57 protein-coding genes (2 of these 57 running past the window's edge) are annotated in these 55,863 nt (G+C 67.2%); 31 read left to right on the top strand and 26 right to left on the bottom strand.

What is annotated here, in order from left to right:
* Positions 1-1,232 carry the 5' portion of a uracil-xanthine permease family protein gene (locus tag VMT40_RS11715; protein WP_326357998.1) on the bottom strand. It extends 127 nt beyond the left edge of the window, so only the first 1,232 of its 1,359 coding nucleotides appear in the window; the start codon lies at positions 1,230-1,232; its stop codon lies off the left edge, out of view.
* A gap of 128 nt (positions 1,233-1,360) precedes the next feature.
* On the opposite strand from VMT40_RS11715, the gene pucL reads away from it, so the two are divergent.
* Positions 1,361-2,281, top strand: a complete 921-nt coding sequence (pucL, locus tag VMT40_RS11710; protein ID WP_326357997.1) for a factor-independent urate hydroxylase — start codon at positions 1,361-1,363, stop codon at positions 2,279-2,281.
* Here pucL and VMT40_RS11705 read toward each other — a convergent pair.
* The gene (locus VMT40_RS11705; RefSeq protein ID WP_326357996.1) at positions 2,263-3,783 is read right to left on the bottom strand and encodes a PucR family transcriptional regulator; all 1,521 of its coding nucleotides are present in this window, start codon (positions 3,781-3,783) and stop codon (positions 2,263-2,265) included. The two genes, pucL and VMT40_RS11705, sit on opposite strands and share 19 nt — an antisense overlap.
* Before the next feature lie 138 nt (positions 3,784-3,921).
* On the opposite strand from VMT40_RS11705, the gene VMT40_RS11700 reads away from it, so the two are divergent.
* Positions 3,922-5,025 (top strand): CobW family GTP-binding protein, encoded by a 1,104-nt coding sequence (locus VMT40_RS11700; protein ID WP_326357995.1) that lies wholly within the window; start codon positions 3,922-3,924, stop codon positions 5,023-5,025.
* A gap of 575 nt (positions 5,026-5,600) precedes the next feature.
* On the opposite strand, the gene VMT40_RS11695 is transcribed toward VMT40_RS11700, so the two are convergent.
* The 3 genes from VMT40_RS11695 to VMT40_RS11685 are packed head-to-tail and all read right to left on the bottom strand — an operon-like array spanning position 5,601 to position 8,284.
* On the bottom strand, positions 5,601-6,023 hold the full coding sequence (locus tag VMT40_RS11695; protein ID WP_326357994.1) for a molybdenum cofactor biosynthesis protein MoaE: 423 nt from the start codon (positions 6,021-6,023) through the stop codon (positions 5,601-5,603).
* On the bottom strand, positions 6,016-7,044 hold the full coding sequence (gene moaCB / locus VMT40_RS11690; RefSeq protein WP_326357993.1) for a bifunctional molybdenum cofactor biosynthesis protein MoaC/MoaB: 1,029 nt from the start codon (positions 7,042-7,044) through the stop codon (positions 6,016-6,018). The genes VMT40_RS11695 and moaCB overlap by 8 nt, the downstream gene beginning before the upstream one ends.
* A gap of 34 nt (positions 7,045-7,078) precedes the next feature.
* Positions 7,079-8,284, bottom strand: a complete 1,206-nt coding sequence (locus VMT40_RS11685; protein ID WP_326357992.1) for a molybdopterin molybdotransferase MoeA — start codon at positions 8,282-8,284, stop codon at positions 7,079-7,081.
* Positions 8,285-8,391: 107 nt separating this feature from the next.
* On the opposite strand from VMT40_RS11685, the gene moaA reads away from it, so the two are divergent.
* The 3 genes from moaA to VMT40_RS11670 are packed head-to-tail and all read left to right on the top strand — an operon-like array spanning position 8,392 to position 10,128.
* Positions 8,392-9,450: a GTP 3',8-cyclase MoaA gene (gene moaA / locus VMT40_RS11680; RefSeq protein ID WP_326357991.1), complete on the top strand. Its 1,059-nt coding sequence runs from the start codon at positions 8,392-8,394 to the stop codon at positions 9,448-9,450.
* Complete coding sequence (locus VMT40_RS11675; protein WP_326311881.1) at positions 9,443-9,685, top strand: MoaD/ThiS family protein; 243 nt, start codon at positions 9,443-9,445, stop codon at positions 9,683-9,685. Before moaA ends, VMT40_RS11675 begins: the two co-directional genes overlap by 8 nt.
* 35 nt (positions 9,686-9,720) lie before the next feature.
* Positions 9,721-10,128: a DUF1003 domain-containing protein gene (locus VMT40_RS11670; protein ID WP_326357990.1), complete on the top strand. Its 408-nt coding sequence runs from the start codon at positions 9,721-9,723 to the stop codon at positions 10,126-10,128.
* Here the strand turns inward: VMT40_RS11670 and VMT40_RS11665 are convergent.
* From VMT40_RS11665 to VMT40_RS11655, 3 genes are read right to left on the bottom strand one after another with little or no spacing between them, the layout of a single operon-like run.
* Positions 10,113-10,904, bottom strand: a complete 792-nt coding sequence (locus tag VMT40_RS11665; RefSeq protein WP_326357989.1) for a phosphotransferase — start codon at positions 10,902-10,904, stop codon at positions 10,113-10,115. The genes VMT40_RS11670 and VMT40_RS11665 overlap by 16 nt on opposite strands.
* Positions 10,895-11,731 carry an ammonia-dependent NAD(+) synthetase gene (gene nadE, locus VMT40_RS11660; protein WP_326357988.1) on the bottom strand — a complete coding sequence of 279 codons (837 nt, stop codon included), beginning with the start codon at positions 11,729-11,731 and terminating at the stop codon, positions 10,895-10,897. Before nadE ends, VMT40_RS11665 begins: the two co-directional genes overlap by 10 nt.
* A 30-nt stretch (positions 11,732-11,761) precedes the next feature.
* On the bottom strand, positions 11,762-12,340 hold the full coding sequence (locus VMT40_RS11655; RefSeq protein WP_326358586.1) for a TetR/AcrR family transcriptional regulator: 579 nt from the start codon (positions 12,338-12,340) through the stop codon (positions 11,762-11,764).
* A gap of 225 nt (positions 12,341-12,565) precedes the next feature.
* Here VMT40_RS11655 and VMT40_RS11650 point away from each other — a divergent pair, with 225 nt between their 5' ends.
* The 5 genes from VMT40_RS11650 to nrdE all read left to right on the top strand — a co-directional run bounded on the left by VMT40_RS11650 (position 12,566) and on the right by nrdE (position 17,487).
* On the top strand, positions 12,566-13,132 hold the full coding sequence (locus VMT40_RS11650) for an NAD(P)H-dependent oxidoreductase (protein ID WP_326357987.1): 567 nt from the start codon (positions 12,566-12,568) through the stop codon (positions 13,130-13,132).
* 97 nt (positions 13,133-13,229) lie between these two features.
* Positions 13,230-14,138: a G1 family glutamic endopeptidase gene (locus tag VMT40_RS11645; RefSeq protein WP_326357986.1), complete on the top strand. Its 909-nt coding sequence runs from the start codon at positions 13,230-13,232 to the stop codon at positions 14,136-14,138.
* Between the two features lie 451 nt (positions 14,139-14,589).
* Entirely contained in the window at positions 14,590-14,829 is a 240-nt protein-coding gene (locus VMT40_RS11640) for a redoxin NrdH (RefSeq protein ID WP_040811357.1), read from the top strand.
* 43 nt (positions 14,830-14,872) lie between these two features.
* The gene (gene nrdI, locus VMT40_RS11635; protein ID WP_326357985.1) at positions 14,873-15,343 is read left to right on the top strand and encodes a class Ib ribonucleoside-diphosphate reductase assembly flavoprotein NrdI; all 471 of its coding nucleotides are present in this window, start codon (positions 14,873-14,875) and stop codon (positions 15,341-15,343) included.
* A gap of 62 nt (positions 15,344-15,405) precedes the next feature.
* Positions 15,406-17,487 carry a class 1b ribonucleoside-diphosphate reductase subunit alpha gene (nrdE, locus tag VMT40_RS11630; RefSeq protein ID WP_326358585.1) on the top strand — a complete coding sequence of 694 codons (2,082 nt, stop codon included), beginning with the start codon at positions 15,406-15,408 and terminating at the stop codon, positions 17,485-17,487.
* A gap of 58 nt (positions 17,488-17,545) precedes the next feature.
* Here the strand turns inward: nrdE and VMT40_RS11625 are convergent, their stop codons facing one another.
* Positions 17,546-18,391 carry an EamA family transporter gene (locus tag VMT40_RS11625; RefSeq protein ID WP_326358584.1) on the bottom strand — a complete coding sequence of 282 codons (846 nt, stop codon included), beginning with the start codon at positions 18,389-18,391 and terminating at the stop codon, positions 17,546-17,548.
* A gap of 534 nt (positions 18,392-18,925) precedes the next feature.
* Here VMT40_RS11625 and VMT40_RS11620 point away from each other — a divergent pair.
* The gene (locus tag VMT40_RS11620) at positions 18,926-19,921 is read left to right on the top strand and encodes an alpha/beta hydrolase (RefSeq protein ID WP_326357984.1); all 996 of its coding nucleotides are present in this window, start codon (positions 18,926-18,928) and stop codon (positions 19,919-19,921) included.
* A 56-nt stretch (positions 19,922-19,977) separates the two neighbouring features.
* Here the strand turns inward: VMT40_RS11620 and VMT40_RS11615 are convergent, their stop codons facing one another.
* Positions 19,978-20,220 (bottom strand): hypothetical protein, encoded by a 243-nt coding sequence (locus VMT40_RS11615; protein ID WP_326357983.1) that lies wholly within the window; start codon positions 20,218-20,220, stop codon positions 19,978-19,980.
* Between the two features lie 331 nt (positions 20,221-20,551).
* Here VMT40_RS11615 and VMT40_RS11610 point away from each other — a divergent pair, with 331 nt between their 5' ends.
* Complete coding sequence (locus tag VMT40_RS11610) at positions 20,552-21,748, top strand: lipase family protein (RefSeq protein WP_326357982.1); 1,197 nt, start codon at positions 20,552-20,554, stop codon at positions 21,746-21,748.
* Between the two features lie 32 nt (positions 21,749-21,780).
* Here VMT40_RS11610 and VMT40_RS11605 read toward each other — a convergent pair whose 3' ends face one another.
* A complete protein-coding gene (locus VMT40_RS11605; protein ID WP_326357981.1) occupies positions 21,781-23,055 on the bottom strand; it encodes a PucR family transcriptional regulator in 1,275 nt (424 codons plus the stop codon).
* Positions 23,056-23,249: 194 nt separating this feature from the next.
* Here VMT40_RS11605 and VMT40_RS11600 point away from each other — a divergent pair, with 194 nt between their 5' ends.
* Positions 23,250-23,912: a DJ-1/PfpI family protein gene (locus VMT40_RS11600; protein WP_326357980.1), complete on the top strand. Its 663-nt coding sequence runs from the start codon at positions 23,250-23,252 to the stop codon at positions 23,910-23,912.
* Positions 23,913-23,915: 3 nt separating this feature from the next.
* Here VMT40_RS11600 and VMT40_RS11595 read toward each other — a convergent pair whose 3' ends face one another.
* Positions 23,916-24,584: a histidine phosphatase family protein gene (locus VMT40_RS11595; protein WP_326357979.1), complete on the bottom strand. Its 669-nt coding sequence runs from the start codon at positions 24,582-24,584 to the stop codon at positions 23,916-23,918.
* A 58-nt stretch (positions 24,585-24,642) separates the two neighbouring features.
* On the opposite strand from VMT40_RS11595, the gene VMT40_RS11590 reads away from it, so the two are divergent.
* Positions 24,643-25,917 carry an MFS transporter gene (locus VMT40_RS11590; protein ID WP_326357978.1) on the top strand — a complete coding sequence of 425 codons (1,275 nt, stop codon included), beginning with the start codon at positions 24,643-24,645 and terminating at the stop codon, positions 25,915-25,917.
* 16 nt (positions 25,918-25,933) lie between these two features.
* On the opposite strand, the gene VMT40_RS11585 is transcribed toward VMT40_RS11590, so the two are convergent.
* Together VMT40_RS11585 and VMT40_RS11580 are read right to left on the bottom strand one after the other, a co-directional pair.
* On the bottom strand, positions 25,934-27,238 hold the full coding sequence (locus tag VMT40_RS11585; RefSeq protein ID WP_326357977.1) for a sensor histidine kinase: 1,305 nt from the start codon (positions 27,236-27,238) through the stop codon (positions 25,934-25,936).
* Positions 27,235-27,921 carry a response regulator transcription factor gene (locus VMT40_RS11580; RefSeq protein WP_326357976.1) on the bottom strand — a complete coding sequence of 229 codons (687 nt, stop codon included), beginning with the start codon at positions 27,919-27,921 and terminating at the stop codon, positions 27,235-27,237. The genes VMT40_RS11585 and VMT40_RS11580 overlap by 4 nt, the downstream gene beginning before the upstream one ends.
* A 433-nt stretch (positions 27,922-28,354) precedes the next feature.
* Between VMT40_RS11580 and mgtE the strand changes: the two genes are divergently transcribed.
* Positions 28,355-29,734: a magnesium transporter gene (mgtE, locus tag VMT40_RS11575; RefSeq protein WP_326357975.1), complete on the top strand. Its 1,380-nt coding sequence runs from the start codon at positions 28,355-28,357 to the stop codon at positions 29,732-29,734.
* A gap of 261 nt (positions 29,735-29,995) precedes the next feature.
* A complete protein-coding gene (gene nrdF, locus VMT40_RS11570) occupies positions 29,996-30,958 on the top strand; it encodes a class 1b ribonucleoside-diphosphate reductase subunit beta (protein ID WP_326357974.1) in 963 nt (320 codons plus the stop codon).
* Between the two features lie 66 nt (positions 30,959-31,024).
* On the opposite strand, the gene VMT40_RS11565 is transcribed toward nrdF, so the two are convergent.
* Positions 31,025-32,125 carry an ABC transporter substrate-binding protein gene (locus tag VMT40_RS11565; protein WP_326357973.1) on the bottom strand — a complete coding sequence of 367 codons (1,101 nt, stop codon included), beginning with the start codon at positions 32,123-32,125 and terminating at the stop codon, positions 31,025-31,027.
* A gap of 179 nt (positions 32,126-32,304) precedes the next feature.
* Between VMT40_RS11565 and ctaD the strand changes: the two genes are divergently transcribed.
* The 7 genes from ctaD to VMT40_RS11530 all read left to right on the top strand — a co-directional run bounded on the left by ctaD (position 32,305) and on the right by VMT40_RS11530 (position 39,373).
* Complete coding sequence (gene ctaD / locus VMT40_RS11560) at positions 32,305-34,041, top strand: aa3-type cytochrome oxidase subunit I (protein WP_326357972.1); 1,737 nt, start codon at positions 32,305-32,307, stop codon at positions 34,039-34,041.
* A 113-nt stretch (positions 34,042-34,154) separates the two neighbouring features.
* The gene (serB, locus tag VMT40_RS11555) at positions 34,155-35,384 is read left to right on the top strand and encodes a phosphoserine phosphatase SerB (RefSeq protein WP_326357971.1); all 1,230 of its coding nucleotides are present in this window, start codon (positions 34,155-34,157) and stop codon (positions 35,382-35,384) included.
* Positions 35,385-35,491: 107 nt separating this feature from the next.
* Positions 35,492-35,965, top strand: a complete 474-nt coding sequence (locus VMT40_RS11550; RefSeq protein ID WP_326357970.1) for a protease inhibitor I42 family protein — start codon at positions 35,492-35,494, stop codon at positions 35,963-35,965.
* 18 nt (positions 35,966-35,983) lie between these two features.
* The gene (locus VMT40_RS11545) at positions 35,984-36,733 is read left to right on the top strand and encodes an aminoacyl-tRNA hydrolase (RefSeq protein ID WP_326357969.1); all 750 of its coding nucleotides are present in this window, start codon (positions 35,984-35,986) and stop codon (positions 36,731-36,733) included.
* Between the two features lie 370 nt (positions 36,734-37,103).
* On the top strand, positions 37,104-37,937 hold the full coding sequence (locus VMT40_RS11540; RefSeq protein WP_326357968.1) for an ABC transporter ATP-binding protein: 834 nt from the start codon (positions 37,104-37,106) through the stop codon (positions 37,935-37,937).
* An 84-nt stretch (positions 37,938-38,021) separates the two neighbouring features.
* Entirely contained in the window at positions 38,022-38,468 is a 447-nt protein-coding gene (locus VMT40_RS11535; RefSeq protein ID WP_326357967.1) for a MoaF-related domain-containing protein, read from the top strand.
* Between the two features lie 131 nt (positions 38,469-38,599).
* Positions 38,600-39,373, top strand: a complete 774-nt coding sequence (locus VMT40_RS11530) for an NUDIX hydrolase (protein ID WP_326358583.1) — start codon at positions 38,600-38,602, stop codon at positions 39,371-39,373.
* Between the two features lie 19 nt (positions 39,374-39,392).
* On the opposite strand, the gene VMT40_RS11525 is transcribed toward VMT40_RS11530, so the two are convergent.
* A complete protein-coding gene (locus VMT40_RS11525) occupies positions 39,393-39,578 on the bottom strand; it encodes a hypothetical protein (RefSeq protein ID WP_326357965.1) in 186 nt (61 codons plus the stop codon).
* A gap of 151 nt (positions 39,579-39,729) precedes the next feature.
* Here VMT40_RS11525 and VMT40_RS11520 point away from each other — a divergent pair, with 151 nt between their 5' ends.
* The 3 genes from VMT40_RS11520 to VMT40_RS11510 are packed head-to-tail and all read left to right on the top strand — an operon-like array spanning position 39,730 to position 42,701.
* Positions 39,730-40,497 carry an enoyl-CoA hydratase-related protein gene (locus VMT40_RS11520; protein ID WP_326357964.1) on the top strand — a complete coding sequence of 256 codons (768 nt, stop codon included), beginning with the start codon at positions 39,730-39,732 and terminating at the stop codon, positions 40,495-40,497.
* Positions 40,498-40,544: 47 nt separating this feature from the next.
* Positions 40,545-41,522: a class I SAM-dependent methyltransferase gene (locus tag VMT40_RS11515; RefSeq protein ID WP_326357963.1), complete on the top strand. Its 978-nt coding sequence runs from the start codon at positions 40,545-40,547 to the stop codon at positions 41,520-41,522.
* A gap of 18 nt (positions 41,523-41,540) precedes the next feature.
* Complete coding sequence (locus VMT40_RS11510; protein WP_326357962.1) at positions 41,541-42,701, top strand: class I SAM-dependent methyltransferase; 1,161 nt, start codon at positions 41,541-41,543, stop codon at positions 42,699-42,701.
* Positions 42,702-42,713: 12 nt separating this feature from the next.
* On the opposite strand, the gene VMT40_RS11505 is transcribed toward VMT40_RS11510, so the two are convergent.
* Positions 42,714-43,112, bottom strand: coding sequence for a PPOX class F420-dependent oxidoreductase (locus VMT40_RS11505; RefSeq protein ID WP_326357961.1), 399 nt, complete (start codon positions 43,110-43,112; stop codon positions 42,714-42,716).
* 107 nt (positions 43,113-43,219) lie between these two features.
* Here VMT40_RS11505 and VMT40_RS11500 point away from each other — a divergent pair, with 107 nt between their 5' ends.
* Entirely contained in the window at positions 43,220-43,660 is a 441-nt protein-coding gene (locus VMT40_RS11500) for a MarR family winged helix-turn-helix transcriptional regulator (protein WP_326358582.1), read from the top strand.
* A 15-nt stretch (positions 43,661-43,675) separates the two neighbouring features.
* Here the strand turns inward: VMT40_RS11500 and VMT40_RS11495 are convergent, their stop codons facing one another.
* Positions 43,676-44,140, bottom strand: a complete 465-nt coding sequence (locus tag VMT40_RS11495; RefSeq protein ID WP_326357960.1) for a MarR family winged helix-turn-helix transcriptional regulator — start codon at positions 44,138-44,140, stop codon at positions 43,676-43,678.
* Between the two features lie 68 nt (positions 44,141-44,208).
* Here VMT40_RS11495 and VMT40_RS11490 point away from each other — a divergent pair, with 68 nt between their 5' ends.
* Positions 44,209-44,643, top strand: coding sequence for a MarR family winged helix-turn-helix transcriptional regulator (locus VMT40_RS11490; protein ID WP_326357959.1), 435 nt, complete (start codon positions 44,209-44,211; stop codon positions 44,641-44,643).
* 21 nt (positions 44,644-44,664) lie between these two features.
* On the opposite strand, the gene VMT40_RS11485 is transcribed toward VMT40_RS11490, so the two are convergent.
* Positions 44,665-45,963, bottom strand: coding sequence for an outer membrane protein assembly factor BamB family protein (locus tag VMT40_RS11485; protein ID WP_326357958.1), 1,299 nt, complete (start codon positions 45,961-45,963; stop codon positions 44,665-44,667).
* A gap of 187 nt (positions 45,964-46,150) precedes the next feature.
* Between VMT40_RS11485 and VMT40_RS11480 the strand changes: the two genes are divergently transcribed.
* Entirely contained in the window at positions 46,151-46,888 is a 738-nt protein-coding gene (locus tag VMT40_RS11480) for an acyltransferase (RefSeq protein ID WP_326358581.1), read from the top strand.
* A gap of 32 nt (positions 46,889-46,920) precedes the next feature.
* Positions 46,921-47,463, top strand: coding sequence for a DUF1697 domain-containing protein (locus VMT40_RS11475; protein ID WP_326357957.1), 543 nt, complete (start codon positions 46,921-46,923; stop codon positions 47,461-47,463).
* Between the two features lies 1 nt (position 47,464).
* Here the strand turns inward: VMT40_RS11475 and VMT40_RS11470 are convergent, their stop codons facing one another.
* From VMT40_RS11470 to VMT40_RS11460, 3 genes are read right to left on the bottom strand one after another with little or no spacing between them, the layout of a single operon-like run.
* The gene (locus VMT40_RS11470; protein WP_326357956.1) at positions 47,465-48,079 is read right to left on the bottom strand and encodes a hypothetical protein; all 615 of its coding nucleotides are present in this window, start codon (positions 48,077-48,079) and stop codon (positions 47,465-47,467) included.
* Positions 48,080-48,111: 32 nt separating this feature from the next.
* Positions 48,112-50,409: a TPR repeat region-containing protein gene (locus VMT40_RS11465; protein WP_326357955.1), complete on the bottom strand. Its 2,298-nt coding sequence runs from the start codon at positions 50,407-50,409 to the stop codon at positions 48,112-48,114.
* Positions 50,410-50,413: 4 nt separating this feature from the next.
* Positions 50,414-50,731, bottom strand: a complete 318-nt coding sequence (locus tag VMT40_RS11460) for a type VII secretion target (protein WP_326357954.1) — start codon at positions 50,729-50,731, stop codon at positions 50,414-50,416.
* Positions 50,732-50,837: 106 nt separating this feature from the next.
* Between VMT40_RS11460 and VMT40_RS11455 the strand changes: the two genes are divergently transcribed.
* Positions 50,838-51,272 carry a cupin domain-containing protein gene (locus VMT40_RS11455; RefSeq protein WP_326357953.1) on the top strand — a complete coding sequence of 145 codons (435 nt, stop codon included), beginning with the start codon at positions 50,838-50,840 and terminating at the stop codon, positions 51,270-51,272.
* A gap of 3 nt (positions 51,273-51,275) precedes the next feature.
* Here VMT40_RS11455 and VMT40_RS11450 read toward each other — a convergent pair whose 3' ends face one another.
* From VMT40_RS11450 to VMT40_RS11435, 4 genes are all read right to left on the bottom strand, one after another.
* A complete protein-coding gene (locus VMT40_RS11450; RefSeq protein WP_326357952.1) occupies positions 51,276-52,430 on the bottom strand; it encodes a serine hydrolase domain-containing protein in 1,155 nt (384 codons plus the stop codon).
* A 76-nt stretch (positions 52,431-52,506) separates the two neighbouring features.
* Complete coding sequence (locus tag VMT40_RS11445) at positions 52,507-53,769, bottom strand: glycosyltransferase family 4 protein (RefSeq protein WP_326357951.1); 1,263 nt, start codon at positions 53,767-53,769, stop codon at positions 52,507-52,509.
* Positions 53,766-55,298 carry a glycoside hydrolase family 57 protein gene (locus VMT40_RS11440; protein WP_326357950.1) on the bottom strand — a complete coding sequence of 511 codons (1,533 nt, stop codon included), beginning with the start codon at positions 55,296-55,298 and terminating at the stop codon, positions 53,766-53,768. The genes VMT40_RS11445 and VMT40_RS11440 overlap by 4 nt, the downstream gene beginning before the upstream one ends.
* A protein-coding gene (locus VMT40_RS11435) for a class I SAM-dependent methyltransferase (protein WP_326357949.1) crosses the window boundary here: on the bottom strand, positions 55,295-55,863 show its 3' portion. It continues 214 nt past the right edge of the window; only the last 569 of its 783 coding nucleotides appear in the window; the start codon falls outside the window, past its right edge; its stop codon occupies positions 55,295-55,297. Before VMT40_RS11435 ends, VMT40_RS11440 begins: the two co-directional genes overlap by 4 nt.

Raw genomic sequence — 55,863 nt, 5'->3', positions numbered from 1 at the left:
CCGCTGTTGAGCAGGATCTGCGCCTGCGACGGGAACTTCTCGAACATGCCCTTGGTCAGCACCGGCAGCAGGCCGACGCCGATCGAGACGGCGATCATGGCGAGGTTCACCCGATCCGAGAGGTCGGCCTTGCGCAGGGTGTCCACGCCGATGACCGCGATGGTGGCGAACAGCACCAGGCCGACGCCGCCGATCACGGGCTGGGGGACCGCGGCGACCAGTGCCCCGAAACGCGGAATCAGGCCCAGCACCACCAGGATCGCGCCGCTAACCGCCGTCACGTAGCGGCTGTAGACGCGGGTGTTGGCGAGCGCGCCGACATTCTGGTTGAAGATGGTGTCCACGAACGAGTTCAGGACACCGGCCAGCACCGCGGAGAGCCCGTCACCGACGAGGCCGCGCGCCAGATCGGCTCGGGTCAGCGGCTTTCCGGTGATCTCGCCGATGGCCAGCATGCTGGCGGTGGATTCGGCGAAGATGACGGCCATGGCGATGGTCATGGCCACCACGGCGGTGACCGGGAAATGCGGTGCGCCGAAATGGAAGGGGTGGGGTGCGCCGAGCCAGGCCGCCTTCGACACCCCGTCGAGGCTGACCAGACCCATGGGGATGGCGATGAGGATGCCCACGATGAGTGCGATCAGCACGCCCAGTTGCGACCAGATTCCGCGCCCGAGCACCGTGCACACCAGCGCGACGACCAGCACGGCCGCGGCCAGCGCGATCCGCGAGGGCGCGGCGAAGCTGGCGGCCTTGGGGTCGCTGCCGACGACCAGGCCGCCCGCCACCCCGATCAGCGAGATGCCGACCACGGTCAGCACGGTTCCGCTCACCAGCGGCGGGAAGAACCGCACCAGCGCGGCGAACGGCCACGCCAGCGCGATGCCGAGCACGCCGCCCAACAGCAGGGAGCCGTACATCGCCTGAATCCCATAGTCCTTGGTGATCAGGATCATCGGGCTCATGGCCACGAAGGTCGCACCGGTGATGATCGGCAGCCGCGCGCCCGCGAACCGCCCCAACCCGAGGCTCTGCACCATGGTGATAATGCCCGCCACCAGCAGGTCGGCGCTGATGAGCAGGGCGACGGTGGTCTTGTCGAGCCCCGCGGCCGCGCCGAATACCAAAGGCACCGTGACACATCCGGTGTACATGATCAGCACGTGCTGGATGCCGAACACCAGCAGCCGATGCCAGGGCAGCCGGGTGTCGACGGGATGAAGCGAGGTCATGGGGTCACCCTAGACAGCCGCCGTGGCGCGCGGTTTTGTCACTTCGCCCAAAGGCCGCCGGGACTCCGCCCGGCGTTTTGTCTCCGGAACCAGCCTGCGCCACCGGGTTCGTGCGCGAGAGTGTGCGCATGACCGAATCCACCGGCCGAATCGTCCTCGGCCCGCACCAGTACGGGAAGGCCGAGAACCGGGTGGTGCGCATCTACCGCGACACACCCCGGCACGAGATCAGAGACCTGAACGTCTCCTCATGCCTGCGTGGCGCATTCGACGAGGCGCACACGACCGGCGATCAGGGCGCGGTGCTGCCGACGGATTCGCAGAAGCAGACCATCTACACCTACGCCAAGAGTCACGGCGGCGGGAGCATCGAGGAGTACGGGCTGGCCCTGGCCCGGCATTTCGTGGACGATATCGCGCCGGTGGATTCGGCCCGTATCGAGATCGAAGAGTATGCGTGGCAACGGGTTTCGGTGGCGGGGGTCGAGCACGACCACACCTGGACCCGGATCGGGCCGGAGGTGCGGATCGCGGCGATCACGGTCGCCGGTTCCGACGCGGACCGCCGCGAATGGGTGATCGGCGGGGTCAAGGATCTGGTAATCCTCAAGTCCACCGGTTCCGAATTCGCGGGTTTCCTGACCGACCCGTTCACGGTGCTCGAACCGGCCTACGACCGCATCCTGGCCACCAGCCTCATCGCCCGCTGGCGCTTCGCCACCCCGCCCGACGACTGGGACGCCGCCTATCACGGCATTCGCGCCGCCCTGGTCGAGACCTTCGCGACGCTGCACTCGAAAGCCTTGCAGCAGACCCTGTTCGACATGGGCAAGGCCGCGCTCGAGGCCTACCCCTGCCTGGCCGAGATCCGGCTCTCCGCACCCAACAAGCATCACTTCGCCTACGACACAGAGCGTTTCGGCGTCCCGAACAAGGGTGAGGTCTTCCACGCCGACGACCGCCCCTACGGCCTGATCCAGGCCAGCGTCCTGCGCGAGGGCGCGCCCGAAGCCGGAATCGCCTGGGACCCCTACACCGGTGCGGTCTGACCGAACAGCGTCCGCACCGCCAGATACAGGTCCAGTCGGTCATCGAGCCGACCGAGGTCGCGCCCGGTCAACTCCTCGACCCGCCCGATGCGATAGCGAACGGTATTGAGGTGCAGATGCATTCGATCCGCCGCCTGCCGCCACGAACCCTCGCACCCGAGAAACACCCCTAGCGTCTCCACCAGCCCCGCCCCGTGCCGCCGGTCGTACTCCAGCACGGGTCCGAGCACGCGTTCGGCGAAGCGCCGCTGCAATCCGCCGGGTACCGCGGTGAGCAGGCCGACCGCCGAATCGATATCGGCCACCCGCAGACTGACCGGGGCGAGGTCGTCCCGCGCCGCGGTCGAGGCGGCCGCGGCCGCGGCAATGGCCCCGGCCACGGTTTCCTCCGGCTGCCGCGCGCCGATCCCGATGGCCAGCCGAATCTCCCTGAGCGCGGGCGCGATTCGTCCGACCCGCTCTCGCACCAGGGCGGCCACCCCCTCCTGGGTCCCGCCCGTCACGCCGACGAGCCTGCCTTCCCGATCGATGGAGGTGACGAGTTCCGGCAGGGCGTCATGCAAGGCGGTGCGCACGGCCATCAGCCCGGTCGTCTCCGAAACCCGTTGTGCGGCATCGGGGTCCGAGTCGGCAATCCGCACATCCGGCTCGGCGGCGTGGATTTCACAGACCAGCGCGACCCCCGCCGCGCCGGGTTGCTCGGCGAACGGCACCGGGAAACGGTCGGCCAGTTCCCAATCCAGGTGCTGCCGGTCGGCGCGGCGTTGGCGGTACAGCTCCGCGACGGCGGCCAGATCCGTGCCGTAGGGGTCGAGGTCGGGGGCCGAGGGGCGAATCACCAGGTACCAGGCGGTGATTCGATCGCCCGCCCCGACCTGGATCACGCGCATCGCACCGGTGGTGACGGCCGGGAGCCGCGGGGCGGTCAGGGCGGTCGATACGATGGCGTCGATGTCCTCCCGCGCCAGGTCGTCAGTTCCGGCGATCACCGTGCCGGTGGAGGTCAGCAGCCACGCCGAAACCTGTTGTTCGGCCGCGAAATCCATGACCAGGGTCTCGATATCGGCCCCGGCGGCGACCGCGGCGAGCAGCTTGCGCTGCCGGTCGGCGCGGGACTGCACCCGCCGCCAGCGCACCTCGGCGGCCTGCTCGGCCAGGTACTCGATGATCCGGCTGAATGGCACGCTCTGCGGCGCGGACAGCAGCGGCAGCCCGTGGCGCTCGCAGGCGAGCACCACATCCTCGGGGACGTGCCCGTGCAGCGCCTGCCCGGCCACCACGCCCGCCACCCGGGCCCCGGCCAGCAGGCCGACATAGCGATCGGAGTCCCCGGCGTCCTTGCGCCACACCAGGCCGGTGCAGACCAGCGCGCCCGCGGTGACGAATGGTCGCGGGTCGGGCATGTCCGTCGCGCAAACCCGGGCGACCGGTCGGTCCAGTTCGCCCGCGTCCCCGTGCAGCAATCGCATGCGCAACTGCGGCGCCTCGAGTAGATCCCGCACCCGCACGGCGCACCTCCCGTGGTCGTCCGAATAGTCGGTCAGGCTAGATCCCGGGTATTTCCAGCCGGTTTCGTCCGTGCTGCGGCAGCCTCACACCGGTGGCGGGCCGCCCGGGCGCGGCTCGGTAGGGTGGTCGCCGTGAGTCCGCGCATTCCAGTTCTGATCGTGGCCGGATTCCTCGGTGCCGGGAAGACGACGCTGCTCAACCGCCTGCTGCGCACCCGCGATCTGCGGATCGGGGTGGTGGTCAACGACTTCGGGGCGGTCAATATCGACGCCATGCTGGTGGCCGGGCAGGTGGATGCCATGGTGTCGCTGGGCAACGGGTGCGTGTGCTGCGCGGTGGACGTCAGCGAACTGGACGAGCTGTTCGATCGGCTGGCCCATCCCAAGCAGAAGATCGACGTCATCGTGGTGGAGGCCAGCGGGTTGGCCGAGCCGCGCAATCTGATTCGCATGGTGGTGAACAGCGACAATCCGCGCATTCGATACGGCGGGCTGGTCGAAGTCGTCGACGCCGAGCATTTCCGCGAGAGCCGGGAGCGGCATCCCGAACTCGCGACGCATCTGCGCATGGCCGATCTGGTGGTGCTCAACAAGTCCGATCGCGTCGAACCCGAGGCGCTGGAAGGACTTCGCGCCGAGCTCACCGACCTGGTCGGCCAGGTCCCGGTGTATCCGACCAGCCACGGCCACGTCGATCCCGGCCTGCTGTTCGACGTGCCGACCCGGGAGGCCCACGAGCCCCGGGTGGGTGAACAACTCAGCTTCGACGAGCTACTGCACGACGAGCACGACCATGAGCACGACGACTGCCACGACCATCGGCACCTGCACGACGCCTACGACAGCGTGTCCTTCACCTCCGAGACGGACCTCAATCCGCGCGAACTGATCGCGCTACTGGAGGACCCGCCCGCCGGGCTGTTCCGCGCCAAGGGCGTGCTCGCGTTCGCCGTCCCCGACGATCCGCGAAAGTTCGTGCTGCACATGGTCGGCCGTCACATCGGCATCGAGCCCACCCGCTGGGGCCGCCACGAGCCCCGGGTCAGCAATCTGGTCCTCATCGGCTCCGGCCTCGACCGGGATGCTGTCCTCGACCGGCTGCACGCCACCGTCCACCGCGACGACATCCCCCTCGACGACCACGCCCTGCTCCCCGTCTGGCGCTACGTCGCCGACGACGACACGGTCTCCGACTTCGACGCTCTCGCCGACGACGCGCTTGTCGGCGAGAGCTGATTCGGCCTCGAGCTCGGCCCGCAACTCGGCCACCTCGGCGGCCAGCTCATCGCGCATCTGCTCGCGCTCGACCAGCGCGGCCCGCATGGTCTCGACACTGTCGTTCATGGCGGCCAGCCGTTGGTCGGCCCCCTTCAACTGCCACTCCACGACATCGCGCCGACTCACCTCGGCACTCGCGTATTTGACCCAGCCGACCACGTAATCCAGCCACTCCTGCGGCTTGGGCACGTCCTTGGGATCGTCGAAACCCTTGCGCTGCGCGGCCTTGGTGGACAGCACCAGGTGCGACCGCTTGCCCCGTCCCGGCGACAGCATTTCCGCCATGGTCAGCTTGCCCATGCTGGTCACGACCGCGGTGAAGCGGTACTTGCCCGCCAAATGCATGCGCAGCTCGGCGGTTCCCCGCCCGTCGGAATCCATGGCGCCCAGCCACGGACCCTCCGCCGCCTCGATGATGGTCGCCAGAATCTCCAACTGCCCCACACCGCGCCGCAGCCGTGCCGCCGCGGTCCGCAGCGCCCCGGGCGTGGCCGTCATCTGATCCCAATGCATGCCCCGAACTTACTTCGCTCTCACCCGCAGGCGTTGACCCACTCCGAGAGGCCGTCGGCGAACATCTGGCGTTTCCAGATCGGGACCTCGTGCTTGATGCGGTCGACGAGTTCGGCGCAGGTGGTGAAGGCCTCGGCGCGATGCGGGGCGGCCACCGCCACCACGATCGCCAGATCGCCGATGGTCAGCGAGCCGATGCGGTGCACGGCCGCCACCGGCAGACCGGAGGACTCCGCGACTTCCGCGCAGACCTTGCGCAGGAACTGTTCGGCCTGCGGGTGAGCGGAGTATTCCAGCGCCGAAACCGATTGCCCGCCATCGTGATCGCGGACCTTGCCGGTGAAGACCACGACGCCGCCGTGCTCCGGACCGCTCACGGCCTTCTCCACCTCGGCCGGATCGAGGGGCTGTTCGCTGATGCGGGCCAGCAGCAGCTCACTCATGGTTGCCTCCTCCGGCCACCTGGGCCAGCAGATGTTCGAGAATCGGGGTCAGCACGGCCACGCCGTCCTTCACCCCGCCCGGCGAACCGGGCAGATTGACGATCACGGTCCGCCCGACCAGGCCAGCCACGCCCCGGCTCAACGCGGCCAGGGGGAATTTCGCGGTCCCGGCCTGCCGGATGGCGTCGGCCACGCCCGGCAGTTCCCGATCGATCAGGGCCAGGGTCGCTTCCGGGGTGGCGTCGGTGGGGGAGGCCCCGGTGCCGCCGGTGGTGATGATCAGATCGGGCTCGCTCGACAGCGCCTCCGAGAGGCCGAAGGCGATATCGGCGTCGGCGAAGACGAGCGGTCCGCGCACCGAGAAACCCTGTTCGGCAAGCCATTTGGCGAGCACGGGTCCGGTGGTGTCGGTGCGGGTGCCCGCCGCGACACCGGTCGAGGCCACGACCACGGCGGCCGTGCGGCCCTCGCCCGCCAGCGAAGCCGGTGCGGCAGTGGGCTTCTCGTGCTTTTCGTGCTTCTCGTGGTGATGTCCGGCGTGCTGCCGCGCCTCGGGCCGCACCCAATGTCCGTGCTTGCCACCCTCTTTGGTGATCAGCCGCACCCCGTTGAGCGTCGCCGCCGGGTCCACCGCCTTCACCATGTCGTGCAGTGTCAGCCCCGCGACCGCCACGGCCGTCAGCGCCTCCATCTCGACCCCGGTCGGCCCCTTGGTCTTGGCGGTCGCCTCGATGGTGATGGTGTCCTCGGTGAATCCGAACGACACGTTCACCGAGGACAGCGCCAGCTGATGGCACAGCGGAATCAGCTCCGAAGTCTTCTTCGCGCCATTGATTCCGGCGATGCGCGCGGTGCTGAACACATCGGCCTTGGGCATATCGTCGGCCCGGACCAGTGCGATCACCTCGGCGGTCGTCCGCAGCTCGCCCGCTGCGACCGCGATGCGCGCCGTATCGGCCTTCGCGCTCACATCGACCATCCGGGCGCGACCTTCCCGGTCGACATGCGACAACTCACTCATAGCGACCACCTTGGCACAGTGCGGATGCGCGGATTCACAGCGGCCGGACCTCCACGATCGTGCCCGCGGCCACCTCGGTGACGGCGGCCGGAATCTCGATGAGCACCTCGGCCTGCGCCATCGAGACGATCAGATGCGAGCCCTGGCCGGTGGCCAGCGCCACCCCGCCCTCGACCAGCTTGCCGCGCAGGAACTGGCGCTTCCCGGCGGGGGAGCGCACCGAATCCAGCAGCGGCAGTTCGGAAATCGGCAGTGCGGGCAGTCCGGCCAGCTCGCGCAGGATCGGGCGGGCGAAGACCTCGAAGGAGACCATGGTGCTCACCGGATTGCCGGGGAAGCTCAGCACCGGCACGCCGTCGACCGTGCTGAGTCCCTGCGGGCCGCCGGGTTGCATTGCCACCGCACCGAATTCGCCGCCCTGGGCCGCGAGGACCTCCTTGACGACCTCGAAGTCGCCCATCGAGACCCCGCCGGAGGTGAACACCACATCGGCCCGCGCGACCGCCTCGGCGAGCCGGGCGCGGAATTCGTCGTGCTCGTCGGTGGAATGCGCCACCGACACGACCTCGACGCCATTGTCTTCCAGGGCCGCAGCCAGCGCGGTGCCATTGGAGTTGAAGATCTGGCCGGGCAGCAGGATCGAACCGGCGGGCCGCAATTCGTCACCGGTGGTCAGCACCGCCGCCCGCACCCGGCGCAGCACCCGCACCTCGCCCAGTCCGACCGCGGCCAGCGCCGCGATGTGCCGGGGGCGCAGCGGTGTGCCCGCGGCGGCCAGCAGGTCGCCGGTGCGCACGTCGGTGCCGGGCTCGCGCACGAAATCGCCTGCGGCACGGCTGGTTTTGATCGTCACAGTGACGCCGTCGGAGCTGGTGTGCTCCACCGGAACCACGCAATCCGCGCCCGGCGGCACCGGCGCGCCGGTCATCACCTTGACCGCGGCACCCGGCGGCAGCGTCACCTGCTCGGTATTGCCCGCGGCCACCACCCCGATCAGCGGCAGCGTGGCCGGGACGATGGCCACCGATTCGGCGGCCACCGCGTACCCGTCCATGGCCGAATTCCGGAATACCGGCAGGTCCAGGGGGGAGTACACATCCTCGGCGAGGACCCGGCCCAGCGCCCGATCCATCGGGACCGTCTCCGCGCTCCGACCGGCCAGCGGGCGCAGCGCATCCTCGATGCGTCGACGGTGGTCTTCGACGGGTCGGGCCGGGGCGAGCGCGTGCCGGGAACTCATGCTGGTGAGCCTATACGCGGGTGAATCCTCCGAGGCGTGACCGGGCGTTGCGCCGACTCGGCTCGTGCGAATCTACGAACACTTGCCAACACGGCAATAATGGTCGAATGACCGTGGTCGCGATGGGCATGCCCGCTGTGCGTACCGGGCGGCCCGCGATGGACGGACGCCCGGACACGCCGTATCTGCTGGACCGCTTCGGTCGGGTCGCGCGGGATCTGCGGGTGTCCATTACCGAGAAATGCTCGCTGCGCTGCACGTATTGCATGCCCGAGGAAGGGCTGCCCGCCATCCCGGCCGAGGAGCTGCTCTCCACCGAGGAGATCGTTCGCCTGGTCGTGCTCGCGGTGCACGAGCTCGGCGTCCACGAGGTGCGGTTCACCGGCGGCGAGCCGCTCATGCGCCGCGATCTCGAGCAGATCATCGCCGGTTGCCATGCGGCGCTGCCGGACACGCCGCTGGCCATGACCAGCAATGGCGTCGGGCTCGAGCATCGGGCGCGCAAGCTCGCCGAGGCCGGGCTGGGCCGCATCAATGTCTCGCTCGACACCGTGGACCGCGACGGCTTCCACCGCCTGACCCGCCGCGACCGCCTGGATTCGGTGCTCGCCGGAATTCGCGCCGCCATCGCGGCCGGGCTCACCCCGCTCAAGGTGAACGCCGTGCTCATGCGCGAAACCCTCGACGGCGCAGCCGATCTGCTGCAATGGTGTCTCGACGAAGGCGCGGAACTGCGCTTCATCGAGGAGATGCCGCTCGACGCCGACCACGAGTGGGCGCGCGCCAACATGATCACCGCCGCGGAACTCCTGGACGTGCTGGGCAGTCGGTTCAGCCTCACCGAGGTCGGCCGCGAGGATCCCTCCGCCCCCGCCGAACGCTGGCAGGTGAACGGCGGCCCGGCCACCGTCGGCATCATCGCCTCGGTGACCCGCAAGTTCTGCGGCGACTGCGACCGCACCCGCCTGACCGCCGACGGCCGAATTCGCTCCTGCCTGTTCAGCGATCAGGAGTACGACATTCGCGGCGCGCTGCGCTCCGGCGCGACCGACGCCGAGATCGCCCAGCTGTGGCGCGGCGCCATGTGGAACAAGTCGCCCGGCCACGGCATCGACATGGCCGGATTCGTCCCGCCCGAACGAACGATGGGAGCCATCGGTGGTTGAGGTTCGCTATTTCGCCGCGATAGCCGACGCGGTCGGCAAGGAGAAGGAGACCCTGGACCTGCCGTCCGGGGCCACCGTCGGCGACCTGCGCACCACCCTGTCGGCCACCTACGGGCCCAAGCTCGACCCGATGCTCAAGGTCTGCGCCTACCTCATCGGTGACGAGCTCACCCGCGACGCGACCGCGCCGCTGTCCCCGCGGGTCGACGTGCTGCCGCCCTTCGCGGGCGGTTAACCCCGAATGTCACTGGTGGGCGCTAGCATTCGCCGGTGACGCAAGCCCCCAAACCCCAGCCGCATCCGGCCTTCGCCCAAATTCGAGCCGATCGCGCCGCCAACATTCAACTCCGAGTGGCGGACTGGATCACCAAGTTCGCGGGCTCGATGAACTTCGTCTACATCCACGCCGTCGGCTTCGCGGCGTGGATGATCTTCTTCGAGAAGAGTCCCTGGCCGACCCTCACGCTGGCGGTCTCTCTCGAAGCGATCTTCCTGTCCACCTTCGTCATGATCGGCCAGAACCGCCAGGCGGATTTCCAACAGGCCAAGGCCGATCACGACTTCCAGGAACAGGAACTCGAACTCAAGACCAACACCGAACTCACCCGCGCCATCCACGCCATGACGGCCGAACTGCACCGCCGCCTCATCGAGGACCCGGATCAGCGCAAGAACTGACGCAGCCGCTCGATCACGCCGGTGCGGCCGTCGTCGCGCATGGCGGGATCGTCGGTGTCGTATCCGCGCAGCACCTCGTACCAGGGGCCGAGCAGATGCCAGTCCCGGGCGCGGGCGCGCAGTTCCGGTGTGACGCCGTAGGTTTCGGCGGCCGCGTCGGCGAATTCGGGCGAGGTGTCGAACAGCGCCCAGGCGAAATCGATCGCGGGGTCACCGAGGTGGGCGTCGCCGAAATCGATGATGCCGCTGATCCGTCCGGCCTCGGCCAGCACGTGTTCGGGACCGAGATCGGCGTGGACCACGGTGTCGGCGGGCGCGGCCAGGATCCGGTCGAGCAGGGTGGTCGCGGGCCCGACCAGCGAATCCGGAAGCAGCGGAAGGACTTCGCGGCGGCAACGGGTGTCGGCCCAGGCCCGTTCACGACGAGGGTGGGTATCGGCCGGGAGGCCGAGCTCCATGGCCTCGCCCGGCGCAGTGGCGTGCAGTGCGCGCAGGAAGCGTCCGAGCGCTTTCCCGTTCTCCGCCGTGTAGCTGTCGATCGGCTCGCCGCGAACCACCGCGTGCCGGACCACGAACGGTGCTTCGGAGATCAGCTCCGGAACCGGCACGGCCAGCGGAAGACGCGGCGCGAGCCACGGCAGCAACCGGGTCTCCCGCCGCAACTGCGCCTCGACCTCCGGCCGCCGTGGGCGTCGCTCCACCCAGCGGTCATCCACCAGGGTGGCCGAACTGTCCCATCCGTTGTCGCCGTCGAAGTTCACCGGTGTCAGCGCCACCAGGTGTCGAGCGGGGTCACGGGGACCGTGCGCTTGTGGCGGGTGTTGTGGAAGATGGTCTCGATGCGCTCGGCGACCTCGGGAGTGACGGGCTTGCCCTCGAGGTAGTCGTCGATCTGGGAGTACTTCAGGCCCAAGGCTTCCTCGTCGGGCAGGGAGGGGCGGTCGTCCTCGAGGTCGGCGGTGGGTACCTTCTGCCACACGCTCGGGGGAGCGCCGAGCTCCTGCAGCAGCGCCGCGCCCTGGCGCTTGGTCAGACCGGTCAGCGGGGTGATGTCCACGCCGCCGTCACCGAACTTGGTGAAGAAGCCGGTGACCGCCTCGGCGGCGTGGTCGGTGCCGACCACCAGGTGGTTGAGCTGTCCGGCGATGGCGTACTGGAGCACCATGCGCTCGCGGGCTTTGATATTGCCGCGCACGAAGTCTCGCAGCCGCGGCTCCTCGTGCAGCTCGAGAATGCCGGTGGCGGCCTCGCCCGCCGCGGCGTCGGCGCTGGGCTTGACGTTCACCACGACCGACCGATCCGGCTGGATGAAGCGCAGTGCGATCTGCGCGTCCTCCTCGTCGAACTGCACGCCGTAGGGCAGTCGCACGGCCACGAAGGTGGCGTCGTGGCCCTCGGCGCGCAACTCCTCGGCGGCCAGCTGGCACAGGCGGCCGGTGAGGGTGGAGTCCTGGCCGCCGGAGATGCCGAGCACGAAACCCTTCGCGGGCGTGGAGCGCAGATAGTCCTTGAGGAAGTCGATGCGCCGCCGCACTTCGAGTTTCGGTTCGATGGTCGGCTGGACGCCCAATTCGGCGATGATCTGTTCGCGCAGGTTCCCCATGGCCACACTCTAACTCGACGGTCGGCGACGCTAGCGCGTCGCGGGCGCGGTGACCTGCCGGACCAGGGTCTCCCAGTGATCGCCGACCTGATCGAGGGTGTAGCGCTGCTCCCGGATCTGATACAGCACCAGCGCGGCGTCCAGGGTGGCCAGCAGTGTGTCGGCGGTCAGCGCGATGTCGCCGGGCGCGTGCGCCTGCCGGAGCAGCAGCGACACATGGGTTTTCGCGACGTTGTAGGGCGGCCCGGCGTACTGCCCGCCGATGGCGGCGTTCTTGCGCACATCGCCCTCCACCTCGGTGAGCGCCAGGCGGGCGCGCCCGAAGGCGATGAGCCGTTCCACCGGCGGCGCGCCCGGCCCCAGCGGCGGCGGCCCGAACATGTAGGCCCACTGCAGCTTTTGATCGGACTGGTCCAGCAGCGCCAGCATGAGCCCGGCGCGATTGCCGAAGCGCCGGAACACCGTGCCCTTGCCGACGCCCGCCAGCTTGGCGACCGCGTCCATGGTGACCGCGTCCGCGCCCTGCTCGCGCACCAGTGTCTCGGCGGCGTCGAGCAGTAGCTGCCGGTTGCGGGCGGCGTCGCTGCGCTCGTGGCTGCTGCCGGGCATGAGCAGCGGGACCGAATGCGCGGGCGGGCGCTGGGAGCCGACCGGTTCGATCGGCAGGGCGATGGCGGGTAGGGCGACGTCGTCGCCGACGGGGGTGTCGCGGCTGGCTGGGGTGTCGCGCGTCACAGGCTGTCTGCTCCTACCCGGGAATGTAAGCGGACTGGGGTCCGGTTACAGTCTATCGAAAGTTCCACCGCTGAATCAGTAACCCTTGGAGTGATCATCATGTCGCAGACCCGCATTCTCGTTCTGGTCGGCAGCCTCCGCGCCGCGTCGATCAACCGTCGGCTCGCCGAGGCCGCCGTCAAGACCGCTCCCGAGGGCGTCGAGCTGTCCCTCTACGAGGGCCTTGGCGATATTCCTTTCTACAACGAGGACATCGACGTGGCGGGCGAGGTTCCGGCCGCCGCGCAGGCGCTGCGTGACGCCGTCGCCGCCTCCGACGCCGTGCTGCTGGTGACCCCCGAATACAACGGCACCCTGCCCGCCATGCTGAAGAACGGCATCGACTGGGCCTCGCGGCCGTACGGCGCGGGCGCGCTCAAGGGTCTGCCCGCCGCGGTCATCTCGGCCTCCATCAGCCCGAACGCCGCCAAGTGGTCGCACGACGACGCCGTCAAGGCGCTGGGCGTGGCCGGTGCCGAGGTCGTCAAGGACGCCTCGCTGCACTTCGGCACCATCGGCCAGCGCTTCGTCGAGACCCACCCGGCCGACGACGCCGAGGCCATCACCCAGCTGGCCGCCACCGTGCGTCAGCTGGCCGAGGCCACCAAGGTTCGAGCGAACGCGTAATAAACCTCAGCGATCACTCGCTGAATTCAGCGCAAGGCCACGGCTTTTCAGCCGTGGCCTGCCGCTGTTTCGGGGCATTTCGGGCTACCGTCAAACCATGAAGCTATCAACGGGCAACTCCGCGTTAGGCCGTTGTTTCATGGCGATGACCCTGGCCGTCTCCGCGGTCGGCGTGGTGGTGAACGCGGCCGACGCCGTGGCCGAGGTGGACTCGGTGGCCGCCGCGAATGCCCGCCTCTACCTGGGCAACTGGGCCGGATACGTGGTGCGGGGGGATTTCCACGAGGTCAGTGCCACCTGGGTGCAGCCGGAGATCGACTGCTCGGATCCGGGTCTGCTGCAGCGCGTGGTGCCCTGGGTGGGCTTGAACGGCGCGCAGGGCCTCAACGGCCAGGTCGCGCTCCCGCTCATGCAGACCGGCGTCGAATCCCTGTGTGCCAGTGACGCGGCCATCTACGCGGCGCTACCCGGGCTGCAGGTCGAGACCCTGGCCGCAGGGGTGGCCTATGCCGATCCCAGGCTGGCCGGGACGGTCATGAACGCCGGGTCCAAGCTGTCCAACGCGCTGGGCGCGGCGGCGGACGGCCTGTGCTCGATCGGCTTGCTCGGGGGATTCTGTCGGCCGGACAAGGAGATCGACGGCTGGTGGGAGTCGTATCCGGACGCACCGGTGAGCTACGACGATGTCGAGGTGCGTCCCGGCGACACCATGCATTCGGTGGTCACCTGGGATGGCGAGCGCTATCTGATGACGCTGGAGAACCGCACCGCGCATTGGACGCGCACGACGACGATCGCCTCGAACGCGCCGGTGCGGACCGCGGAGATCGTGGTCGAGGGACACCTGGACGCGGCCCTGCCCGGTTTCGCGCCGATCACCTTCAGCGAGATCAGCATCGACGGCCAGCCGCTGTCGGCCTACGACGCGCAGAGCTACGGCATTCCAGCCACCAATCGATTGCTGGCCCCCGGTCCGGTCGACGGCGCGTCGTTCACGATCCAGTAGATCCTGCGCGGACGCCGCGACACGCCGAGCCGAGCGGGGCCCCGGGAATTGGGGGCACGGCTCGGCGGGGCTCGCAAACCGTCTGGTCGCTCGAGCCTGCTGTGACTCGTGGGATGGGTGTTGATCAGCGATAATGGTGTGTTTGCTGGAAATGAACTGAATGCCGAAATTGTGATCTGCGTCGCAGTCGTGTCGAGTTGCGAATCGAGTGTCCAGGTACTTACGGCACCGGAATTTCACCTTTGTGAGTCGCAACATGTCGTGTTGTATGAATCTGTCGGCCACTAGGTGTAGTGTCTTGGGAGCTGGAAGGCCACTGGGCGAACACCTCGAAGTTCACCGAGTGAGCTGGGGCTTCGGTTCCGCTTCCAGGGGTTTGCGCACTTACTACGTGGATCTTGTTTCAGCCGTGCACTGCCGACGGACCGAAGGCAAGGAGAAGGGGATACCAATGACCATCACCGTTTACACCAAGCCCGCTTGTGTCCAGTGCAACGCCACCTACCGCGCCCTCGACAAGGCCGGTGTCGACTACGACGTCATCGACATCTCCGAGAACCCCGAAGCCCGCGACTACGTCATGGCACTGGGCTACCTGCAGGCCCCCGTCGTCGTCGCCGGTGATGATCACTGGTCGGGTTTCCGCCCGGACCGCATCAAGTCTCTGGCCGACGCGGTCGCGGTGGCGTAACCAGCCACCTCCTGCAGGTTCGTCCGAATCGAAAGGAGGGAAGATGACCGAGATCGACGGTGGGACACCGAATCTGGTCTACTTCTCGAGCGCTTCGGAGAACACGCACCGCTTCGTCGAGCGGCTGGATGTCCCCGCCGTTCGCATACCGCTGCATACCGCCGACTCGCTTCGCGTCGACAATCCCTACGTGCTGATCGTCCCCACCTACGGGGGAGGTCGGCACGTTTTGGGTGGACAGCGATCCGACAAGGAATTCGTCCCCCGTCAGGTGGCCAAGTTCCTCAACGATCCGCACAACCGCGCCCTGCTGCGCGGGGTGATCGCGAGCGGCAACACGAACTTCGGCGATACGTACTGCTATGCGGGAGAGGTCATCTCGCGCAAAGCGGGGGTCCCGTACCTGTATCGCTTCGAACTCATGGGAACTGCCGAGGACGTCGCGCGCGTCCGAGAGGGATTGGACTTGTTTTGGCAACGACAACAGCACCGGTCGGAAAGACTGCCCGCGTAGAGCGCCCCGTCAGCGGCGATTCCTCGGCGACCGAGGGCCTGGACTACCACGCCCTCAACGCCATGCTGAACCTGTACGGCCCCAATGGGGAGATCCAGTTCGACAAGGATCGCGAGGCCGCGCACCAGTACTTCCTGCAGCACGTCAACCAGAACACGGTGTTCTTCCACAATCTGGAAGAGAAGCTGGACTACCTGGTTCGCGAGAACTACTACGAGACCGAGGTTCTCGACCAGTACTCGCGTGAGTTCGTGAAGGATCTGTTCAAGCAGGCGTACGCCAAGAAGTTCCGGTTCCCGACCTTCCTCGGCGCGTTCAAGTACTACACCTCGTACACGCTCAAGACCTTCGACGGCAAGCGCTACCTGGAGCGCTTCGAGGACCGCGTGTGCATGGTCTCCCTGACCCTGGCCGCCGGTGACGAGACCCTCGCGCGCGAACTGGTCGAGGAGATCATGGACGGGCGTTTCCAGCCCGCCACCCCGACCTTCCTCAACTCGGGCAAGAAGCAGCGCGGCGAGCCGGTCTCGTGCTTCCTGCTGCGCATCGAGGACAATATGGAGTCCATCGGCCGCTCCATCAACTCCGCCCTGCAGCTGTCCAAGCGCGGCGGCGGTGTGGCGTTGCTGCTCAGCAATATTCGCGAGGCCGGTGCCCCGATCAAGAAGATCGAGAACCAGTCCTCGGGTGTCATCCCGATCATGAAGCTGCTGGAGGACTCGTTCTCCTACGCCAACCAGCTGGGTGCCCGTCAGGGCGCGGGCGCGGTGTACCTGCACGCGCACCACCCCGATATCTATCGGTTCCTGGACACCAAGCGCGAGAACGCGGACGAGAAGATCCGCATCAAGACGCTGTCGCTGGGTGTGGTGATTCCCGACATCACGTTCGAGCTGGCGAAGAAGAACGAGGACATGTACCTGTTCTCGCCGTACGACGTGGAGCGCATCTACGGCGTGCCGTTCGCCGACATCAATGTGACCGAGAAGTACTACGAGATGGTCGACGACAAGCGAATCCGCAAGTCCAAGATCAAGGCTCGCGAGTTCTTCCAGACGATCGCCGAGCTGCAGTTCGAGTCGGGCTACCCGTACATCATGTACGAGGACACCGTGAACCGGGCCAACCCGATCGCGGGCAAGATCACCCACTCGAACCTGTGCTCGGAGATCCTTCAGGTCTCGACGCCCTCCGAGTTCAACGACGATCTGTCCTACTCCAAGGTGGGCAAGGACATTTCGTGCAACCTGGGCTCACTGAACATCGCCAAGACCATGGACTCGCCGGACCTGGGCAAGACCGTCGAGACCGCGATCCGCGCGCTGACCGCGGTGTCGGACCAGACCCACATCTACTCGGTGCCGTCGATCGAGCAGGGCAACAACGAATCCCACGCCATCGGCCTGGGCCAGATGAACCTGCACGGCTACCTGGCGCGCGAACGGGTCCACTACGGTTCCGAAGAGGGCGTGGACTTCACCAACATCTACTTCTACACGATCGCCTACCACGCGATCCGCGCGTCGAATCTCATTGCCATCGAACGCGGTTCGTACTTCGGCGGCTTCCCCGAGTCCAAGTACGCCTCGGGTGAGTTCTTCGACAAGTACACCGAGCAGGTGTGGGAGCCCAAGACCGACCGCGTCGCCCAGATCTTCGCCGACGCTGGCGTTCACATCCCGACCCAGGACGACTGGCGTGAGCTGAAGGCCTCGGTCATGAAGCACGGCATCTACAACCAGAACCTGCAGGCCGTGCCCCCGACCGGTTCGATCTCCTACATCAACCACTCCACCAGCTCCATCCACCCGGTGGCGTCGAAGATCGAGATCCGCAAGGAAGGCAAGATCGGCCGCGTCTACTACCCGGCCCCCTACCTGACCAACGACAACCTCGAATACTTCGAGGACGCGTACGACATCGGCTACGAGAAGATCATCGACACGTACGCCGCCGCCACCCAGCACGTCGACCAGGGCCTGTCGCTGACCCTGTTCTTCAAGGACAGCGCCACCACCCGCGACGTCAACAAGGCCCAGATCTACGCCTGGCGCAAGGGCATCAAGACCCTCTACTACATCCGTATCCGCCAGATGGCTCTGGAGGGCACCGAAGTCGAGGGCTGCGTGAGCTGCATGCTCTGACAAGCTTAGTCACGGAAAGGGCGTCCCGGCATTCCGCCGCGGACGCCCTTTCTGTTTCTCAGGCGGGCAAGCCGATTACTACCGTGCCGGTGAGCACGCTTGCTATTCCGAATGCTCCCTGTCGTGAAATGCGTTCGTGCAGAAGCAGTCGGCTCAACAATGCACCGACGACAATGCTGGATTCCCGGACGCTCGCCACGACCGCGATCGGCAGCTGCGTCATGGCGATCAAGGTGAGCCCGAAGGCCCCTAGCATCGCGCCACCGCCCGCCGCGGTGAGGGGGAGCGAGCGGAGGGTGAGGGTCGAGGCGGTGCCTCGGGCGAGGTCGCGGATCTTCAAGACGAGTCCGGAGCCGCCCATGACGGTGACGAGGTAGGCCATCGGTGAGGCGTGTTGGACGCCCACGCCGTCGAACATGGTGTAGCTCGCCACGCAGAGGCCGATTGTGAGGCCCCACAAAACCGAGCGGCGGCCGCCGGAAATGCCCGGGACGGCGGGCTGCGCGCGGGAGAGCGCGATCATCAGGACGCCTACGGCGATGAACGCGACACCGAGCCAGCGGGTCCAGCCGATGGTGGTGCCGAGGATGGCGGAGGCGGTGACCACGAGGACGGGGGAGCTGCCTCGGACGATGGGGTAGACCTCGCCGACCGGGGCGGTGGCGTACGCCTTCTCCAGGAGTGCGAAGTAGATGGTGCTGAACAGGATCGAGGCGGCGGCGAAGGGGAGTGCGTAGAGCTCGAAGTGCCAGGTGAACACGGCGAGGGGGAGGAAGAGGAGACCGCCGGTAATGAGCATGTCGGCGGTTGAGGAGACTGGGCGGTCGCTGCGGCGGAGCCAGCCGAGGGTCACATTCCAACCGGCGTGCAGGAAGACGGAGATCGCCAGGACCAGGTATCCCATCGACTGCACGCGGGTGCTCCTCTCGATTGCGTCGAGTCCACCGACCCGATCGGTTGGTCTAGACCAATTGCTGGCTCCGAACCTAGTCGTGAGGCAATGCGCTGGTCAACGTGATTTCGCGAGACCAACGGATTCTTGACATCGCGTTTCGGGGGGTTGACGACCGGGTGACGGGACGGGCGTATGAGCTGCTGTGGTCGGTCCCACGCATGAGCCGCCCGCGATTGTGAACTCTCCAGAAGCTGGTTCGGACCCTGTCGATCGACATCACGAACTGGTTACGCTCGCCTTGTTCGGATATCGGATCGAAGAAATTGCGCGGCCGATAGGAACACCGGAAAACCAACTGGGACACACATTCTGGAGGTGAGTCCGAGTCCTCTCCTGCCCCGCATGCCGAGGACGTTTGTTCTATTCACACTAGGCCGGTGCGGACAGCACTGCATTCCCATCAGATGAAGACACCCGCCGAACGGATACCTCGCAGCCGCTCGGCGGGTTCTTCGGATATTGAGCCCGGGCTCAGGAGTCGCATTGTCGGACAACAGGACATGGCGTTCAGGGGCGGTGATCGCGGCCGCGCTGGCGGTCCTCGCGAACCTGCCGACGAATGCGGAGGCGGATCGAATTCCACCGCGCACGAGCGTAATTCACTCCGATCAGATCGGGCCGCGGTGGGAACGGGTGGAGGTGGAGTCGGCGGCCATGGGTCGTCCCGTCACCCTGGATGTGCTGCACGGCTCGGGCAGCGGTCCGCGTCCGACCCTCTATCTCCTGGACGGCGTTGACGCCGAGGGGGTTTCGGACTGGCTGACCAAGGGTCACGCCGCCGACTTCTTCGCCGACAAACCCGTCGACGTCGTCTTTCCCGCCGGTGCCACCGGCAGCATGTACACCGACTGGGAACACCCGGACGCCACCCTCGGCTGGAACCGCTGGGACACCTTCCTGACCAGCGAATTGCCCGGTGCCATCGAGCCGTATCTGCATGCGGACGGCCAACGCGCCATTGCCGGTGTCTCCATGGGCGCCCAGGGTGCGATGATGCTCGCTCACCGTCATCCGGGCCTGTATCGTGCGGTCGCCGGGCTGAGCGGCTGCTATTCGACCGTGGACGGCACCGGCAGTGCGATCACCGCCCTCACCGTGGCCTCGCGCGGCGGCAATGTGGTCAAGATGTGGGGCCCACCGGGCACATTCGACTGGCTCACCCACGACAGCACGGTGGGCGCGGAGGCCCTGCGCGGCACCGTCATCTATCTCTCCGCCGCCTCCGGAGTTCCCGGCGCGACCGATCTGACCGAGGTGCTGCGCTCCCCGGATATCGTCTCCGCCCTCCAATCCGCCGGTGGCGGTGTGCCTTTGGAGGCCGGTGCGCGGTTCTGCACCGAGCGTTTCGCGAAGCGGCTGGGCGACCTGGGAATCCCCGCCACGGTGCACTACGAGCCCACGGGCATTCATGCCTGGGAGGACTTCTCCGCCCAGCTCGGCCCGGCCTGGGACACCCTCGCCACCGCTTTCGGGCGATGACGGCATCGCCCGAAAGTCTCTGCGGCCGAATCTATCTCAATGTCCGAACCGTAGCCTCAATGCCGGAACCCGTAGCGCGGTAGTCGGCGCAGCCCCGGCCGAATCCGCCCGTCCACCGTCACGGCCAGCCCGGCGTGTACCGCCGCCACCGTGAAATCCGACGCCTCCTGCCAGGTCGCCGCGTATTCCATGGTGAGTTCGGCCCCGTCCTCCGGCCCGCCGAGATACACGGTGACCCGGTGCGTGAGCGCCTCCCCCGTGCTGTCGAACAAGACCTTGCCTTCGGTAATGCTGGCCATGTACTGCTCCTAGGTTGTGGGAGACGGGCGACCGACGGCTGTGGCGACCGCACGTCTCTGTGACCGACGGTAACCGGAACGACCTGGACGAGAACATCTTCCGAATCCGCCTTGGAAATGTCACAAGCACCGCGTGAATTTTGTTGTTACTCGTTGGAACAGAAACGACTGTGCCTCAAACGATTCGCGTGGCCTCGAACGATTCGAGTGGCGGACCGCGCCGACCGGTACCTGCCAACCCTCACAATCCGCCCTCGCGTCGATTGTGATTGTTCGGAATGTTCGCGTGTCACTCTCGTCCGGCCATGCCGGGCTTTCTACGCTGCCCGGCATGAGGATTCGTGTGCCCGTCGCGGTCATCGGCGCGATGCTGTTCACCATCGCCGCGGGATCGGCGGCCGCGCAGCCGCTGCTGCCCACGCCGGATCCGGACCCCTTCTACGCCGCGCCCGCCGACCTCGCCGCCCACCAGCCCGGCGACGTGCTGGCGGTGCGCGCCCAGCCCGCGCTGTCGAGCTTTCCGAACGTCGATGTCACGCTGATCAAGTTCCGCTCCACCGACTCCGAGGGCAAGCCGATCGCGGCCACCACCACGGTCCTGTCCCCGCACGATCGCCGCCCGGACGCCCCGCTGCTGTCGCTGCAGCAGATCATCAATGGCCTCGGCTCGCAGTGCGCCGTCTCGCGCGTGCTCTACACCACCGACCCCAACCTCATGGTCCGCGAGGCCCCGGCCTGGAACGTCCTGCTGCAGCGCGGCTGGAGCATGGCCCTGCCCGACCATCTCGGCCCCCGATTCGCCTATGGCGCGGCCAAACTGGGCGGACAGATCACCCTCGACGGCATTCGCGCCGTCCAGCACGTCGCCGATCTGAAGGTCGAGCACAGCCCGGTCGCCCTGGCCGGATACTCCGGCGGCGGCATGGCGACCGCCTGGGCCGCGGCGCTCGCGCCCACCTACGCCCCCGAGCTGCACCTCGCGGGCGCGGCCATGGGCGGGGTGCCGATGAACCTGGTCTCCATGCTGGAAACCCTGGGCCTGAACCGGCATCCGGTGTTCGGGCTGGCGCTCGCGGCGGGGCTCGGCCTGGAACGCGAGTACCCGGACCGTTTTCCGATCACCGACCAGCTCAATGCCAGCGGCCTGGCCATGCGCGACAAGCTGCTCAACAGCTGCACCAATGACATTCTGGCCGCGGGTGCGGGCGTGGGCGCGCTGGACATCGCCAAGACCACGGTCATGACCGATGACCCCGTGGCGCGCTCGGTGGTGGAGGAGAACAGCCTTCAGCTGTACTCCGGCGTCCCGAATATGCCGGTGTTCGAATGGCATTCACCCATCGACGGCCTGGTGCCGGTGGACGCCATCGTGGATACGATCCACCGCTACTGCGCCGCGGGCACCCGGGTGTGGAGCGAGCAGGAGCCGGTGCCCGACCATCTCACGGCCGCCGTGCTCGGTCTGCCGTCGGTGCTGAACTGGCTCGATGCCCGCATGCGCGGCGAGGAAGCGCCGACGAACTGCTGAATCACTGTGCGGATGAACGGCTTTCGGGTCGACTACCCGGCCTGATAGGTCCGCGCCACCAGGGCCGACCGCAGATACCAGAGCCCCGACGCCTGGGTCGGGTCGAAGCCGGTCAGCTGCCCGATCCGTTTGAGCCGGTAGTCCACGGTATTGGTGTGCACGTGCAGCATGCGCGCCGTGCGCTGCCGGTTCAGGTTGTTGCTGATGTGCGACTGCAGGGTCTCCAACAGCTCGGGGTGCTCGTCGAGCGGATCGAGCAGGGAGCCCAAATGGTCGCGTCCCGGCCCGGGCCGGGTGAGCTGGTACTCGAGCGCCAGTTCGTCGAAGCGGAAGAGCCCCCGGACCAGTCGTAGTCGATGCACGATGTCCAGCAGTTCGTGCGCCTGGTCCGCGGCGTCCGGAATCTGTTGCGGCGCGGCGGAAACCAGCGTCGCGGTGATCGGCACGCGGGCCGCTCGCGACAGCTGCTCGATCAACTCGTCGAGTTGGTCGTCCACCAGCTCGGTGACCGGCACCAGTAGCGTCCCGCCGTCCACGCTCAACAGTGACAGCACCTTGTCGGGGTAGCGCGTGGCCAGCTCGGCCTGTACCCGCCGCAGTTTGCGCCGCGCCACCACCGCGCCGTCGACGGTGGGGGAGTGCTCCTCGGGATGTTCCGGAATGGCAAGCGCCAGGACGTGATACGTCTCGGCGATCTCGATGCCGCATTCGCGGGCCATGGTGGAGGTGCTGTGCCCGCCCAGCAGCGCCGAGGTCAGGGTGTGGACGGCGGTGTGGTGTTCGCTCACCACGGACCGCAGTTCCCGCACATAGGCCATGGCCACCGCGGAGGTCATGCGGTCCAGCAGCTCCACCACGAGCTTGGCCCCGTCCATGATGTTGTCCATATCGGCGGCGGCGATCACGAGTGTGGCGTCGCCGTCGACGCCCTCCTGGCGCAGGTGCCGGGACATGGCATTGGCCATCACCAGTTCCGAGCCGATCTTGAAGCCCTCGTGGATGGCGTGGTGGATGGTGTCGAGGGGTATGCCCTCGCGCGCCCACTGCGCGGCGGCCTCCTCGAGGCGTTTGGTCTTCTCCGGAATGTCGCGACCGTCCAGCATCCCGACGGCCAATTCCAGGCAGATTCGGGTAATGGCCGTGACGTCCCCGTGAATCGCGTCCCCGGGCAGCGTCCCGCAGGGCGCGACGGTCTCGACGAAATGCCCCACCATGTGCTGCGCGAGTCCGCGCACATCCTTGAGCGGCGACGATATCGGGCTGCCGGATACGGTGAGCCCCGCCCGGGCCGGAATTCCCACGGACATCCGTGACTCCCTTCCACCCCCGGGTTGTGCCCCTTCCGGGACCTGAAACGCTAACGCATGCCGCATATTCGAGCGGCCGCTTCGATTCCTCCTGTGAAGCACAGTAATGCGATTCCGTCGAACTTGTGACTTCTCACATGTGCCAGGTGGGTCCCGCATGACAACCGACAGCTACCGGATGGAAGCATCACAGCATGGCCGAGGCGATGCGCAGGATCGGGATTGTCTTGTTCGACGGGGTCGAGGAACTCGACTTCGTCGGGCCCTGGGAAGTGCTGTCCTTCTGGACGCGCATGGTCCCCGAGGACGGCTGGGAGGTGTTCACCCTCTCCCGTACCGGCGCGATCGTGGAGTGCGCCAAGGGCCTGAAAGTGACACCGGACCACTCCTTCGACTCCGCGCCCGCCCTGGATGTTCTTGTCTTCCCGGGTGGACAGGGCACCCGCCCGCTGGTGCACGACGCCGACATGCTGGATTGGGTTCGCGCGCAACGGGATAGGACACTGCTGATCACCAGCGTGTGTACGGGTGCGCTGGTGTTGGCCGCCGCCGGACTGCTGAAGCATCGTCCCGCGACGACGCATTGGCTGTCGCTCGACGTACTCGCCGACCTCGATCCGACCATCCTTGTCGACCGCGACGCCCGCTACGTGGACTCCGGCGACATCATCACCTCCTCGGGCGTCTCCGCCGGTACCGATATGGCGCTCTACCTGGTTCAGCGTCTGGCCGGGGACGAGCGCGCCCGCTGGGTCCGCCGCGGCATCCAATACGACCCCCGGCCGCCGCGTGGCACCGACTGGCCCGAGGGCGCGGAATGGCGGCTGGGCTCGGTGGATCCGACGCGACCGCGCTAGCGGCTAGTCCAGGTGGGCCGCGTCGTTGTACACGCTCAGTCGTAACCCGGAATCGTCTCGCTCCCATCGGGTTATGGAGGCATTGCGGACCTGGGCGGCGGTCTGCGCGGACAGTTCGGCCTCGTCCAGGTCGCCGAAGAGGTAGCGGGTCAACACAATGACGATGTCGTGCGCGAAAACCAGGACGTGGCCGCCCATTTCGCGCAGCACGCTGCGCAGGCGCAAGGCGACGTCGGGCCAGGACTCGCCGCCGGGCGGACGGTAGTAGAAGCCGCCGAGGCGCTGTTGCTCGGCATATTCGGCCGGATGCCGCCGCCGAATCCCGGTTTCGGTGAGCCCGAAAAGGATTCCGGTCTCCCGATCGCGCAGCCGCTCATCGAGGCGCGGCGTTGGGCAATCCAGGAATTCGAGGGCGATGCGGGCCGTCTCCCGGGCCCGGACATACGGCGAGGACAGCACGAGATCGAACGGATACCCCTCGGCGGCGAGCCGTTTCCCGAGTGCCGCCGCCTGCCCCCGCCCCAACTCCGACAACGGCGAATCCGCATCCCGCGGTGCGGCCCGAAACATCTCCACATTCGACCGCTCGGCCACCACCCGCGCCCGATTGGCCACGCTCTCCCCGTGTCGCACGATGGTCAACGACGCCAACCCGGATCCCACGATCTCCACCGACATATCGTGACCGCAACCATGGCTTCGCGCGCGCCGTCGATGCTATGTGTGATCGATGACGACATTCGGTGACGCCAGCCAGACGCGGACGGTCAGGTTGGACGAGCAGCCCCTGGGGCCGGTGCATTACCGGCTGGTCGCGCTGGTCGGGATGGGTTTGTTCTTCGATCTGTACGAGCTGTTCCTGGCCGGAACCATTACCGGCGTGCTGAAGCAGCAGCTGCACCTGTCCACGTATCAGCTCAGCGGCATTCTGGCCTCGGCGTTCGCCGGACAGTTCCTGGGCGCGCTGGTCATCGGTCGGCTGTCGGACGTGTTCGGGCGGCGACGCATGTTCATGGTGAACATCGGCCTGTACGCGGGCTTCACCCTGCTCGGGGCGTTCAGCCCGAACGTGTGGTTCCTCATGGCGACCCGCGTGCTGGCCGGTCTGGGCATCGGCGCGGAGATGACGGTGTCCGACACCTACCTATCGGAGACCATGCCCGCCCGGGTGCGCGGGCGCATGATCGCCATCGCCTACACCATCGGATTCCTCGCCGTGCCGACCGTGGGCTTCCTGGCCCGCTGGCTGGTTCCGCTGCGGCCCTTCGGCATCGAGGGCTGGCGCTGGCTGTTCGTGCTCGGCGGCCTGGGCGCGGCCCTGGTGTTCGTGGCGCGCCGCCACATGCCCGAGTCGCCGCACTGGGAGGCCGGGCGGAACCGGGAGACCGGGCGGACGCGGGACCGGGTGCCGTTCATCGAGATTCTGCGGCGTCCCTTCCGCGGGCGCACGACGCTGTTCTCGGCGGTCATGATCCTGCAGGTCTTCGGCTACTACGGGTTCGGCACCCTGGCGGTTCTGGTGTTGCAGCACAAGGGATTCACGGTGGTGAACTCGCTGGGGTATCTCGCCATCACCTACCTCGGCTATCCGCTCGGCTCGCTGATCGCCATCCCGCTCATGGAGCGCGTCGAACGGAAATACCTGGTGATGGGCAGCGCCGCGCTCATGGCGGGATTCGGCCTGGTCTTCGGTTTCGCCACCGCGGTGCCGCTGATCCTGGTGTCCGGCGGGCTGTTCACGCTGGCCAGCAATGTGTTCTCCGACGCCATCCACACCTATCTGCCGGAGTCCTTCCCGACCAGCGTGCGCGGCACGGCCTCGGGCACGACCTACTCGCTGTCCAAGCTGTCCACGGCGATTCAGCCGTTCCTGCTGTTGCCGCTGCTCGACCATCGCGGGCCGGGGGCGGTGTTCACCGTCATTACCGTGGCCCTGTTGGTGATGGTCGCGCTGATCGGGGTCTGGGGTCCGATCAGCGGCCGGAAACCCCTGGACGCCAACTGAATCAGCGCCAACCGGATCAGCGCTGCGCGTTGGCCGGTGTGCCGACGGTGATGTCGGCCGGGGGCAGCCACAGGGTGGCGATGGTGCCGCCGCCCACGGCGGGTTCGATGGAGGCATTGCCGCCGTGGGCCTGCGCGACCCACGCGACCAGGGCCAGTCCGATGCCATTGCGCCCGGTCCGCCCGGCGGCCCCGCGATTGAACGGGCTGGCCGACATGACCGGGTCCACGCCCGGCCCGTGATCGCGAATGCTGACCCGGCCCTCGGCCACATGCACCTCGACGGGCGCGGCCCGGTTCACCGCGCCGTGCGTCAGCCCGTTCTCCAACATGTTCCGAATGGCCAGGCTCAGCAGCTGCGGATCGCCCACCACCACGGTCGGATGCGCGGTCACCACAATGCGCGGATCGCCGGCCTCCTCGGCCACCGCCTCGGCGAGCTGATCCAGCCGCAGCATGGTGCGCTCGGGTTCGGCGATTCCGGCCTGCATGCGGGCCCGGGCCAGCAGCCCGGTCACCAAGCGCGCCATGCGATCCGCCAGCCGCCGCGCCTCCGCGAGGGTCTGCTGCACCTCCTCGGGCTTCGGCCTCGATTCGGTGAGCAGCTTCAAAGTGGTGAGCGGGGTGCGCAATTCGTGCGCGGCATCGCCCAGGAACTGTTCGTGCTCGTCGAGCATGCGCAGCGCCTGGCGCTGGCTGCGCCCCGAGAGCAGATAGGTGGCGGCCGCGGACAGTAGCACCAGCAGGCTGCCGCCGATCGCCATCTCCCACAACAGTGTTCGATGCTGTCCGGGGTTGGTGGTGGCCTCGGTCCCGGCCAGGATGACCACGATATTGTCCCAGTCCTGCCAGAACACCGGCACGCCCGCGACGGTCACCGAACGGCCGGTGATATCGGTGGCGGCGTACCGATTGCCCTGGTAGAGAATGCCTTCCGCGTGGTCCTCGATCTGCGTTGCCAGCGTGGCGATCTGGGTGTCGTCGGGCATGAGCGAGCGCTGATAGGTGTGCACCTGCTTCCACGGCTCACCCGGCTTGCGCACCACCACGACGACCGCCGTCGATCCCTTGGCCAACTCGTCGTCGATCACCGTCGACAGATCCAGCACCTGCTTGTCGTCGTGCTGAATCGCCCGCGCCAGGCCACCCGACACCCGATCGACCTGATCGTCGGCCCGGGTCTGGCGCGCGTGCGCGTCGATGGTCGCGGCCACGAACCCGAACACCGACACCGCGGCCGCCGTGATCACGGTGACCAGCGCGGTCATGAACCACCGGGCCCGCTTCAACCGGGCGACGGCGGGGGAGCGATGTGCGCTCACCGCTCGGCGTCCTGGCGCTCGACGACGCCGGAAATGAGGAATCCCGTACCGCGCACGGTCTCGATCACATTCGGCTCCCCGAGCTTGCGCCGCAGCTTGGCGACCACCGCGTCGACGACATTTGAGGCGGGCTCGGCCATTTCGTCCCAGCAGCATTCGATGAGGTCGGTCCGGGTCACCACGCTGCCGCGCCGGGTCGCCATGAGTTCGAGCACCGCGAACTCCTTGGGCGTGAGGGCCAGCAGGATGCCGCCGCGCGTGACCCGCCGCCGCATGAGGTCGATCTCGATGTCCGCCACCATGATTCGCGAGGCGGTGGGCTGCTCGCGCCGACGGCACAGCGCCCGCACCCGCATCACCAGCTCCGGCAGCGCGAAGGGCTTGGTCAGGTAATCGTCGGCGCCGGACTCGAATCCGGCCAACCGGTCGTCGAGCCCGTCGCGGCCGGTGAGCATGAGCGCGGGCACCGTATGCCCGGCGTGGCGCGCACCCGCGACCAGATCCAGGCCGTCGCCGTCGGGCAGCCCGCGGTCGACCACCAGGCAGTCGTAGCGATTGATGGCGATCTTGAAATCCGCGTCGGCAATGCTCTGGGCGAGGTCCACCGCGAACCCGGCCGAGCGCAACCCATCGGTTACCTCACGGCAGAGCTGGTGGTCATCCTCTAGCACCAAAACACGCACAGAGGCAGAGAGTAGGGCATATCGGACGCTTGCCCAACGGCTGTGACGAGCCGTTCGACCGAAAATGATCGAAAAATGATGTGGCGGCAACCGGTCCCGGGATCGTGTCCGCACGACCCTCTCACGGAACCGGGCGCCCGGTCGAGGGCTTTTGCGCAGGTGTCACGCATGCGACACCGGTTAGTACCGGTTAGTACCGGGCTCGGCCATCCGGGATTAGGCGACCCTCTGTATCCTGAACAAGGTTGTTTCGGTCGATGGCGGCTTTCGAAGGGGGTGAGGTCCATGCGTGGTGAACCTCCCAGTCGAAGGCCGCGTGGCATCCTCCCCCGAATCCGTCGGTAACCCGTCGGTGGCGGTCGGAGCGATGCCCGCGGTGTGATCCCGGTACCTCCCATCCACCCTCGACACGCCTTCGGGCCGAGGTTCCGCCATGACGCAGACCGATCTGCCACCCGTCGTCCCCGTGCCCGCGCGCGATCCCGGGCGGGACTCCCTGCGCGACATCGTCGACTGCCACCACCTGACTCCCACCGTGGAGTGGCTCGACAGCCACGCGCCCCATCTCATCGCCGACGAACTGGCCCGCATGGACGCGGTCAGCGCCGTCATGGCCTTCCGCCTGCTCGACAAGGACCGCGCCCTCGACGTTTTCGAGGAGCTCGAGCCCGTCGACCAGCAGCGGATCCTGAGCGGGCTGCGCGATCAGAGCTTCCGGGAACTGGTCGAGGAGATGGATCCCGACGACCGCGCCCGCATGCTGCGCGAGGCCCCGGCCAAGGTCGCCAAGAAGGTCCTCGCCGGGCTGAGCCCGCGCGAGCGGCGCATGACCGCGGCCCTGCTCGGCTATCCGGAGGGCTCGGTCGGCTTCTACATGACGCCCGAAGTCGTTGCGCTGCCCCGCAATCTGCCGGTCGCGCAGGCGCTGCAGACCGTGCGCGCCAAGGGGGCGAACGCCGAGACGGTGTACACGCTGCCGGTCGTGGACGCGGGCCGACGGCTGATCGGCGTGGTCGAGCTGCGCGATCTGGTGCTCAGCTCCCCGGACACCATGATCGCGGAACTGGTTGTCGCCGAACCGGTCTCGGTGCGGGCCACCGATTCCGCGGAGAAGGCGGCCCGGCTCATGCAGGGCGCGAACCTGATCAACCTGCCGGTGGTGGACAGCGAGGACCGACTGGTCGGACTGCTCACCATCGACGACGCGGTCGAGGTCATCGAGGCCGCCGACTCCGAGGACATGGCCCGCCAGGCGGGCACCACCCCGTGGCAGGGCCACTACATGGCCGCGGGCGTCTTCCAGCTCGCCCGCGACCGCGCGCTGTGGCTGCTGCTCCTGCTGGTCGCCGCGACCCTCACGGTCACCGTCACCAATTTCTTCGAGCCCACCCTCGAACAGGCCGCGCACCTGGCGCTGTTCATTCCGCTGCTGATCGGCTCCGGCGGCAATGCCGGTGCCCAGGCCGCCACCACCTGCGTGCGCGCGCTGGCGGTCGGGGAGGTGCGCGTCTCGGATCTGTTCAAGGTGATCTGGCGCGAATGCCGGGTCGGCCTGCTGCTCGGCTGCATGCTGGCCGCGGTCGGCATGGTGATCGGCACGCTGTTCGTGGGCGCGAAAATCGCTGTGGTGGTGGGCATCGCGCTGGTCATCATTTGCGGCTGGGCGGCCACCATCGGCGGCACCATGCCGCTGCTGGCCAAGAAGCTGCGCATCGATCCGGCGGTGATCTCCGCGCCCATGGTGACCACGCTGGTGGACGCCACCGGTCTGGTCATCTACTTCACGACCGCGAAACTGGTGCTCGGCATCTGATCAGCAAACGCGGCATCCCATCAGAAAGAATGTGGGTCGACACGCGCCCACCCCGCCTGCCTGTGACGGATTGCACCGCTGTAATTTTCTCCAGTCGGTGGCGTCGTTGCCCACACCTTTCGAGCGTTCCCGCAGGACAGTCGAAAGACACGTGAAGACACAACTTCTTGTGCTGCACAAGGATGTCACCCACCAGTAGTAGTGTTCAGGGCAAGAGCAATTCGCAGGGCGTCGGGAGCCGAGAAGGGTGTGTGAACGGGCGTGAAGCTGATCGATCGAGTGACCGCGATCAACTGGAACCGCGTGCAGGACGACAAGGATGCCGAGGTCTGGGATCGGCTCACCGGCAACTTCTGGTTGCCGGAGAAGGTCCCGGTCTCCAACGACATCCCGTCGTGGAACACGTTGACCGCCAATGAGAAGCAACTCACCATGCGGGTGTTCACCGGCCTCACCCTGCTCGACACCATTCAGGGCACGGTCGGCGCGGTCAGCCTCATCCCCGACGCGCTGACCCCGCACGAGGAGGCGGTGCTGACCAATATCGCCTTCATGGAGTCGGTGCACGCCAAGAGCTACAGCTCGATCTTCTCCACGCTGTGCTCCACCCGCGAGATCGACGAGGCCTTCCGCTGGTCCGAGGAGAACCGGAACCTGCAGCGCAAGGCCGAGATCGTGCTCGACTACTACAACGGCGAGGACCCGCTCAAGCGCAAGGTCGCCTCCACCCTGCTCGAGTCGTTCCTGTTCTACTCCGGCTTCTACCTGCCCATGCACTGGTCCTCGCGGGCCAAGCTCACCAACACCGCCGACATGATCCGCCTGATCATTCGCGACGAGGCCGTGCACGGCTACTACATCGGCTACAAGTACCAGAAGGGCCTCGAGCGGGTCTCCGAAGCCGAGCGCGAGGAGCTCAAGTCCTACACCTTCGAGCTGCTCTTCGAGCTCTACGAGAACGAGGTCGAATACACCCAGGACCTCTACGACGAGGTCGGCCTCACCGAGGACGTCAAGAAGTTCCTGCGCTACAACGCCAACAAGGCCCTGATGAACCTCGGCTACGAGGGCCTGTTCCCCAAGGACGAGTGCGACGTCAACCCCGCCATCCTCTCGGCCCTCTCCCCCAACGCCGACGAAAACCACGACTTCTTCTCCGGCTCCGGCTCCAGCTACGTCATCGGCAAGGCCGTCAACACCGAAGACGAGGACTGGGAGTTCTGACGCCCTGACATAGAGCACGGCCCCGGACGAAACCGTCCGGGGCCGTTCGCTTTTCGCGGGGGCGGATCAGTCGCCGACGTAGCCGTTGAGGTTGGTGCGGAGGTCGTCGAGGAGGGCGCGGGCGGCGGTGATGCCGGAGCCGTGCCAGATCGCGTCCTCGACGGCGAATTCGCGGCGGTCGGTGACCGCGCCGAGCTTTTTCCAATTGTCGCTCTGCATCACGGACTTGCCGTACTTCAGGCCGTCGGGGCCGTTGAACATGAGGAAGATGACATCGCCCTCGAGTTTGTTGCGCTCGGTCTCGGTGGAGAGACTCGTCACCTCGAAGGAGTTGCCGCGCTGCGCTTGCGGGCGCTGGACGCCCGCGTCGCCGAGCACCTGGGCGGCGAAGGTGTTGCCGCCCTGCACCTGAATGGCATTGGGGTCGAAGCGAATCACCGAGGCTTGGGACAGGGAGGCGTTGGCCGCGACGCCGGTGTCGTGCGCGGCGGTGCGGTAGTCGTCGAGGGCCTTGGCACCGGCCGTCTTGCGGTCCATGGCCTCGGCGAAGCCGCTGAAGGTGGCCTGCCAGCCGTTCTCGTCGCCGATGAGCACGGTGGGTGCGATGGCCTTGAGTGCGTCGTAGTGATTGCCGTCCGCGGCGGGACCGATGATCAGATCCGGCTTCAGGTCAGCGATTTTCGCCGCATCGGGGCTGTCGGCCGGGCCGACCGCCGGAATCAGCGCGACCCCGGTGCCCAGGTACGTGGGCTGCGGTGTGGGTCCCGCGACCGTCGTCGCGCCGACCACCCGCTCCCACAACCCGAGCGCACAGGTGGCGTCGAGGGCGGACGTGGACAACACCACAATGCGCTTGGGATCGGCCGGGACCTCGGAGGTGCCCGACGCGTGATCGACAGTCTTTGTCCCCGAGGTGGAATCCGGGCTGGTCGGCAGCGGACACGCCTTGGAGGTGTCGCGCTCGATCCCGACCACGCCCGCACCCGCGATATTCGTGGTCGTGCGGACGATGTTCGCGGAGTTGTCGTCGGTCTTGGCGCACCCCGCGGCTAGGCCCACCGTCAGCAGCGTCGCGGCCGAGACCAATCCCACACTGCGCAAATGCCGCATAGGGGAGAAGGTGGAGGCGAACGTGTTTCGGGTGGAAGCGGACTCGCGCACCGGCATGCGGGGCAGCCTACAGCGGTGCTCTCGGACTCCCAATTACGACACAGAGTAGGACCCGTGGCGAGCGCCGTCGGAACACGGTTTACGATCTCTCACAGCGCAAGCCAACCGTCGTTCGTCATGTGCCGAACCGGACGCCGGAAGCAGCGTACGAACGATGGCATACCTGTGGAGGTTTCGTGACTGCCGTAGAACCGCGGCCAGCCAGCCTTGTGGAGGCGGCTCGGCCCTATCCGCAAAGGACAGGTCCGAAGGGATCGTTCATCTACAAGATGGTCACCACGACGGACCCGAAGGTTCTCGGCGTCATGTACTTGGTGACCGCGATGTCCTTCTTCCTCGTCGGCGGCATCATGGCGCTGCTGATGCGCGCCGAGCTGGCGCGCCCGGGCATGCAGTTCCTGTCGCCGGAACAGTTCAACCAGCTGTTCACCATGCACGGCACGATCATGCTGCTGTTCTACGCGACCGCGATCGTGTTCGGCTTCGCCAACATCATCCTGCCGCTGCAGATCGGCGCGCCCGACGTGGCGTTCCCGCGTCTGAACGCCTTCAGCTACTGGCTGTACCTGTTCGGCGGCACCATGGCGACCGCGGGCTTCATCACCCCGGGCGGCGCGGCCGACTTCGGCTGGACCGCCTACGCCCCGCTCTCGGACATCGTGCACTCGCCCGGCGTCGGCGGTGACCTGTGGATCCTGGGTCTGGCCGTCTCCGGTCTGGGCACCATCCTCGGTGGCGTCAACATGCTCACCACCGTGGTCTGCCTGCGCTGCCCGGGTATGACCATGTTCCGGATGCCGATCTTCACCTGGAACATCGCCGTCACCTCGGTGCTGGTGCTGCTGGCCTTCCCGCTGCTGACCGCGGCCCTGTTCGGCCTGGCCTACGACCGCCACCTGGGCGGCCATATCTACGACCCGGCCAATGGCGGCGTGCTGCTCTACCAGCACCTGTTCTGGTACTTCGGCCACCCCGAGGTGTACATCATCGCGCTGCCGTTCTTCGGCATCGTGTCGGAGATCTTCCCGGTCTTCAGCCGCAAGCCGATCTTCGGCTACACCACCCTGGTCTACGCGACGCTCGGCATCGCGGCCCTCTCGATCGCGGTGTGGGCGCACCACATGTACGCGACCGGTGCCGTTCTGCTGCCGTACTTCTCGTTCATGACCTTCCTCATCGCGGTGCCGACCGGTGTGAAGTTCTTCAACTGGATCGGCACCATGTGGCGCGGTCAGCTCACCTTCGAGACCCCGATGCTCTGGTCGGTCGGCTTCCTGGTGACCTTCCTCTTCGGTGGTCTGTCGGGCGTCATCCTGGCCTCCCCGCCGCTGGACTTCCACGTGTCCGACACCTACTTCGTGGTGGCGCACTTCCACTACGTGCTCTTCGGCACCATCGTGTTCGCCACCTTCGCGGGCATCTACTTCTGGTTCCCGAAGATGACCGGCCGCATGATGGACGAGCGTCTGGGCAAGTGGCACTTCTGGGCCACCTTCGTCGGCTTCCACACCACGTTCCTGGTGCAGCACTGGCTGGGTAACCAGGGCATGCCGCGCCGCTACGCCGACTACCTGCCGAGCGACGGATTCACCACCCTGAACACCATCTCCACGATCGGTGCCTTCATCCTGGGTTCGTCGATGCTGCCGTTCATCTGGAACGTCTTCAAGTCCTACCGCTACGGCGAGGTCGTGACCGTGGACGATCCGTGGGGCTACGGCAACTCCCTGGAGTGGGCGACCTCCTGCCCGCCGCCGCGGCACAACTTCTACGAGCTGCCGCGCATCCGTTCGGAGCGTCCGGCGTTCGAGTTGCACTACCCGCACATGGTCGAGCGCATGCGCGCCGAGGCCCACGTCGGCTGGGGCTCCAAGTCCCACACCGTCAAGGAGCTGGACAAGGTTTCCGGCTAGTAACCGAATCGCGAAAATGGCGGCCGTCCAAGACGGCCGCCATTTTCGTTCTGACAGAATGAGCAGCGCACTACGGGCATGGATAGTGCGTTCAGCGAGATGGGAGTTATCGATTGAGTACGTCTGACACGACGGTTCTGGTCACGGTCACCGGACCCGACAAGCCGGGCGTCACGTCGGTACTTCTCGCGGCCCTGGCCAATAACGGGGTCAGCCTGCTGGACGTGGAACAGGTCGTCATCCGGGGACGGCTCACGCTGGGCGTGCTGGTGTCGTGTCCCACCGATCCCGAGGCCCTGCAGGATCAGCTCGAGGACGCCATGGCCTCCATTGGCATGGATGTCGATGTGGAGATCGGGGCCAGCGCCGTGTCGGGCGCGAAGCTGTCCACCCACGCCGTGGTCGTGCTCGGCTCGCCGGTCACCGCCCGCGCCTTCAGCGCCATCGCGCGCAAGCTGGCCGCGCAGCGGGTGAACATCGACTCGATTCGCGGCATCGCCGACTACCCGGTCACGGGCCTGGAACTCATGGTGACCGTGGCGTCGGGTGGCGCGGAGGCCGAGACCGAACTGCGCACCGCCCTCGCGACCGTCGCCGCCAAGGAGAGCGTGGATGTCGCCGTCGAGCGCGCCGGGCTCGCGCGACGGGCCAAGCGGCTCATCGTGTTCGACGTGGACTCCACCCTGATCCAGGGCGAGGTCATCGAAATGCTGGCCGCCCACGCCGGTGTCGAGGACGAGGTCCGCCAGGTCACCGAGGCCGCCATGCGCGGCGAGATCGACTTCTCCGAATCCCTGCGCCAGCGCGTGGCCACCCTCGCCGGACTGGATGCCTCGGTCATCGACGAGGTCGCCGAGCAGATCGAGCTGACCCCGGGCGCGCGCACCACCATTCGCACCCTGCGCCGCCTCGGCTTCCGCTGCGGCGTCGTCTCCGGCGGCTTCCGCCAGGTCATCGAACCGCTCGCGCACGAGCTGGAGCTCGATTTCGTGCAGGCCAACACCCTCGAGATCCGCGACGGCAAGCTGACCGGCGCGGTGGTCGGGGAAATCGTGGATCGGGCCGCGAAAGCCGTTGCGCTGCGCCGTTTCGCGGCCGAGACCGGCGTGGCCATGGAGCAGACCGTCGCGGTCGGTGACGGCGCCAACGACATCGACATGCTGAACGCGGCCGGGCTGGGCATCGCGTTCAATGCCAAGCCCGCCCTGCGCGAGGTCGCCGATGCCGCGCTCTCACACCCGTTCCTGGACGCGGTGCTGTTCATCCTCGGTGTGACCCGCGACGAGGTCGAGGCGGCCGACGCCCGCGACGGCGGCATTCGACGGGTGCCGCTGCCGCAGTAGGCCGCAACGCGTCCAGTTCGGTTGCGGCACTCGCAGCTCCGCTCTCGGTACCGTGGTCGGGCCGGTACTCGAACAGTCACCGTCGGCCACGATCCGAAGGAGCATCCGTGCGCGTGCGTATTCCGCTGGTATTGGTGATGGCGGGCCTGGCGATCGCCGGGTGCGGGAATTCGAATCCGAACGAGGCGAAGCCGCCGTCGGCCACCAGCGTCGCGGTCACCACCGCGGTGCAGGCCACCTCGGACCAGCACGAGGCGGTCAAGGTCGGCGCGGACTCCGACGGCAAGGACGTGAGCCTGGCCGTCGGGCAGGGCCTGATCGTCACCCTGGACGCCAATCCGACCACCGGATACGCCTGGGTGGTCGGCGATCTGGATCAGAACGTGGTGAAGCAGAACGGTTCCCCCGAGTACGAGCAGGACCCGAGCCCGAGCGGCATGGTCGGCGTCGGCGGCAAGTCGATCCTGAACTTCGTTGCCGTGGCTCCGGGTTCGACGAAACTGGGCCTGGAGTACAAGCGGTCCTGGGAACAGGGCGTCGAGCCCGCCAAACGCTTCACCCTGAACCTCACGGTTCACTAGTCGCACCATCGTGTAGGAGTGGTTTTGTCGAGCGTCGGATCCACCATCGATGCCGGTTTCGTGGCCAGACACGCGGAGCTGGCCCGCGGCTACGGCGGCGGGGGTGATCCCGCCGATCCGGCTCTCGTGCAAGCGATGCAGATGGTGCTGCACATTCCCAAGGACGAGCCGCCGAATCGCAGCGCGCTGCTGGCGGCGGCGGCCATGTCGGTGGTGGCGCTGTGCCTGGATGAACGGGTCGGCCCGGGTGAGGAATGGGAAGAGCGCTATCTCACCTGGAAGCGGTCGCGCATTCGCAAGGTGGCCCGCCGAGCGCGGGGCGCGCAATGGCTCGCCGCGCAGGAAGTCGACGGTGTGACAGTCGAATTCGCGGGCGCTCGGGCGCGGGCCCTGGTGCCCGGTCCGGTGGGCGATATCGATCCGCGCATCAAACGCCTGCAGATCTCCGGCACCGAATTGCCCGACGACGAGCCGATCGCCATCGATCCGGAATTTCCGGTGCTGTGGGTGAACGCGGAATTGGGTATGACTGTAGGTAAGGCCGCGGCACAGGTAGGGCACGCCAGCATGTTGCTGGCGGGTGCGCTGTCGGTGCGGCGGGCGTATGCCTGGGCCGCGCAAGGGTTCCGGTGCACCGTGGCGGAGGCCGATCCCGGTCGCTGGGCGGAGCTGCTCGGACGCGTGGCCGACGGCAGCGCGGTGGCGGTGCGGGATGCCGGTTTCACGGAGGTGGCCCCGGGGTCGACGACGGTGATCGCGGTGCCGTAGTTCGGATGTCGCAGTAGCGAACCGAATGGTCGGCGCGCTGGCCCATATGGGTTGTGCGTATCGACTTACGCAGCGGGGTGGGCAAGGATCGATTCACGAGTTTCCGCGGAAGGAAACCACGACATGACAACACTGTTGGTTGTTCTCATCGTGTGGACGGTGCTCTCGGTCCCGGCGGCACTGATCCTGGCACGCATGTTCCGGTCCACGAGCGCCGACACCCGGCGCCGGGGAATGCGGGACTCCGAGCGCGAACTATCGGAATTCGACACTCGCGCAAACGAAATCGCCTACCGACACCGCTTCGCGGAGGATGACACGCGCAGAGTTTTCCCACCACGTTGACGATCGTCCAGGGCGGTGGGCCAAGATGGACCCCGTGCCGCAACCGGATCCCGATCTGCTCATCGATTTCAGCGACGTCACCGTCCGACGTTCCGGACACACCCTGGTCGGTCCGGTCACCTGGCAGGTGGAATTGGACGAACGCTGGGTGGTGCTCGGCCCCAACGGGGCCGGGAAGACCTCTCTGCTGCGCATGGCCGCCGCCGAGATGCATCCCACCTCCGGCGTCGCCAACCTGCTCGGCGAGACGCTCGGTCGCACCGACATCAATGAACTACGCCCGCGCATCGGCCTGTCCTCGGCCGCCGTCGCCAGCCGCGTGCCCCTCGACGAGAAGGTCGCCGACCTGGTGGTGTCGGCCGGATACGCGGTCATGGGCCGCTGGCGCGAGCGCTACGACGATATGGACACCGATCGTGCCGTCGACATTCTGGAAAGCCTGGGCGCGGAACACCTTTCCGACCGCACCTACGGCACGCTGTCGGAGGGGGAGCGCAAGCGCGTGCTCATCGCCCGCGCGCTCATGACCGATCCGGAACTGCTGCTGCTCGACGAACCCGCCGCCGGACTGGATCTGGGCGGACGCGAGGAACTGGTGGAGCGCCTCGGCGATCTGGCCGCCGACCCGGACGCCCCGGCGACCGTGCTGGTCACCCATCACGTGGAGGAGATTCCGCCGGGCTTCACCCACGGCATGCTCCTCAACGAGGGCAGCGTGGTGGCCCAGGGCCTGCTCACCGACGTGCTCACCTCGGAAAACCTGAGTGAGGCCTTCCGCCAATCGATTCAGCTCGATCGCATCGACGGCCGCTACTTCGCCCGCCGCAGCCAGCGTTTCGGCCGCCACCGGAACCGGTAGGAACATCCCCGGCGCGGTGCGATTGCATCCTTCGTACGGTATGGGCAAACTGTCCGCAACTGCCGTGTACGGAGGGAGCGGACGTTGGTCCGGAGCATCGGTGCGATCGCGCTGCTGGTGATCGCCGTCGCCGCCACCGGATGCGTGGCCGATCCTCCGGCCGCCCAGAGGGTTTCGAACTCCCACGCCGCGGAAACGCTCGGCAAGGCCGCGGTGCCCTCGGATCTGAACGGCAAGACGGTGCAGCTCACCTATGACACCGGCTCGGGCGGGACCATCACCTTCTCCACCGACGGGCGCACGGTCACCTACACCGCGGCCGACACCGGACGCCAGACCAGCACGCCGGTCGCGGTCGAGCCCATCGAGGCGGGCATCTTCCTGGTTACCTGGACCGACGACACCGGGGCGGTGGTGAGTCAGGTGCAGGACTATCGCACCGGGAAGGTCGAGGGCAGCTGGACCCGCCACGACGCCTCCGGTCAGGCGGTCATCGAAACCCGCGTCGGATCGGTCCATTTGACGGACTGACACGCGGCGGCACACCCGATCCGAAACCGATGGTGTCGCTTAGCCGAGGCAACAGTTATGGTCCGACTGTGAGCGAAGCAATAGCCGAATCCCAGCCCGCCGCCGCGCCCGTCAAGGACGCCTCCACGGTCATGCTGGTGCGCGACGGTGCGCGCGGCCCCGAGGTCTTCCTACAGCGTCGCGTGGGCGGCATGGCCTTCGCCGCCGGAATGACCGTCTTCCCCGGCGGCGGCGTCGACCCCTCCGACGCGTCCATCGCCCTGGACTGGGCCGGACCCGAACCGGCCTGGTGGGCAGCGCGTTTCGGTATCGACGCCGGGCGCGCGCAGGCCCTGGTCTGCGCGGCGGTCCGCGAGACCTTCGAGGAATGCGGTGTGCTGCTCGCCGGACCGACCGCCGACTCGGTGGTCTCCGACACCTCGGTGTACGCCGATGCGCGCGGTCGGCTGGAGCGGCGCGAACTGTCCTTCGCCGAATTCCTCACTGCTGAGAACCTGGTGCTGCGCGCGGATCTGCTGCGCCCCTGGGACAACTGGATCACCCCGGTGATCGAGCCGCGCCGCTACGACACCCGCTTCTTCGTCGCGGTGCTGCCCGCGGGCCAACTGGCCGACGGCGCGACCTCGGAGGCCGAGGTGGTCACCTGGTGCACCCCGGCCGAGGCCATCGACCGCTGGCGCGCGGGTCTCGACGTGCTGTTGCCGCCGACCTGGGCCCAGCTCACCGCGCTCAACGAATTCGCCTCGACCGCCGAGATTCTCGCGGCCGAGCGGGTGATCGAGCCGATCATGCCGGTGTACGACCCGTCGGGTGGCGGTCCGGCCCTGGCCTTCCCGCACGCGGACCGCTACTTCGCGGAGCTGCCGGACAATTCGCGGATCCGGGGTTCGCAGAGGCCGCAGTAGTCGGTACTGCGGGGTGTAGTCAGTACTGCGGGGTGCCCGCCGCCCAGAGCAGGCTCCACAGGATCGCGCTGATCGCGATGCCGAGGGCGGCCCCCGCGGCCAGCACATGGGTTTCCAATCCCACCCCGATCGCGATCGGCAACCCCACCTGCGCGAGCGCCGCCAGGAACACCCGAATCCAATACGACGCCGGTAGCTCCGGCACGGCCGCACAGGACGGGCACCTGCTGCCCGGTTCCGGAAGGGTCAGGTCGCAGGTGGGACACCACATTTCACGCATCAGGACTCCACGCTCGAGCACCGCCCGCACGGGCGGAGGGACACCATATCCGGTGCCCGAAGTAGGGTGATCGGCTGTGGCCGAATTCGTGACCGTGGACCGGGGTGTGGCGGAGAGTGTCGCCGTCCTGCGCATTGCCCGCCCGCCGTTGAATCTGATCGATCTCCAGGTGGCGTTGGAGGTGTCGGCCGCGGCCGAGGAGATCGCGGCGGATGCGGGGATCGCGGCCGTGGTGGTCTACGGCGACGAGCGGGTGTTCTGCGCCGGTGACGACATGGCCGAGCTGTCGCGGCTCTCGCCCGAGCAGGCGCAGGCCATGGCCGCCGATTTCCAGTCGGCGCTGAGTTCCCTGGCCCGGCTGCCGCAGCCGACCGTCGCGGCCATCAGCGGCTACGCCCTCGGCGCCGGTCTCGAACTGGCCCTGGCCGCCGACCGCCGCATCATCGGCGACAACGTGAAACTGGGCCTGCCGCAGATCAAGGCGGGGCTGATCCCGTTGGCCGGAATTCGCCGCCTGAGCCTGCTCATCGGCCCCTCGCATGCCAAGGATCTGGTCTACAGCGGCCGCTTCGTGGACCCCAAGGAAGCCGCTGCGCTGGGGCTGGTCGACGAAGTGGTCGCCCCCGACGATGTCTTCGCCGCCGCCCTGCGCTGGGCCAAGCAGTTCACCGATGCCCCGCGCCTGGCGCTGGCCGCGGCCAAGCGGGTGTTCGAGGCGGGTACGCACGGCCACGATCGCGCGCGTCGCGAATGGGCCGAGTTGTTCGGCACCGAAGATCAGCAGGTTGGAACACGTTCTTATTTGGTCGATGGTCCGGGTGCGGCCCGGTTCACCGGCCGTTAAGCGGCCCGATAACACCGTTCACCGGGGTATTCATTAGGCTGCCCTGCATGACAGTTGGTCCTGAAGACCCCGCGCCGAACCCGCACGCCACCGAGGCGGAGGTCCAGGCCGCGTATAGCGACAACAAGCTGGCCCAGGTCCTGTACCACGACTGGGAGGCCGAGACCTACGACGACAAGTGGTCGATCTCCTACGACGAGCGCTGCATCGAGTACGCGCGCGGTCGTTTCGACGCCGTCGCCCCGAGTGCCGAGGTGCCCTACGACCGCGCCCTCGAACTGGGTTGCGGCACCGGCTTCTTCCTGCTGAACCTGATGCAGGCCGGGGTGGCCAAGCGCGGGTCGGTCACCGATCTGTCGCCCGGCATGGTCAAGGTCGCCACCCGCAATGGCCAGAATCTGGGCCTGGACGTGGACGGCCGGGTCGCCGACGCCGAGACCATCCCGTACGAGGACGACACCTTCGATCTGGTCGTGGGTCACGCGGTGCTGCACCACATTCCGGATGTGGAGCTGGCGCTGAAGGAGTGCCTGCGGGTGCTGAAGCCGGGCGGCCGGTTCGTGTTCGCGGGTGAGCCGACCACCATCGGCAACTTCTACGCCCGCAAGCTCGGCCAGCTGACCTGGAAGGTCACCACCAACGTCACCAAGCTGCCGTTCCTGAGCGACTGGCGTCGCCCGCAGGAGGAGCTCGACGAGTCCTCCCGCGCCGCCGCGCTCGAGGCCGTGGTGGACCTGCACACCTTCGATCCCGCCGATCTCGAGCGCATGGCGACCAGCGCCGGTGCCATCGAGGTGCAGGCCAAGACCGAGGAATTCGCCGCCGCCCTGTGGGGCTGGCCGGTGCGCACCTTCGAGGCCGCGGTCCCCGACGAGAAGCTGACCTGGCGCTACCGCATGGCCCAGTACAAGGCCTGGCTGGCCTTCTCGGCCCTCGACGAAAAGGTCCTGCGCCACGTGGTGCCCCGCCAGTTCTTCTACAACGCCATGATCACCGGCGTGAAGCCCGGCGCCGCCGCCAAGTAGGCCACCCCACGAATCCCCGTGGCCTACACCTTTTCTCGCGACGACATCGCCTACCTCGCCAGCCCGGCCGGCGCGGCCGCCCTGGCCGAGGTAGGCGATCTCGCGCTCACGCCCGCCTCGCTGCTCAAGGATCTCGAGCGCCTGCGCAAGTCCTTCGGCGACCACGCCCCCGCCTTGGTGGAGACGGTCCGCCTCCGCCGCCGCGCCGCCGCCAAACTCGACGGGGCGGGCGAGTGGCTCCTCACCGACGATGCCCTGCAACAGGCCACGCCGACGGCCGTGGCTCGGCATCGCGCACATCGCCTGGCGGGCAGGACCGTTCACGACATCACCTGCTCCATCGGCGCGGAACTGGCCGAATTGTCCCGGGTCTGCCCCGCCGTCATCGGCAGCGACCTCGACGACATCCGCCTCGCCATGGCGGCGCACAATCTCGGTGCGCGAAAAGTATTGCTGGCCAAGGCTGATGCGTTGGTGCCGTGCAGCAGTGCGGACGTGGTGATTGCAGATCCGGCGCGGCGAGCGGATGGGAAGCGGACGCATGATCCGGCGAAACTTCAGCCTCCGCTGCCGAATCTGCTGACTGCGTACGCCGGTCGAGACTTGGCCGTGAAGTGCGCTCCCGGGCTGGATTTCGACAAGCTCGGATGGGCGGGTGAGGTCGAGGTTGTCTCCTTGGACGGGGCGGTGCGCGAAGCCTGTCTGTGGTCACCGGGTTTGGCGGAAGCCGGTGTGACCCGTCGGGCCACCGTGCTCTCGTCTACCGCCGACCCGTGGACGCTGACCGATGCCGACCCGGATGAGATCCCCGAGCGGGAGCCGGGGGAGTGGATCATCGATCCCGACGGTGCGGTGGTGCGGGCCGGGCTGGTGCGGCATTACGCGGCGAAACACGGCCTGTGGCAGCTGGATCCGCGCATCGCCTACCTGACCGGCGACAAGGTGCCCGAGGGTGTGCGCGGGTTCCGGATTCTGGATCGGATGGAGTTCCGGGAGAAGCCGCTGCGAGCCGAGCTGCATCGTCGTGATTGCGGCCCGCTCGAGATTCTCGCGCGCGGCGTCGACATCGATCCGGACGCGTTGCGCAATCGCCTCAAACTCAAGGGTTCCCAACCGCATACGCTGGTCGTCACCCGAATCGGCCGGACGGCAACGGTTTTCCTCTGCGCGACGCCCTGAAATCCGGGAAGCTCAGCCCTGGTAGCTGACGTGCGTGGGCCGCATGACGAGGACGACGCGGTCCGGGTGGTCGCCGACCGGCTTCTCGTAGGCGAGTCCGTAGCGCCGGGCCAGGACATCGAAGAACTCGCCCTGCGGGTCGGCGTCGATCCGTTCGATCACGCCGCGCACCTCCAGGTAGCGGTACGGCGCGTCCGGATCGTTGATGCTCACCGCCACATGCGGATCGCGCGAGGTATTGCGGTGCTTGGCCCGGGTGGTGGTCGTGGTGAAGCGCAGGAACTCCCCGTCCCAGAGCTGCCAGATCGGCGTGACCTGCGGCGTCCCATCGGGATTCAGCGTCGCCAGATGCGCGAACAGCGGCCGGGTCAGCAGGTCGGTGTACTTCTCGGGGATGACCGGGTGGGTCATGGGCGTGCTCCTTCGAAACGGCGTGTGCGAGGACGAAGATAGATTAGAACTCTAATGTCCGTCAAGGTTCGAACAACTGCATGAGCTATCATGCTCGAGTGACGTCGATGCCGGTCGAAGAGCGCCTGGGAACCTTCATCAAGCGCGCCGAACAAGCCCTCATGGGCGCGAAGAACGCCGCGCTCAAGCCCGCGGGCGTCACGATTCCCCAGTACGCGGCCCTCTACGTCCTCGGCGAGAATCCCGGCATCTCCGCCGCCGAGCTGGCCCGCCGCTGCGGGGTCACCGCGCCGACCATGAACACCGTCCTCGGCAACCTCCGCGACCGCGGGTTGATCGAGCGCACCCCGCACGCCTGGCACCGCAATGTCCTCGAAACTCGCCTCACCGATGCGGGCCGAAAAGTCATGCACGAGGCGGACTCTCGCGCGGTCCCGGTGGAACGCGCCCTGGCCGCCGAATTCACCGAGGCCGAAATGGCGTCCCTGATGGACATGCTCACCCGCGCGGCGAACGTTCTCGATTCCGTGCGCCCAGACCACGCCTGACGCACGGTCCGAGGTTCAGTCGCGGGCCGTGGTGGCCTCGAAGTCGGCGACGAATTTGGTGAGTAGGCGGGCGAATTCGGTCCGATCGCGGTCCGTCCAGCTCGCCGTGGCCTCCGCGAAGACGGCCTGACGATTGGTGTGCGCGCGGCCGAGCGCGGTGCGGGCGGCGGCGGTCAGGTGCAGGTGAATCCGTCGCGCGTCCTCCTGGTCGGCGCGTCGTTCCAGCAGTCCCTCGGCGACCGCCCGCGCCACCAGACGACTCGCGCGCGGCTGATCCACCCCGAGCGCGGTGGCGATATCGCTGACCGTGGTCTCGCCATCGCGTGCCTCGACCGCGTCCAGCACGCCGAACACCGTCGGATCGACGGCCGGTCCGCCCGCGCGGGCCGCGAACTTGTTGAGCGCCCGGCGGGTTTGGCTGCGTCGGATGGCCACCATGGCGCGCTCGATGGCGACGATCGCGGGGTCGTTGTCCTTCACCCTTGTCATCTTACAATTACTTGCTAAAGTACATGTATATGTAATGTGACAATTGATTGGAAACGCTCATGACCGACACCCCGAAGCCAATGGGCTACTGGTTCAAACACATCGACAAGACCCTGGAGGACAACTTCACCGCCCTGCTCGCCATCGAGGGCCTGCGCCGACGCCACTGGCAGATCACCCACACCCTCTCCGGCGGCCCGCTCGACGCCACCGCTCTCGATGGGGCGCTGTCCCCATTCGTGAACGCCCAAGACCCCACGGCCGCACCGTATGTCGACGTACTCATCGCCCGCGGCTGGGTCGACGTAGACGACGCCGGAACCTACACCCTGACTCCCGAGGGTGTGGCCGCGCACGCGAAACTGTTCGAGCGCATCCAGATTCAACGCAGGGCCGCCACCGAGGGCCTCACCGACGACGACTACCGCACCCTCATGGACCTGCTGCGGCGGGTCTCGGCGAACGTCGATGCCTTCGCGGAGACCTTGCGCTGATCCTCCCGTCGGAAACGGTTGCTACGTCTCGGGTTTGAAGACGAACAGCTCGCCGATGCGGGTGGTGACGACGACCTCGCCTTTGTCGCCCACCGCCGTGCCGACGGTCGTACCCTCCGCGCCGGGCAGGTCGTTGGACTGCACCGTCGCGCCCGAATGCGTGTCGAAGGTGACCAGGGTCAGCTTGTCCCCGATCGGTGCGACCGTGTAACCGGTGCCGCCCGCGGTCTGCACCGGCCGCCCGCGCAGTTCCAGATCCTTGCGCTCCCAGGCGATTTCGGCGCTGTCACCCTTGTCGCGCAGGGCCACCAGATGGCCCTCGTCGCCCGCGGGGATGAGCAGCCCGTCGGCGACGGAAATGCCGCCGCGAGCCGGAAAACCAAGATCCTGAACCCATTTGGTCTTGCCGGTGGCGGCGTCGACGGCGATCAGCCGATTCGTATTGTCGCCCACGTACACCGTGGACCCGTCCGCCGACAGTGCCGGGCTGGTGGCGCTGCCCCCGGTGAGCATCTGCGCGTCCCAGTCGACGTGCACGTCCTTGCCGTTGTAGGTCAGCGCGACGAGCGCGGCCTGGCCCTCGCCCGGCTTCCACAAGGTCGCGTAGAAGCGTCCCGACTTCTGATCCACCGCGGACACATTCGCGACCGGGCACTGCGGCCCGCCGACCGCGCAGTCCTCCAGACCTTGCCCGTCCGGCGGCCGATTCAGCGACGGATTGGCGAGGAAATCGGGCTCGCCGAGCAGCTGGAAGGTCGGGACCTGGCGATCGCCGGTCTGCCGCGACAGCACATCGATCTGTCCGGACTGCGTCACCGACAAGACATTTCCGTCGCCGGTGAACTGCACCGACACCGGTGTCCCGGCGGCGGGCGTGCGGAAGCGCGGCTGCCCGAGATTGTTGAAGGAGTACACCGCGCCGTCGTCGCCGATATAGACATTGCCGCTGCCGTCCACCGCGGAGCCGCCGTAGATGGCGCTGGGGCCCATGGTGTTGCAGAAGCGTTTGCGCCCGGTCGGCATCTGGAACGAGACACTGTTGCAGCCCGGAATGCGGGTGGTGACGAAGAGCTGCCCGTCGCCGCCGACCATGACCGGCTGCGCGACCGGACCGCCCACCGGCCGAGACCAATTCAGCGCCAGCTTGCGCGACCCGGTCACCGGACTGGACCCGCTGTTGTGGGCGTCCCGGAAGGCCAGCGGCCAGCCCTTGCCCGGCCCGACGCCGATATCGTCGACGCTCGTGCTGCCGTACGAACACGCGGTCAGGGTGAATAGTCCGGCGGCCGCGGTAGCCAGCACCTGGGCGCCCGTGCGCACGCGTCGTTCCCGTCCGGTCTGCCGCCTGCCGTTTCGCACCTGCTGGTGTCCCTTCTGCCAGTACGGAAGTCTGTAGATTTACCCCGGGCCGCTACAGCCGGAGCACAGCCTACTTTCAAGGCTTGCGACGGGGACGGATACCCTCGTTGAAACGACCGGTGAACACAGGGAGTAGTTCGTGACGAGCATGTGGGGCGCACCGCTGCGCTCGCGTTGGCGGGGTTCGCGCCGCCGGGATCCGGAGCAGGCCCGGTTCCTCACGCCCGCATCGCTGAAGTGGGTCATCGCCAATCGCGCGTACACGCCCTGGTATCTGGTGCGCTACTACCGGCTCGCCAAGTTCAGGCTGGCCAATCCGCACGTGGTGTTGCGCGGCATGGTCTTCCTGGGCCGCAATGTGGAGATTCACGCGACCCCCGAGTTGGGCCGTCTCGAGATCGGCCGCTGGGTGCACATCGGCGACGGCAATGCCATTCGCTGCCACGAGGGTTCGCTGCGCATCGGCGACAAGGTGGTGTTCGGCAAGGACAATGTCGTCAACACCTACCTCGATATCGAGATCGGCGAATCCACCCTGGTTGCCGATTGGTGCTACATCTGCGACTTCGACCACGTCACCGACGACATCAATATGCCCATCAAGGACCAGGGCATCGTGAAATCCCCGGTCCGCATCGGCCCCGACACCTGGATCGCGGCCAAGGTGACCGTCCTGCGCTCCACCCGTGTGGGTCGCGGCTGCGTCCTCGGCGCCCACGCCGTGGTGAAGGGCGACATCCCCGATTACTCCATCGCCGTCGGTGCGCCCGCCAGGGTCGTCAAGAACCGCAAGGACGCCTGGGACTCCGCCGCCGAGCAGCGCGCCGCCCATCTCGCGGCCCTCGCCGACATCGAACGCAAGAAGAACGGCGTAGCCGCTTCCTGATTTCGTCACCCCGCGCAGGTAGCTTCTAGCCCATGCACAGCTATGCCGCCTTCCTGCGCGGGATCATGCCCTCCAACCCCAATATGCGCAGCGAGAAACTCCGCGGGGTCTTCGAGGGCTTGGGCTTCGAAAACGTGAGCACCCTGCTCTCCAGCGGCAACGTCGTCTTCCAGACCAAGGACACCAACGTCCCCGCCCTGGAAGCCAAGATCCAAAAAGCCCTCAACACCGAACTGGGCATCCCCGGCGGCACCCTCATCCGCACCCACACCCAACTACAAAACCTGGTCGCCTCCGACCCTTTCGCAGGCCTAACCCACTGCCGCGAAACCTATTTGACGGTCACCTTCGTCCGCGAAACCCCCAAGACCCTCCCAACCTTCCCCGCCGACGACACCAACACGGTCAAAATCGTCCGGTTCGACCCCGAAGCCGCCGCCCTCTTGTCGATCATCGACAACACCAACCCCAGCACCACCAACTTCATGCAGGTGGTCGAAAAGACCCTCGGCAAAGACATCACCACCCGCACCTACCTCACCGTCCAAAAAGCCCTCAAAAAGATGGACGCCTAACCTATTTCGCCGCAGGCCACCCGGGAACCGGTGCGATCGCCGCGTCCGGCGGGGCGATGTCGGCCGGTTTCAGCTTTCCGCAGGTTTCCCAGTCCTCATTAGAATCCTCGTCAACGCGGCTGATGCGCCAATCGCCGAAAACATCTGCCCGGGGACGCTTCTCGGGACCCGCTTGGTCGGTCGGCGGAGAAGTGCCGCGCTGCGTGTAGCTCAGATGCGTCGGAAATCCATGAAAACCTTCCGAGCCCATCCAAAGGCACACCGCCGCTTGCGCTGTGGAGCCGTACGGATGCTCGATCCGGAGGATATTCATGTACACGTTCCTGTACTGCGGGTTTTGTGGCGTGTCGTCCTGCGATATCCAGACTCCATTGTTCACGCGGTCGAATCCGGGATATCCGTCCGCGCTATTTCCCGAAAGGACAATGGATTGCATCGATTCCATGAACGCCCGTACGAAGGTCGCGTCCGACGTAGTCAACTCCGCCGACGGGTTCGTCCAGTGGAACGACAGGTCGAGTGCCGGTCGCGGAGCCGGATCGCTCGTCTGTGTTGTCCGCTCGCTCGTACTCCCACCACAACCGACCATCGACAGGCACAGCGCACACAGCCCCACCCAACGCACCGTCGCTACGACTTCCGCCCTAGTCATCGCACCGGCCCGCTCGATCCCTCGGGCTTCGCGCCGGCCGTGATGATGTTGTTGTCACTGAGCCCGTCCTTGAATCCATCCTCATATCTTCCGATGTCATTTCCCGAAGCTTTGTCCACGGCACGGTAGAGATCGTTGAACTGGTTCTTTTTGTCTACAGCCGCGTTCCAGTCTTGCAGGAGGTTTGGCGCGGGTGACCCATCTGCCCCCGGCGGCTGGTCGAACGTGGGCACGATGTCCTGATGGTTCTGCGCATACCCGGACAACAGGCTGAATTGCCTTCGCAGGGTATCGGGATTGGTCAGTTTTTCGGCACTCGCCTGCAATTGTTGAGTCATCTTGTCGGGAGGCAGTGGGTGCTGCGGATCCCCGGGTACCGAGAGCCCTTCGAGCTTGAACCAAGCATTCGCTGACGATGCCAACGGTCCAGCCACGGTTCCCACACCAGGCAAGGCGCCGAACCAACCCGAAGCCGCATCGGACAGCGCCGTGTGCTGGTTGTAGCGCTGCGTGTAGTCCCACTGGTTTTCGGTATTCAACAACTGTAATTGATTCTGGAATCCCTCCTTCATCGCAACGCTCAGCTGACCGGCTCGGAAGCCGAGTGAGCTGCCCTGATCGGGGTGTAGTCCAGCTTGGTAGGCGAGATAGTCCTGCCATTGGGACCCAGCCGAATTGATGATCTTCGAGGCCGTCGGATCCGAGTCCAGAACGGTGAAAAGCTTGGACAGATCGCTGACGGATTCGAACGAGTGCGCCGAATGATTGACAAGCATGTTGTCCGGTGCCGCCACAAAGTTCCCCAGGTACGGTCGCATCGCTTCCGAAAGGGATTGGGTAAGCCCAGGGTTCACCTTTCCCAGCGATGCGCCGTCATGGCCGGGCAGATTGGATGCCAGGTGGTCTTCGTTCCTGACGAGCATCTGCGCCAGCGCGTCGGCGGTGTGGCCTGCTCGCTCGGCGATCCAGGGGTGCTGGGGATCGGGTACGGCTTCGGGGCCGCCGATCCATTTGAAGAGGTTCTCCGCGCCGTGTTCGTCTTTGCTCCAGCCGTGGCTCAACACTGACATGACGTGTTCGTCGGCGTTGTAGGTGCCGCCGTGGGTGACGGTTGCGTTCATGCCGTGGCCGGTGATGAAGTCGGAGACGGCGGCGTGGTCGGGTCCGGCTGCGCCCAGCATTTTGTCGGCTACGCCGCCGACGCCATCCATCCAGTGGTTCTCGTCGGTGTAGCGGTCGGCGATCTTGGTGATCTCCGAGGCTTGTTTGAGCATGCCGCGGTCGAGATCCGTGCCGAGGCGCAGGCTCGGGTCGCCTCGGTTGACGATGTTCGTCACCGAGGTGAAGCCGTTCTTGTCGACCCACGGTCCGCCCAGGGAGTTGTGTAGAGGGTTTTCGGTGAGCAGTTCCCTGACGTGGGAGGGCAGTTGTTGCATGCCGCCCTGATTTCCGCCCGGGGCGTTGATGCCGGGGTTGGAAACGATCTGCATGGCATCGGCCATGGCGGCGTGGACCTGGTTGGCCTTGTCGGCGGGTAGTCGGGAGCCGATGTTCTCGATTTGGTCGAGGTACATCCCGTCCTGGCCGCGCATCAGACCGCGGACGTAGTCGAACTGTTCGCGGGGCACGTCGATCGGCTCGCCGCGCTGCAGCTTCTCCTTCTGCTCGGGGGAGAGGTTGGTCGCGAACTTCAGGCGGGCGATTTGTTCGTCGGTCGCGGTGCCGTCCTCGAAGGCCTGTAGGTCCTTCTTGGCGGTCTGCTCTGACAGATCCGAGAACGCGGGCGGGATGGTCAGGGTGCTCGTCGTGGGAGCGAGCTTGCTGATCTCGGCGACCGCGGCGGTGATCACCGGTCCGAGCCGGTCGTCCTCCTCGCCGAGGTGTTTGGCCATGGCCTGCAAGGTGATCGTGCTGTTGGTGGCCTCGTCGTCGTTCTTCTTGTCCGCGGCGTGGACGGTCCAATCCTCGTCCACGCGGAATTCGCCACCGCCCTCCAGCGCGCGCACTCGGTTCTGCAGATCGGTGACGGTCGGCTGGAGCGCGAAGACGTCACGACAGGCCTCGGCCAAGTGGAAGTAGGCGGTCGCCACGGCCCGGATCTGTTGCTTCTCGCGATCGGCCCGGCCGGTGGCGGCGCGATTGGCCGCGCCCGACCATCGCAGGTCGTGGATGGTCCGGTGCATGGTGTCGGCCCGGTCGTCGATGGCCGAGGTGATCTTGTCGGCGTCGGCGGCGACATCGGCGAAGGCCTGCAGATTCCACAGCAGGACTTGGCTTTTGCTCGGCGTCCCCATTCGACTACACCGCCGTGTTGTTCAGATCGCCGATGGCATCCAGCTTCTTGGCCAGATCCACATCGGTGCCGTGGAATTGCTCGGCGGTCGCGTAGAGCAGTCCGCCAATGCCGTCGAAGCGGGATTTCAGGACGGTCTTGGCCTGGGAACTGGCCGGGTCCGCGGCTTCCAGGGCCTTGGCGACGGCCGAGCCCGGCATGGCCGAGACGCCGCGGCTCGCGCCCAAATGGGGGACGGTGCCCGCGTCGCCTATGTCGTTGGCCAGCCCCTTCAGCGTGCTCGCCGCGTTCTTCAGGGTGCTCGGCTGGACTTCGAACGTCACCACGCCCCCTTTGCTGGTAGTTAGCTCGATTCTGCATTGAAGCATGGTCGGGGGCGGAGGTGATCGACGCCCTGCGGATCCGCACGTCGCGCGTTACCGTGAGCCGATGACTCTCGGTTCTCGAGCTGTGCTGGCAGGTCTGGCGTCGGTCGCGCTGATGGGGTCGATGGGGGCGACCGCGCACGCGACGCCGTCGGACGGGGTCAGTGCGGTGATCCTGTCGCAGACCACCATTGGCGGTACCCAATACATCCTGCGCGAAATCACCGTCGCCCCAGGCGGTTCCACGGGATGGCACTACCACGACGGCACGCTGTACGCGTATGTACGGCAGGGGCAGATCAGCCATTACGACTCCGACTGCGCCATCGACCAAGCGGGTGGGCCGGGCACGGCATTCGTGGAGCGGGCCGGGTCGGGAAACATCCATATCGAGCGGAATTTGGGGACGGAACCGCAGATTCTCGATGTGCTGTACGTCCTGCCCGCCGGTAGCCCGCTCTCCGAGGATGCCCCGAACCCGGGTTGCCCCTTCAACTGACGGTCACAGCGCGGCGTAGACGGCCTCGAGGAGCCGGTGGGCGCGGCGGTCACCGGAGAGCCAGTCGCGCCGCAGGTTGGGGATGAAGGCGAAGGCCAGGCGATGGTGGGGGTCGGCCAGGCCGATCGAGCCGCCCGCGCCCGGGTGGCCGAAGGTGGTGGGGTGGGCGGCCGCGGGGACGATCATGTTCTCCGAAGCCAGCGCATAGCCGAGTCCGTAGGCGGAGGTGGAACCCAGAACCGCGTCGATGCCCCGGACCCGTTCGCGGATCGCGTCGGCGAGGACCGCCCGGGGCAGCAGGTCACCAGCGAGCAGATCGCGATAGTGGCAGGCCAGGGCGCGGGCCGTGGTGACCAGGCCGGTGGCGGGCCAGCCGCCGGTGAGCACCTCCGGATTGTTGTACGCGGCAGGGGGATTGGCGGTCGCGCGCATGATGAGCGACTCGGGATCGCGGAAGGCGTGAGCCATGCGACGCACCGATTCGAGGGAGATGGGGTCGGGGTCGCCGGTCCACTCCTGCTCGTCGGAAGCGGGAAAAGTCAGGCGGGCAACCTTTTTCAGCAGTGTGGCGGGGACACCGATGTGGAGGTCGGGTCCCAGATGCCGTCGCACGTAGCCGCCGACCGTGGAATTGCTTTGGCGGCGGATGAATTCGGCAAGGAGCCAGCCATAGGTGAGGGCGTGGTAACCGTGGCGGGTGCCTGGCTCCCACAGTGGCGGCTGCGCGGCGAGCAGCCCGGCGACGAGTCCCGGTTCGGCGGCCTCCGCCGCGGAGACGGGCCGATCGAGGACCGGCAGTCCGGCGCTGTGGGTCAGGAAATCGGCCAGCGTCGTCGAATCCTTGTCGGCACGTGCGTATTCGGGCCACCAGTCCGCAACCGGTTTCTCCACCGAGATGCCGTGTTCGGTGGCCACCCGTAGCGCGGCGGTGGCGGTGACGGCCTTGGTGGAGGAGAAGCTCACGCACAAGGTGTCCCGCTCCCACGCCCGGCCGGTCTTCGCATCGGCGATGCCGCCCCAAAGGTCCAGCACCGCACGCCCGTTCAGGTAGACGGCGACGCCCGCGCCGAGATTCTGTCCGTCGGCGATGCTCGCCTCGAAGATCTCGCGCACGGACCGGAAGGCCGGGTCGGCATGGCCGTGAACCAGGGGCACCATCCCTGAATTAGAACACGTTCTAATTCAGGGCAAAAGGGTGTCCCCGGCGAATCCTGACGGATCCGGTGTGTAGTGCTCAGTATGGCTGGTTCGGATCCCGTTCCGGCAGTGGGCGTTCCGAGATGACCGGACGGCCCAGCGGAGTCCGGACGCGACGCTTGGCCGCCTGGTAGACCAGGGCGGTTTCCTGCGCCACCACATCCCACGCGAAATCGGCGGTCAACCGTTCGCGGGCGGACCAGGCGCGATCCTGGGCGGCGGCCGGATCGTCGAGCACCGAAATCACCGCGTCCACAACACCGTTCACATCGGCCGGTTCGAAGGATGCGCCGGTGACGCCGTCGGTGACGAGATCGCCGAGCCCACCGGCCGTGGAGGTGATGAGCGGGGTGCCCGCGGCGGCGGCCTCGAGGGCCACGATGCCGAAGGGCTCGTAGCGGCTGGGCAGCACGATGGCGTCGGCACTGTGCAGCCAACCCAGCAGATCCGTGTGGTCGAGCTTGCCGACGAAATTGACCGCCCGCGCCACCCGATGCGCGCGGGCACGCTCACGCAGCCAATCGAATTGGGTGCCCACACCGGCAATGGTCAGCGTGGTCCCCGGGTGCGACTTCCGGATGCGCGGCAGGGCCGCGATCGCGTCCTGGATGCCCTTCTCGTATTCGAGACGGCCGACATACAGCAGCCGCGGCGGCCCCGACCGCGGGGCGCGCTCACGGAAGGTCCACGCGCCCACGTCGATGCCATTGCGGATCACCGTCATCGGCACCCGCTCGGCCCCGTAGAGCCGGTGCACCTCGTCCTTCATGGACTCCGAACACGTGATGAGCGCGTCGGATTCGTGCGCCAACCACCACTCGACCGAATGCACCTGTCGATTCACCCGGCCCGAGACCCAGCCGCTGTGTCGTCCCGCCTCGGTGGCGTGAATGGTGGAAACCAAAGGCACGTCGTAATACTCGGCCAGGGTGATGGCCGGGTGGGCGACCAGCCAGTCGTGGGCGTGCACCACCTCGGGCGTCCAGCCCTCCCCGATGCCCGGCTTGTGCAACGCGATTCCGGCCCGCACCATGGCGTGCCCCATGGCCAGCGTCCAGGCCAGCATGTCCTCACCGAAGTCGAAGGCGGGCGGATCCTCGGCGACCGCCACCACCAGCACCCCCTCCTCGATGAACGAGTGGGTCGGGTGGGTGGTGGCGTCGGTGCCCATCGGGCGGCGCGCCAGCACGACCACTTCGTGCCCGGCCGCGGCCAGCTCGACGGCCAGGTGATGGACGTGGCGGCCCAGCCCACCGACTACGACGGGTGGGTACTCCCACGACACCATCAAGATCTTCATGCGGGTCCTTCTGAAGCGGGGCCGAGCCTGCGCGCGTCGAGCGCGGGGAAGAGTCCGTCGGCCGCGTACCATCCTGCCGCCAACTGCCCCGCTTTGGCGAGTTGCCCGGCGGCCACCGCCGCGGCGATCTCCCGCACGGCGTGCGCGTGTTGATGGGCGCGGTCGCGCGCGTATCCGGCGGCGGAATCCTTCGACACCATGAACGCCCAGTCGCTGGAGACGGCGAGGATCGCCTCGCGGAGCAGCTGATCGGCGACGGTGTCGCGCAACCCGGTCGCGTCCACGCGCATCTTGTCGAGGGTGTCGAGCGCGAGCCGCACCACCTCGGCATTGAGCTCGACCAGATCCGCGACCTGATCCCCGGCCCACACCCGCCAGTCCTTGCCCGAACCCCAGGAGGAGTCGGCCAATTCGACGCGTTCGCCCACGTAGCCGCGGGCCCGCGCATCGGCCAGCGTGCCGACGGTGACCCCCGCCTCGGGCAGCGCGCGCAGCACCTGTTCGAGCCACTGCGGACCCTCGTGCCACCAGTGCCCGAACAATTCGGTGTCGAACGCGGCCACCACCAGCGCCGGACGACCGAGTCGCGCGGACTCCGAGATCAACCGCTCGCGCACGGTCGCCACGAAATCCGCAACATCCTTCTCGATGGCCGCCGCCGCTAGGTCGGGGTCGTAAGGGGCCTTGTCGGGACCGGCGACCGTCTTGCCCGTGACCCGCGCGGGCTTGAGCCCGGTGGCGTGGTCATAGTGATGGAAATCACGGTAGTAGGGCTGCCCCGGGTAGCCGGATTTCGGCGACCACACCCGGTAGCTGACCGTCAGATCCCGGCCGAAGGCAACCACATCCGAATCCCACACGGGTCGCCCGAGCGTCGTGTCGCCGCGCAACGCGGGACCATCGACCATGAAGTGCGTGATGCCGACCTTGCTATAGGTCTTCTCCATCCCCGGCGTGAATCCGCATTCGGGGGCCCAGATACCGGCGGGCGTGTGGCCCCACCGTGCCTGCGCGTCGGCCAACCCCTCGACCAGTTCGAACTCCCGCAGCCGCGCGTCCAGCAGCGGCTGGAACGGATGCGACAGCGGCCCACCGAGCAGTTCGATGGCCTCGGCGTCGATGAGTTCCCGCCACACCGGCGAGGCCCCGTGCCGCCACCGCGTCTCGAAATCGTCCAAAGCCGCACTGGCGAGCCGATGTTCGTGCACGCCGAGGGCGGTATTGCCCGCCATGGACGCCTCGTCCGCGCGCAACCGCCAGTTGCCCAGCCAGTGATGCATGCCCTTCAGGCAGTGCGGATCATCCAGCTGCGCCGCCAGCACCGGCGTGATGCCCAGGCTCAGCAGATGCGAACGCCCTTCGGCCGCAAGGGTTCTCAACACCTTCGCGACAGGCAGATACGACGCCGCCCAGGACTGGTAGAGCCATTCCTCACCGACCGGCCACCGCCCGTGATGCGCCAGCCACGGCAGGTGCGAGTGCAGCACCAGCGTGAACTGGCCCGGCACCGGAGAAACGTTGTCGCTCACGGCTTCACCGCGATGGCGACCAGATCCAGGCTGGCATCGATATCGCGTTCGGAATCGGCCAGCAGTTCGAAATCGTCGATGCGCACGGCGGCCACATCCGTGGCGAGATCACTGGGCCACGGCTCACCCGCGAGCGCCCGCTCGATCTGCGCGTCGATGATCGACCCGCCCCACTTCTGGTCCAGCGCCACGAGTTCGGGCCCGTGGAAGATGCCCGCCATCAATTCCACGCCGAAACCGGCCTCGACGAGAAGCTCGGTCATCTCCGCGGCATTCAGCTCACGCGTATGGAAAGGGTTGAGCGGCGTATCGCGCCCCGGGGAGAAGGTGATCCGGTTCGGCGTGCTGATCAACAGCTTCCCGCCGGGCCGCAGCACCCGCAGGCACTCGCGCAGGAACTGCGCCTGATCCCAAAGGTGCTCGATCACTTGGAAGTTCACCACGATGTCGACCGACGCGTCATCGAGTGGCAATTCGGCCAGATTGCCCTGGATCATCTCCACCCGCGGGTACTTCGCGCGCACGTGCGCGACCGCGCTGTCGTCGTAGTCCAGCCCGATGACCT

The sequence above is a fragment of the Nocardia sp. CDC160 genome (assembly GCF_035818795.1).
Lineage (GTDB): Bacteria > Actinomycetota > Actinomycetes > Mycobacteriales > Mycobacteriaceae > Nocardia.
Note: the sequence above shows the minus strand (reverse complement) of the source record. Positions and strands in the feature narration are given on the sequence as shown.

Bases quoted from the DNA above. Each gene is read 5' to 3' on its own strand.
- pucL (WP_326357997.1), top strand. From the start codon at position 1,361: ATGACCGAATCCACCGGCCGAATCGTCCTCGGCCCGCACCAGTACGGG.
- VMT40_RS11695 (WP_326357994.1), bottom strand. From the start codon at position 6,023: ATGAGTGAGCTGCTGCTGGCCCGCATCAGCGAACAGCCCCTCGATCCG.
- moaCB (WP_326357993.1), bottom strand. From the start codon at position 7,044: ATGAGTGAGTTGTCGCATGTCGACCGGGAAGGTCGCGCCCGGATGGTC.
- VMT40_RS11685 (WP_326357992.1), bottom strand. From the start codon at position 8,284: ATGAGTTCCCGGCACGCGCTCGCCCCGGCCCGACCCGTCGAAGACCAC.
- moaA (WP_326357991.1), top strand. From the start codon at position 8,392: ATGACCGTGGTCGCGATGGGCATGCCCGCTGTGCGTACCGGGCGGCCC.
- nadE (WP_326357988.1), bottom strand. From the start codon at position 11,731: ATGGGGAACCTGCGCGAACAGATCATCGCCGAATTGGGCGTCCAGCCG.
- VMT40_RS11655 (WP_326358586.1), bottom strand. From the start codon at position 12,340: ATGCCCGGCAGCAGCCACGAGCGCAGCGACGCCGCCCGCAACCGGCAG.
- VMT40_RS11650 (WP_326357987.1), top strand. From the start codon at position 12,566: ATGTCGCAGACCCGCATTCTCGTTCTGGTCGGCAGCCTCCGCGCCGCG.
- VMT40_RS11645 (WP_326357986.1), top strand. From the start codon at position 13,230: ATGAAGCTATCAACGGGCAACTCCGCGTTAGGCCGTTGTTTCATGGCG.
- VMT40_RS11640 (WP_040811357.1), top strand. From the start codon at position 14,590: ATGACCATCACCGTTTACACCAAGCCCGCTTGTGTCCAGTGCAACGCC.
- nrdI (WP_326357985.1), top strand. From the start codon at position 14,873: ATGACCGAGATCGACGGTGGGACACCGAATCTGGTCTACTTCTCGAGC.
- nrdE (WP_326358585.1), top strand. From the start codon at position 15,406: ATGCTGAACCTGTACGGCCCCAATGGGGAGATCCAGTTCGACAAGGAT.
- VMT40_RS11625 (WP_326358584.1), bottom strand. From the start codon at position 18,391: ATGGGATACCTGGTCCTGGCGATCTCCGTCTTCCTGCACGCCGGTTGG.
- VMT40_RS11615 (WP_326357983.1), bottom strand. From the start codon at position 20,220: ATGGCCAGCATTACCGAAGGCAAGGTCTTGTTCGACAGCACGGGGGAG.
- VMT40_RS11610 (WP_326357982.1), top strand. From the start codon at position 20,552: ATGAGGATTCGTGTGCCCGTCGCGGTCATCGGCGCGATGCTGTTCACC.
- VMT40_RS11605 (WP_326357981.1), bottom strand. From the start codon at position 23,055: ATGTCCGTGGGAATTCCGGCCCGGGCGGGGCTCACCGTATCCGGCAGC.
- VMT40_RS11600 (WP_326357980.1), top strand. From the start codon at position 23,250: ATGGCCGAGGCGATGCGCAGGATCGGGATTGTCTTGTTCGACGGGGTC.
- VMT40_RS11590 (WP_326357978.1), top strand. From the start codon at position 24,643: ATGACGACATTCGGTGACGCCAGCCAGACGCGGACGGTCAGGTTGGAC.
- mgtE (WP_326357975.1), top strand. From the start codon at position 28,355: ATGACGCAGACCGATCTGCCACCCGTCGTCCCCGTGCCCGCGCGCGAT.
- VMT40_RS11565 (WP_326357973.1), bottom strand. From the start codon at position 32,125: ATGCCGGTGCGCGAGTCCGCTTCCACCCGAAACACGTTCGCCTCCACC.
- VMT40_RS11540 (WP_326357968.1), top strand. From the start codon at position 37,104: ATGGACCCCGTGCCGCAACCGGATCCCGATCTGCTCATCGATTTCAGC.
- VMT40_RS11530 (WP_326358583.1), top strand. From the start codon at position 38,600: ATGCTGGTGCGCGACGGTGCGCGCGGCCCCGAGGTCTTCCTACAGCGT.
- VMT40_RS11515 (WP_326357963.1), top strand. From the start codon at position 40,545: ATGACAGTTGGTCCTGAAGACCCCGCGCCGAACCCGCACGCCACCGAG.
- VMT40_RS11505 (WP_326357961.1), bottom strand. From the start codon at position 43,112: ATGACCCACCCGGTCATCCCCGAGAAGTACACCGACCTGCTGACCCGG.
- VMT40_RS11500 (WP_326358582.1), top strand. From the start codon at position 43,220: ATGCCGGTCGAAGAGCGCCTGGGAACCTTCATCAAGCGCGCCGAACAA.
- VMT40_RS11490 (WP_326357959.1), top strand. From the start codon at position 44,209: ATGACCGACACCCCGAAGCCAATGGGCTACTGGTTCAAACACATCGAC.
- VMT40_RS11480 (WP_326358581.1), top strand. From the start codon at position 46,151: ATGTGGGGCGCACCGCTGCGCTCGCGTTGGCGGGGTTCGCGCCGCCGG.
- VMT40_RS11475 (WP_326357957.1), top strand. From the start codon at position 46,921: ATGCACAGCTATGCCGCCTTCCTGCGCGGGATCATGCCCTCCAACCCC.
- VMT40_RS11465 (WP_326357955.1), bottom strand. From the start codon at position 50,409: ATGGGGACGCCGAGCAAAAGCCAAGTCCTGCTGTGGAATCTGCAGGCC.
- VMT40_RS11455 (WP_326357953.1), top strand. From the start codon at position 50,838: ATGACTCTCGGTTCTCGAGCTGTGCTGGCAGGTCTGGCGTCGGTCGCG.
- VMT40_RS11450 (WP_326357952.1), bottom strand. From the start codon at position 52,430: ATGGTGCCCCTGGTTCACGGCCATGCCGACCCGGCCTTCCGGTCCGTG.
- VMT40_RS11445 (WP_326357951.1), bottom strand. From the start codon at position 53,769: ATGAAGATCTTGATGGTGTCGTGGGAGTACCCACCCGTCGTAGTCGGT.